Origin of the sequence: Bradyrhizobium sp. LA6.1 (assembly GCF_040547805.1) — a bacterium.
In the GTDB taxonomy this organism is placed as follows: Bacteria; Pseudomonadota; Alphaproteobacteria; order Rhizobiales; family Xanthobacteraceae; genus Bradyrhizobium; species Bradyrhizobium barranii.
Genome location: NZ_JBEPQK010000011.1, coordinates 223,389 through 269,887, shown reverse-complemented (window position 1 = coordinate 269,887; position 46,499 = coordinate 223,389). Strand labels below are relative to the sequence as shown.

The window sequence follows — 46,499 nt, the reverse complement described above, 5'->3', positions numbered from 1 at the left end:
CCTTCAAGGACCTCCAGCCGGCTCACCGGCCCTACCGACGAGCCGTCCAAATGGACGTCCTTTTTGCTGTCCAATCCCATCCCAAACCTCCGTCCTAGTCGGAGGCTTCTTCGCACGTTCATTCGAATTCTGAAGCAAGGGTATCGGCTTCGCGCTTACCGTTAATCTCGTAGTCACCTCGATTGGGATCGACTGCAGCACGATGCTCAATGGGATCTCGATAGTTGCAAGAACTGCGTCAGTCCCTGCGATACGATGCCCGAATCTGTGCATACGGCTTGTGGGGCCAAAGCCATTTTGAGCGGAAGCCTCGCCGAAAGGCTCAATTTCTAGCCATTCTCTGAAAGCCATAGCAAGGCTCCTTTTTGGGTAACCGGAGCGTTCAACAGCGTTGGTCCCGACGCGCCTGTAACGCCATACCCGATCTCGGGAGGAATGCCCCCTGTCGAATCGTACAGGTGCGTCCAAATCTGAGCTGACCTACCTCGGAGGTGCCGGCTTCATTATCGACAAGGGGGTCGTATTGGATGTGCAGCCTTTCGGCCAAGTCCGACCGCCACCTCTCGGGACAGGCGATCGAGCTCAAGCACCTTCGATTCGCGGCACTCGCATATGAATGCGGCAGCTTCCGGAAGGCCGCCGAGCTCCTTCCTGTTCAGCATTCTGCATTGAGCCGTGCGGTGGCTCAACTCGAGGCCCAGGTTGGAGCGGCTTTATTCGAACGTTCGACAACAGGCGTACGACCTACCCTCGCTGGCCTGCATTTCTTGAAACACGCAATCTCAATTTTGGAGCAACTTGACGCACTTCTCGAATCGACAAGCGGCTTGGCACGTGGCCAGTCTGATCAACTTCGGGTAGGCTTATGCGCGTCGGTCGCCCCTGGCCGCCTCGGAGAACTCCTTGCCGGCTTTCGGCAACGTTGCGCTCCTACTAACCTAGTCGCCACAGAGCGATCTACGACAGGGTTACGTAGATCTCTTCAGAGCAGCGATTCAGATATTATAATTGGATCAGGACTGCTCGACTCGTCAACCGTCCACGCGCACGCGCTGTGGCGCGAGCGGGTTTTCGTTTTGCTCCCGACAGATCACGCGCTTGCTTCCCACGAAGCTGTCTTCTGGACGGACCTTCGCGATCAAACCATTTTGCTCGTAACGCCCGATCGTGCCGGCAGCGTGGAGGAAATGTTAGAATCCAGAATCCAGATGCGTGGGATCATCCAAAACGTGCAACGGCATCACGTCAGTCGGCACCTCATTCACAAGTTCACAAGACTGGGATTCGGCGTGAGCTTTATCCTAGACTCCGACGTCGCCACTGTTGGAGACGACGTTGTTTATCGAGAATTGCACGACGAGCAGGGTCAAGTGGACGTCTGCTTTTATGCGCACTGGATGCCCAGCAATAGGAAATTCGCATTACGTCCATTTCTGACGTTTTTAGCCGAGCGCTACCCGTCGCCAACCGAGCGATAGACGCGCTTTGACTTCGCAAAGCCTCTGTCTGCGGCCATAAATCGCGCCAGCATTGGCGCGACCAGTTTGATTGGATCAATCGCCTGGCCTGTTTCGCGCGCCAAGGCTTCAGCGTACGCAACCAAATCCCGGTGCACCGAAGCAGGTAGTTCCGTCATGACTTTGACTGGCTTATCGTCCGACAACGCCGTGATCTTAAGCTTCGACACCAGACACCTACCCTCTATACAGCTCAAGAACGAGATCTCGATTGACGATGACACGCACCGGGAAACCGGACCGGATGGTCAACGTTGGTTGAATACCGAGGCTGCGACGGACGATCTGTTGGCCTGTTTGATTGAGGGAGTCGCCTGCACCGCGCCGCATCGCCTGGAGGATCGCGCTGTCATTGCTGTTCGTATTTGAGCCCGCGCCGGGCTCGGTGCCGACGGCTAGTAGGGTCGAAAGAGCCGCGGCTTTGAACAATTCGCCCCAGTGATTATTGACCTCGTCTTCAAGCCCCGAATAGCCCGCGGTATCAGCCCCCTGTTCACGCTCCAACACCATCGAACGGCCATTCGGCATGATCAGCCGGGTCCAGACCAGCAACACGCGCGACTGACCGAAGGCAACCTGGCTGTCATAAACGCCAATCAGGCGCGCTCCCTGCGGGATAAGCAGAAAGCGCCCGGTGGGCGAATCGAACACATTTTCGGTCACCTGTGCGGTGATCTGGCCCGGAAGGTCCGACCGTATCCCTGTGATCAAGGCACCTGGAATGACAGTTCCCGCCTGCACGACATAGGGTGATGCCGGCTTGGTGACGCGATCGGGGCTTACTGTACGGCGATCAACGAATGCATTGACGAATGCGAGCTTCCTGTCCTGACCACCCTGCGAAACTCCCTCGTCGCCATTGGTGGCCGAAATTGATGAAGCATTCCGGTCGCCACCCTGGGCCGCGGCAGCAGGCGGGCGCGCATCTCTTGCATTGGCCGAAGCGAACAAATGGCTTACGCGGGCCGCTTCGGTTTCTTGATCCCGGCGCTGCTGTTCCGCATCGAGAGCCGTAGCTCCAATCGTCGGCGACTGACCTTGGGCGGCCAGAATAGGACGCCCAAGGTCTCCAGGAAGAGGTGGACCAAGCTGGGGAATACCTCGACGCGTCAACCCCATGTAGTCCTTCGGCAGCGTCGCAATGCCATCGGCAATATCGTGATGCTCAGTGGCGTAGAGCTCATCCGCCGGCTGATTTCGGGAACGATTGTTTTGCAATGACCACAATACAGCGCCGCCAATGACTACCAGCGCGACCGCAATTCCTCCTGCGAGAACCTTGCGCGATAGCCGTGTTACGCGCGGATGCTCCGCTCTTAGGCGGAAGCTTCTCGACGGGTCGTCCTGTGTTTGCCTCGAAATCGATCGATCCTGATCGCCTTCAATCTTCGAATTCATGACGACGACCTCCCGTCAGTCCTGACAATTCGGACCTTCTGCTGGTGTTCGCCCCCGAGCCGCAGTTCTGCCGCTGCAAACAGCCGATCCACAATCAGTAAATTGCCGTATGCGCGGTAGTTGACCAGCTCGGTCTTTCCGTCAGGGCCAATGACGAACAGCGGCGGCATCTCGCCTTGGACAATCCCTTGCGGGAATTCGACATAGACCTTGCGGCCATCGTCATACGCACAGAGCGGCCGCCAGGGTGGACTGTCCCCCTCGATCGCGTAGCGAAGCACGCGCTGCGCTGGATCTGGAAGAACCGGTGTGAGGGAAGCCTCGCGCGATTTTTCGCGCGCTGTTTCTGGATAATACCAGGCGACGGAGGGCATGTAGGGCCGCTCGCGGGAGCGAAGCTCGATCAAATACGTGCGCCGGTCGGTATTAATGACAAGGTTGGTCTCGATTGCCGCCCGCGTCGGCTTCGCGAGGATGTGGACACGACGGGTGTCGCCGCTTCCACTTTCGGTATCGCCTACAACCCATCGCACCGTGTCTCCTGCCGCGATAGGCCCCGATCCTGTCAGTTGCTCCCCTTCTTCGAGCGCAATATCCGTGATTTGTCCGGGAGAGGCGTACACCTGATAAAGCGCTCCCGGGCTGTAAGCGTAGATCTGAGCCGCGTTGAAATATCCCCGCTTGCGCGGCTCGACTCGCGCCGCATTGTTTGCTGTTTCAACACGGCTCACCGGTTCAGCCTCCTCCTTCCCTCCTGACTTCCCGCCGAGAGCTGGCTTCCAGGCAGGCGGGACGTGAAGCGGGTGCGGTCTGTTGTCGACCGGTGCTGGAGGCGCAGGCAACGCCGGCAGCTCAGCGTCATAGTTGATTTTCGGCGGAATATAGGTCGCGCAACCTCCAAGGGCCGACGAGCAAACCAGCAGGGCCGACACGATCGCGCGCTTCGAGATCAAGGCGCTAGCGGTGGTTGGGTTGTTAGGCTTCGAGGAAATGTTTGACGTCGTCTTGGTCACTGACCCAGCTCCTTCGACCAATTGATGGCGCGTACATACACGCCGAGCGGATTCTTGCGCAGCCGTTCGGCGTTGCGCGGCGTCTCAATCACAACGGTGAGAATCGCGGTCCAGCGCTCGGTCGAACTCAACGAGCCGTAGTCGTAGGTGCGTTGGACCCAAGCGACTCGAAAGCTGTCCGGTGAGGCACGGATGACGCTGGAGACATCAACCGAGATTTGCGCCTTGCCCAACTTAACGAACGGATCGTTGTTGCGCGCGAAGTCATTGAGCGCGGCCGCGCCCCGATCGGTCGTAAAATCATAGGCGCGCAACCAATTCTGGCGGAGCACGATGCCGTCGGCGGGTAGGCCTCGGACATCTTCAACAAAACGCGCCAAATGGTAGGCGATCTGAGCGTCGGTGGGTTGATAGTCAATGTTGGCCGGGGCAACCCTTTGCGCCTGACCGAGCCGATCGACCTCGACCACCCAGGGCGTGATCGATCCTTGACTCGATTGCCAAACGAGACCACCCGCAAGACCACTTGCTAGCGTGAGGCAGCCAAAGGCCATCAACCGCCAGTTCTTGGCCTGGACGCGCGCAGATCCAATGCGCTGATCCCAGACCTGAGCAGCTTTTTGATAAGGCGTGACGGGTTCGGGCATGCGCCCGTAGTGAACGGACGGTCGTTTGAACATGAAATTTCCTCCTGAGATCAAGAGTTTCGTCTTAGCGTTGTAAGAAGTTGGCTGAGTTGTCAGTGCCAGTAGTTGGTGGATCGACGCCGCATCAGTGCTCTCCTTCGGAGAGATCGACTGAAGTGCCGGCTCCGCCGGGATCGCTGGAGCGAAGGGCATGCCCGGCCGCGGATGCGCCATGCCGAATTGTCTGGGCCTGCTTCGCGCGCCGTGCGAAATCTGGTTGCCGATCCGCTGAACTAGCTGCGGCCCGCTCGCCTGCTTGCCCATCGCTGGCGAATGTGCTCGCCATCCGGCGCAACGGATTTGTCACGGCTGACACACCGGTCTCGGCGGCGCCTGCAGCGTTGCCGCTTCGATAAGCAGCGGAGACCCCGCTTAGAGCGGCGCTTCCTCCGCGCGCAGCACCTGCGATCGCACCACCGGCGAGGCCTACACCGCCAGCGGCAAGGCCAGCGCCCGCGGCAACAGCACCGCCAACAGCAAGACCCGTCCCAATCGCCGCGCCGGCGCCAAGCTGCGGTCCGCCTGAGACCAAGCCGTTTGCGATTCCTGGCCCGAAGATACCAAGCCCCAACAAGGTGAGCGCCGCGAGAACAAGAGTCATCGCCTCTTCGATCGTCGGCTGCCCGCCACTGAATCCGGACGTGAACTGCGAGAACAAGGTCGAGCCGATACCGACGATGACGGCCAGGACTAGTACTTTGATTCCGGAAGACATCACGTTGCCCAGGACCCGCTCTGCTGCGAAGGCGGTTTTGCCGAAGAGGCCAAAAGGAATGAGCACGAAGCCGGCAAGTGTCGTCAGCTTGAACTCAATCAGAGTGACGAAAAGCTGGATCGCCAGAATGAAAAAGGCGAGGAGAACCACGGCCCATGCAAACAGCAGAACGACGATCTGGACGAAATTCTCGAAGAAGCTGATGTAGCCCATCAGGTTCGAGATCGAGTCGAGCAGCGGCCGGCCGGCGTCCAGGCCGACCTGAGCAATGCGACCCGGTCGTAGGAAATCTGATGCCAATAGGCCGGTCCCGGATGCTTTCAGTCCAAGCCCAGCAAAGCTTTCAAAAACAATGCGTGCGAGGTTGTTCCAATTGCCAATCAGGTAGGCGAAGACGCCGACGAATAGTGTCTTCTTCACCAGGCGGGCAATAATATCCTCGTCTGGCCCCCAGCTCCAGAACAGGGCAGCAAGAGTGACGTCAATCGCAGCAAGCGTTGTTGCGAGATATCCGACGTCGCCCCCCAATATGCCGAAGCCGCTATCGATATAGCGTGTGAACGTCTCCAGAAATTGATCGATAACACCAGTGCCAGTCATCGCCTGCTCGCGTCTGGAATTGTAACTGAGGGATAACCTTGGGATAGGCGGCTCTGGTCCTTTGGTGCGGCCCCTGAGCTGCCAGGGTCGAAATCTAAGGGACCATTTTTGTCACCGAAGAAGCGGCGCCGGTTCTCCGCCCAAATGCGCAGGCAATGTTGGTAACCCATCGTGTCGTTCGTCGTGACGCTGCGGCAGCTAGCAACGTCAGAACCATCCAAGCTGGTCGTCTCTTCAGCCGTTGCCGGCGAGGAAGGGCCTTCGCCACCACGAAGCTGGATCGCGCAGGCTGCGGCGAGCAACACTCCAACTGCTGCAACCAAGACGGCTCCAGAGGGTCTTGCGTCACTCATTGGTGGAACATCCGCACTTCCTGGGGTTGGTAGCCCTGACCCGGCGTCAGGAACCGTCGGAGTTGTTCACGTCCCTGGTCTTGAGCTGCGGCGCGCTGCGCCCCTTCGAGGCTCTGCGCCCTGCCCTGGGCTGCCACAGTGGCGGTGAGGTCAGCAAGTTGCTGTGCCTGGAGCGCGAGAATCTGATTGCCGGCCTGAGTTGCCTGCAGCGCGCCGCTGGCCCCCTGGCTTGACGTTACAAGCGCAGCGGTCTGGACGCGGTTGGTGTCGAGGTTGCCGACTACACCTGCCTGCACCCGGAGTGCGTCCTGCAGGCCAGCCACAGAATTTTGCCAGCGCGATTCAGCGTTGGTGAACAACGCCTGGCTGGACTGGTTGCTGGATGCCGGCCTATAGCTTGTCGAGAAGGCCTGATCAATCTGTTGTACGTCGTATGCAATGCGTTGGGCTTGGGCCAGCAGCTGCTGGGTCCGCTGGATCGATGACTGCAGCTGTTGCAACGACGAGTACGGTAGGTTGGCCAGATTCCTGGCCTGATTGGTCAGCATCTGCGCCTCGTTCTGCAACGAGGTGATCTGATTGTTGATCTGCTCGATCTCACGCGCCGCGGTTAGGACGTTCTGAAGGTAGTTGTCAGGATCGAAGACAATCCACTGCGCCCGCACCGGCGCCGTGATACCGAGCGTGAGGGTAATCATGCTGGCGGCGAGCAATGAGCTAAGTCTTCTCATAGCGGTCTCTCCAAATTGCCGAGTTCGGGGATCAGGTCGATGGCCCAGGCGAGACCACGGTGCTGGAGCCAGGCGGGCACGAAGCCATCCCGTCCATGTTCCGCGAGCACTCGCTCCATGGCGGCTTGGTCAGTCTTGGAAGAGGCCGCCGCGAAGGCGAGCGCCACTTCACCAAGGCCCAATTCGAACATCCGGTTGCCGCGGCGAGACTGGCAGTAATAGTCGCGCTTCGGCGTGGCCCGGCTTAAAAGTTCGATCTGCCGGTCATTGAGGCCGAAGCGCCGGTAGATTGCTGATATCTGCGGCTCGATTGCCCGTTCATTGGGGAGTAACAAGCGCGTTGGACAGCTTTCAATGATCGCCGGCGCGATTGCGGAGCCATCGATATCGGAAAGGGATTGGGTGGCGAAGATGACGGACGCATTCTTCTTTCGAAGCGTCTTCAGCCACTCGCGAAGCTTGCCGGCGAACCCCTCGTCGTCGAGGGCAAGCCAGCCTTCGTCGATAATGAGAAGGGTCGGCCGGCCGTCAAGACGGTCCCCGATGCGATGAAAAAGGTAAGACAGCACGGCCGGAGCCGCGCTCGTTCCGATCAACCCCTCGGTCTCAAACGCTTGGACCGAGGCCTCGCCAAGGCGCTCGAATTCGGCGTCGAGCAAGCGGCCGGACGGACCACCCAAGCAATAAGGTTGTAAAGCTCGTTTGAGGGGGGAAGATTGCAGAAGGACTGACAAGCCCGTCAGGGTGCGTTCTTGCGCCGGTGCTGACGCGAGGGAGCTCAGTGCCGACCACAGGTGATCCTTGACCTCCGGCGTGATCTCGATCTTTTCCCGGGCCAGGATCGCACTGATCCATTCGGTGGCCCATCCTCGCTCCGAACGATCATCGATCCAGGCGAGAGGTTGTAGGGCGACTGAGTTTTCGCTCTCGTTGGACAGCGCACCACCCAGATCATGCCAATCGCCACCTATCGCGAGCGCTGCCGCCCGGATTGAACCACCGAAATCGAACGCAAAGATCTGGGAGTTCGGATAGCGGCGGAACTGCAACGCCATCAGGGCCAGCAGCACCGACTTGCCCGCGCCTGTCGGTCCCACTACGAGAGTATGGCCGACATCGCCGACGTGGAGGGAAAATCGGAACGGAGTCGATCCTTCGGTCCGACCGTACAGCAACGGCGGACCCCTGAAATGCAGATCTCTCGCCTCGCCCGCCCATACCGCCGACATCGGAATCAAATGCGCAAGGTTGAGGGTCGAGACCGGCGGCCGCCTCACGTTGGCATAGGCATGTCCCGGTAGGCTGCCGAGCCAGGCCTCGACGGCATTCACCGTCTCGACCATGCAGGTGAAATCCCGCCCCTGGATGATTTTCTCGACCAGCCGCAACTTCTCGTCGGCTCTCTCAGGGGCACGATCCCAGACCGTGATAGTTGCCGTGACGAAAGCTTGTCCGATCTGATCTGACCCCAGTTCCTGCAGCGCGGCGTCGGCGTCCATCGCCTTGTTATGGGCATCGGTATCAAGCAGCGCCGACGCCTCGTTGGTCATCACCTCCTTGAGAATGGCGCCTATCGATTTTCTCTTGGCGAACCACTGGCGTCGAATTTTTGTCAGCAGCTTGGTGGCATCGGTCTTGTCGAGCATGATCGCCCGGGTCGACCACCGATACGAGAACGCCAGGCGATTGAGTTCGTCCAAAATTCCGGGCGTGGTTGCGCCAGGAAAGCCAACAATCGTGAGGATCCGGACGTTGGCTGATCCCAGCATCGGCCCCAGCCCGCAAGTCAGCGGCTGATCAGCCAACAGGGCGTCGATGTACATTGGAATTTCTGGCACGCGAACGCGATGACGCTTGGTCGAGACCGTCGAGTGCAGGAAAGTCAGCGTGTCCTGATCGTCGAGCCAGCCGCACTCGGGCATGAACCCTTCGACGAGCTGCAGCACGCGATTGGTTTGGTCAATGAATCCGTGTACGACCTCGCGCGCGTCAGTTCCAAGGGCACGATCGCGGCCCTCGTAGAGCAGACGTTCCGCCTTGGCGGCTCCCTCCTCCGGAGGCAGGTACAAAAACGTCAAGAAGTAGCTGGACTCGTAGTGCGCACCGGCTTCTTCGAACTGTGCTTTACGTTCGGCATCGACCAACGCCGATGCCACATCCGGAAACATGTCGTAGGGATAAGTGCCCGCAGAATGACGCTGCGCCTCAAAAAACACGGCCCAGCCTGAGCCGAGGCGCCGCAAAGCGTTGTTCACACGGCCGGCGATGGCAACAAGTTCGGACGGCACGGCGCTATCGAGGTCGGGTCCTCGAAATTTCGCCGTCCGTTGGAACGAACCGTCCTTGTTCAGGATGATTCCTTCGTCGACCAGAGCGGCCCACGGCAAGAAGTCGGCAAGCCGGACGTTGGAATGGCGGTATTCGGCGAGATGCATCATGACCGACGGCTCAGACGTTGAGATGACTGGGGATACGCAGATGGCGGCGCACGACATCAACAAAGGCAGGGTCGCGCTTGGCCGCCCAGACAGCGGCCATGTGACCGATGAACCAGAGGACGAGACCCGCGATCCAAAGCCGCAGTCCCAAGCCAAGGGCTGCGGCCAGCGTGCCGTTGATAATCGCGACCGACCGTGGCGCGCCGCCCATTAGGATCGGCTCAGTCAATGCACGGTGAAGGGGCGCGACAAAACCCACGACCGGTTCATCCATCAGATCACCACGCCGCCGCCGAAGGAGAAGAACGACAGGAAGAAGCTCGAGGCCGCGAAAGCGATCGACAGACCAAACACGATCTGGATTAGTCTACGGAACCCGCCGGAAGAATCGCCAAACGCAAGGGTCAATCCGGTTACGATGATAACGATCACCGCAATGATCTTGGCGACCGGTCCCTCCACCGATTGCAGGATCTGATTGAGCGGCTGCTCCCACGGCATATTCGAGCCGGCTGCCCATGCCGGTGCCGTTGTCATGAGAATCGCACTAGAGGCGGCAAAGGATACGACTTGAAGAGAACGAAGTGGTAGACGCATGTCAGTCTCCTGCTGATGAAACGCTGTAGTCGCCAGCGGCCCCAAGTCCCGTGACGAGGGCTAGCTCCACGAGGCGGCGATCAGCACCGCGTCCTGCGAGCACAGCGACCACATTGATTGTTTCGGCTATAAGAGCGCGCGGAACCGCGATGACGGCTTCCTGAATGAGTTGCTCGAGCCGCCGTAACGCTCCAATCGCGGTACCAGAATGGATCGTACCGATGCCGCCGGGATGACCAGTGCCCCAAGCCTTGAGCAGGTCGAGTGCTTCGGCACCGCGGACCTCGCCGATTGGGATGCGGTCAGGCCGCAGTCGGAGTGAGGAACGAACGAGATCAGAAAGCGTGGCTACGCCATCCTTGGTCCGAAGGGCTACGAGATTGGGAGCTCGACACTGAAGTTCTCGGGTGTCTTCGATCAGCACAACGCGATCGGAAGTCTTTGCCACTTCGGCCAAGAGCGCGTTCGTCAATGTTGTCTTTCCGGTCGACGTGCCACCGGCAACGAGTATGTTTTTCCGAGACGCGACTGCGATCCTGAGTGTCTTGGCTTGCGCGGAGGTCATGACGCCCGCGACGACGTAGTCGTCGAGCGTGAAGACCGCGACCGCCTTCTTGCGAATGGCGAACGCCGGAGCCGCAACGATCGGAGGCAAGAGACCTTCGAACCGCTCGCCCGTGCTCGGAAGTTCAGCCGAAACACGTGGCGATCCAGCGTGCACCTCTGAGCCAACATGGTGCGCTACCAAGCGAACAATACGTTCGCCGTCTGCCGCCGATAGTGTTTCCCCGGTATCAGCAAGCCCGCTCGACAGCCGGTCGACCCACAACCGCCCATCGGGATTGAGCATCACCTCGATGATCGCGTCATCTTCCAAGTAGCGAGCGACGGCGGCGCCCAGCGCGCTACGAAGCATTCGCGCACCCCGCGAAGTCGCTTCCGAATGATAAGAATGGACTCCCACCGCCGCCCCCACCGAGCGAGGACCTCTAAAGAGCGCCCTCAGATGGGGTGATTAAAAGAGCCACCAATCGAATTAGCGCAACAAGCGCTCCTTGGTCGTCGTAGGTTGGCGTAGGAAAAGAAAGACCCGCGGGAGAACTGGACGTCTGTTCGCGTGAGCAAGGCGGACGCGCCTACCCTAGACGTTCAGGTCCGAATCTGACCCTTAGCAAACCTTGAGACCGGCCACGACAATCGCTTAGCGTACTCGCTGGGCCGAGCCATCGCAGCTTTATATCGCATAGTCGCCAGAAGCTACGGTTCGATGCCATCATGACGAAGGCAGAGAACCGAGCGGCCGCCGGGCCTGGCACCAAGAGCGCATGCGTCAGCGCGCGGAAGAAGCGTGGGCCGAGGCGACCTAGCCGAGCTTGGCCGGCTTCGCCACTACCTCATCTTCGGTAGAAAGGACAACCGCGCGCATCGCGAGAAGCTGATGAAGGCCATCGACGACTACGTCGAAGAGATGACCGGCGATTGGACCTGGCTGCACGCCCAGAACCACAAGTGTGGTTGAAGAATCGCTGGCAAATCGGCCCCCCGTGCCTTGGGGGCCGCACCCAAATCAATTAGCTAGGGACGCTTTAAGGCGCTCTGCTTGGCGATGGCTGCTTCACCCATCTTGTCTATCGTGTCGGCTATGTTGACCCTACGTTGCGCCTCAAGCTTTTGCGCACATTCTTCATCGCCGTGGCACTCCTGCCTGAACAGTTCAAGCATTGTCGTAAACTGAAATCCCGGCCGCGTCGCAATGTAGGCGATACAACCCAGACTGATCGCGAAGCCAATGCAAATGAACAGCCGTGACGGAATTTGTTCCCGCGCTCGTTTGATGGCACTGACGCGCGTCGGTCGTTGTCGGTCGCGGGGACGCTACGAAATGTAAAATCCGAGCCGCAATGCACGTTTTTCAGTTAGGCCGATTGGCGAGTCCTGATAAGCCCTGACGAAACTCCTGTACAATCTCTTTTCTATCACATCGTCGAACAGGCCGAAAACGACGAGTAGCGTGAGCGCCACTACGCCCGCCATCCCGACCGAATAGATTGCTGCGTGCCGCATGCACGGTGTTCCACTGTCGCGAAGAATGCATAGAACTTAAAACACTACTCGTGCCCCAAGTAATACAGCGCTTTATAGCGCCATTCTTCCCAGAATTCCGCAATGGGAAGGAGATGGGAAGCGGCTTTGAAGGCAACTGACCTCGGCTCGGTAGCGGTTGGCCATGAACTCCAGCCCTGCCCGCTCCTCAAGGATCCGGCTGGTCCGGCGCAGCTCCAGGCAGATGCGCTCCAAGCGCGAGCTCGTCAACGTCGTGCTGATGCCACCCCATGGAGCAGATCAGACTCCGGCGCGCTTTAACGCTGGGCGAAATATCGGCCATACTCGCGCTATGGCTGCTCTCGATGAGATCGAACGAAACGCGGCACAGGCGCACTTGAAGCGCCTGGAAGGGCTCGTTGAGGATGTACGGAAGGCGCTAGCTGGCTCGAGGAATGCCAGCGAGAAGGTGGCGTGGCTCAAGGAAATGCTCGCCGCTCAAGGCTATCGCGTCGATGGCCATTAGGCCCGCCGGCGTGAACATCGGCCCCTCCATCATTCTGATTTCCTCTTTTCCACACCCACGACACCAGTAGTGGATCTGGTGCGCGCATCGTCCGATCATCGTCTTACCCAACTCACGCTCGTGCTGCATTGCTATCGCAATCGGCGATGTTATGTTCGGCGCAGAACCGGGCTTTTTCGATGCGCAAAATCGCCGTCGCCGTCTTGCTTGCCCTGATCGCCGCCCCCGCGCTGGCGCAGGACCATGTTCAACAGTATGGCGAACAGCCCAAGGAGAAGACGGCGTCGGAGAAGGCGGACGACGATCGGGCTGAGGGCACCTATTAACTCTCTCTCAACAATGTTCCGGACCAGAAGTCGGTCGATCCGTGGGGAACTGCCCGCGGCGATGATGCGTCGAAGAAGTCGGCCGCGCCGGCCAGGCCGGCTGTGAGCGGTCGTCCAAGGCCAAGAGCCGCAGCACCGCCAATTAGCAAAGATGTGTGAAACGGCGGGCTCGCTTCGTCCGCACCACGACGCGCAGTAACTCGAGCGTGCTCCAGGGGCCCAAGGAATTGATAGCCTGCGAAGCGCTTCCGGCGCCGCTTGTCAGGTCGAGGTCAGAGGTTCAATCCGATGATAAACCGGATGGCAAAGAAGGAGCCGGCGGCGACAATAGCCGTCGCGCTAAGCGCGAACACAACTCTCCAAGTCTCATCCATTCGGCGCCTCGTATAAGACGACCCCGTGGCGGCCCCATCGGGCCGGGGGGCGTGATGATGCTGAGGCCTCCGGACAGGCTCTTGCCTCGTGGGACCGAGACCGTCGCCGCAGAACGAAAGTCGGCCGCAGCCGGTATGTTCCCAGCCAAATTCTCATTTCTGCTGCTTGTGGCCCAATCCCCACAGTGCTTCAACTAAGGGCCGCAGGCTCCGTCTGGTCCGGCTCCTGCGACCCTTGCCGCGGCGTTCCGACGATCGACGCAGCGAATTGCGACGAATCATGTTGCTTGCCATCCGGACACCTCTGTCAGAGTGCGCCCCGGTGGCTCGGCCATCTGAGGCGGCTTAGAAAGCGAGTATGAGCATCGCCACCAGCACGACGTTAAATGCTCCCAGCGCAATCATGGCGGCATCAAAGACGCGGGTTAAGTCGATCATGGTGCCCCTCCATCCACGCTTGCTCGGTAGAAGATGCTCCTGTTCGCAACCGGGGTCACTTGGAGGGCAGACATGCACGGCAGGTCATTTCCAGCCTCGATGCTCCCGGCTGCCGATCCAATTGCGGATTAGAGCGCCGGGAGTGCTAGGCCCGCCAGCTATGGCCGAGGAAGAACAAACAGGCCAGCACGCCAATAGCGCCCGGTATTACCAGGTTAAGTCCATAAAGCACCGCCTGTCAGCAAAGGAATCGCCTGTCCGATAAACTGACGGGCCTTCGGCTGCGTTAAGCGTCAGCGACAAAAACCCGCCAGCGTGAACCGGCGGGCCTTTGTGATGGACTCGCGATCGGCTTACCAAGGAAGATAGAGCGCGACGAACAGCGCCAAGCCGATCAGACCGCACGCCCACGTGACCGGGCCAATTGGTGTCTGCGTATCCAGGATACCCCCAAGATACCCCCAAAAAACTGCGAGCTCGACTCTGAAGGGCGGCCCGTGCCTCGATCTCGTCCGCCGAGCGCCTACAATCCTCGGCGACCTTCAGTAGTCCGATCCGCTCGATATGCATCGTGGCAGGCGCAGCCTCAGCTAGGCAGATCTGCTCTAGCCGCCAGAGCTCTTCCAGGTCTCGCTTCATTCGACCACGCACGCCCATTGGTACATGCTGATCCTTCTGTAGTGCAAAACCGTGGCAATAACACTTGTGCGAGTAGCGTGCATATAGTTCCAAGATTTGCCGCAAGGTCCCGATCTCGGTCGTGGGGGCGCTCCTTGTCACAGCCGGGTCGGCAGCCCGGACGACCTTTTCCCACACCCACGACGCACAGCAGATCGCGCAGGTTTCGAGCCACTATAAACGACAATTTGACTCTCACTGGCGCCGCGTTTCGATGGCGTCATGACCAAGGCAGAGAACCGCGCGGCCGCGAAGGCCCACCACAAAGGACGGATGCGCAAGATCGATGAGGAAGCAGAAGTCGAACGCGTGAAGGCAGACCTCGCTGAGCTCGATCGGCTTCGCCGCTACCTCATCTTCGGCACGCAAGCCCGCCGCTTCGGCAACCGCGAGAAGCATTTAGCCACCATTGACGACTACGTGGAGGAAATGACTGGAGAGCGGACCGCGCCGCACGTCAAGAACCACCAGCGCGGATGACGAATAGAGGATACCGCCAACAGTGCTGCAGCCCCGTAGCTCCCCGTAGATTTCCCCAAGGGTTGCCGCTTCGCCTTTCGAAGGCCTTCTTTACCCTCAAGGGTCGCGATACCGTTTCAGAACAACCGGGCCAAATTCGAGGAATAAGCGCGGCGTTTAGCGCGCGCCCACAGACTATGCGGGAAGAGCTGTGAAGCGCACTTACCTAGCAATCTCTATTGCAGTGGGCGCCTATATCCTTACGACGGGAGTCGGCGCGGCGATATTCCCTTTCTCATTCGGCCGCGACCAGCTCATGGCGTACGTGGGCCATGAACCCAATATCATTTCGGGGCCCACCCTCGGCTCTCTGACGTATTGGATGCTGCTGCTAGTCTTTGTGATCGCGCTACCGACAGCCGCGTTGCTGGCAGGAGGCTTGATCGATCGCCCCATCTTCTCTGAAGAATCAAAGGTACCCATTTGGCTTCCAATCGCCACCGCGTTGGCGATGACTGCCTACTGCCTCTATCGGCTTTCGCTGTCTGGCGGCCTCAACCTTCTGACAGCTCCCTGGGACCTGACCTCGTGTTACGAAGCCAAGATCCTGCGTCGGGCCGAATTGCAGAGCGCGCTTGGAAACTTCTACTTTGCCTTCGCCTTTGCGAGCCTCCCGATGCTCAGTTGCTATCTGCTTGCACGCGGCGTGATAGGTAAAAACAAACCGGCGTTGCTGTCCTTCGCCGTTCTAAGCGTCGTCATCCTTAGTCTTGACCTTGCGACAATGCAGAAGGCGCCAGCATTCATCTACCTCTTGATGGTGGGGCTGACGCTCGCACTCTCAGAATTCGGAATTTTACGCAGCGGCATTCTCGTGCTGCCGATTGCTGCCGCTCTCTTCCTCGTGCTTAGCATCACTCAGTTTTGCGCTGCTGAACACGTTGTATCGCCCGCGCCCTTTGCGGAGGGATCGCGACCAGAGGGATCGCGACCAGATCGCCTGTCAACGTTTCGGATCATCGCGATCCGGATGGTTCGCTCCAACTTATTGAGGATGGCCGTCGGCTTTCCCTTCTATGTAGAAACCTTCTCAGACCCAGAACGCCGATGTGGCATCGATCCATCGTGGCTACGTCGGGTCTTTGGCGAGCAACGATGCTTCCCGCCAACACTAATATTTCCTAAGGTATTTCCAAATGTCACGTCCACGACAGGCTATCAGCCTGCACCTGTGAACGTCTCCGGCTATGCAGAGGCAGGTCCCTGGTACGCATTGTTCGCGACCTTTGTTGCCGGATCACTGCTTGGCCTCATTTCCAGTCTGGGACGCGGCAGAGACCCTGCGGCGATCGCGACCACAGTCGCAGCATGCGTCTTCGCCTACTATATTGCGCAATCGTCTCTAACCGGAGCTCTGTTTGACGCATACGGACTGCTATGGCTAACGCTGCCCCTTTTCATTTTAAAGCTGTCAAATATTTCGCGTGGCACGTGACCGCCTGCGCTCGAAAGAAGATAAACGGTGAAAGAATTTTTATCTGTCGCCGCGAAGGTGATCGCGTTGATGATGCTGGGAATGGCCGCTGCGCTTTCCACGATGATGTGGCCATTTGGTCACAGGGCCTCGCGCGCAGCCCTGCTATTTTGGCGGTTCACTGGAGATCGGACCATGTCAATCGATCGGACACGGACTATCGAGTGGGACGGCAAGGTCTTGAGCGGCTCGGTTGCCGCAAATGGAACACCAACGAAGGTTACTTTTGCGGCCGTACAAACGGGCGGGACTGAGTCCGCAGATGTTCCTACCAATCGTTACTTGCCTGGTAGATGGAACTGGGGCCCGGCGAAATCCTCGATCGATTGGTATTGATACAACTGGCGTTCGTCGTGAACCGACGGGCGGCAAAAGAAAACCCGCCGACCTCGTGAGCCGGCGGGAGTTTGGACTTTAGATTACGCCCGGGGTCTCCCGGTCGTGGACGGGTTATAGCACGAACGCCTGCGCTAAGTGTCGGCGCGCATCATCTCGGAATGCTCTACCGCAAGCGCACGATAGTGCGCGGCCATCTCTCGATAGTGCGCCCGGGAAATTGCATCCTTTGCCTCGTCCGCACGCTTTTCAAACATGGCCGCGCGGTCTCGAAGGTCTACGGGTTTGGCCATCAGCTATCTCCACAGGTCCAACTGCCCACCCAGCCACTGCTATATGGATGCTAGCGGCGTTGGAGCCAGTCGAAATTCCGTGAAATCACGGGAATGGGTTTGCTCGAACCGTGAATGAAAGAGGCCGCCTAAGTCAGCGGCGAGCCCGACTGGATGAGCTGACCCCGCCTTTGGTCTCATATAGTTTGGTGCGTTACGGCTTGTATTCGCGCTCCAGTTGCGGCTCAATAACGCTTTCGGTCTTGGGAGACCAACATGCATTTTTGATCGGCTGCATGACCTCCGAACCATCAGATTGAAGTGAGGCGCATACTATGCGTGCACTCATGCTAGCCTGCCTGTTGGCGTTCTCACTCGTCTCCCACGCAAAAGCCAATGAACCCCCACCGGACTGGCTTGCGGCTCGCCTCTGGCTGGACAGTGCAGATTGCGCACTCAAGACCGGCAAGTTCCTCGTTCTGTGTCGCGACAGCAGAGTGATTCCTATCGGCGATGACAGCCTCGGCGACGACCCCGGGCACGCGCTCGCGCTGGGACTCTACTCCGCGCTGACAGGACGGGCGGCAAAGCCGTCCGATATTGCCCGGATCAACCTTGGCATCAACGTTATCGGCCTGATCCTGCTCGCCCTCCTGCTGTTCACGCTGCAGCTGCGGATCAGCGCAGCGCTCGTGCTGCTGTCGATCGCCCTCGCTCGGCAATACCCCATCCTCACTCCCCACCCGGCAGGACTTGGCGATGCCTGCCTTTCCGCCATCCTGCCGCTGGCCCTGCTGGGCCTACCGCTGATCAAGGCATCGCAAGGAACGTTCATCGGCTGGCTGGTGGCGGGTATTCTGAGTCTTGCGACAGCAAGTCTGTTTCGCCAGTCAACGGCCATGATGGGAGTTGCCGCCTCCGCGGCAGCGATCGCCGTCAGCGTGGCCGTGTCAGGCCGCCGCACCATTCTGCCGCACATCGCGCTGCTTCTCGCCGTCTTCGTTGCCTACAAGGCCCCCCACCTGGTGCACCGCGCCCGCGACATTGCATACAACCTGCAGCCCGCGAGATTTACCGAGGAGCACGGCCCGTGGCACAGCCTCTACATCGGGCTCGGGGTGAACAAGAACCCGTTCGGCATTCGCTGGGATGACGCCAGCGGCATCGAAGCCGTCGAACGCTTAGACTCTCGCATCCTGTTCGGCACTCCCGCCTATTTCGATGCGCTCAAGCACGAATATTTCCGGATCGTCACGACGTCGCCAAGACAGGTTCTCCAAGTCTACGCGACCAAGCTCGCTAGCACCCTTCACCAATCATTGCCCGCACCGCTCCACGTCCCCATCATGTGGCCGCTCCTGCTCGTTGGGCTGGCTGCCATGGTCGTCCGCTTCTGGATCGCACGTCACCTTCCACCTAATGCCGCGGACGCAGCACTGTTCGTCGCGTCGCTCTACACCTGCTTTTTCATCGGGCAGGCCGTCCTAATCAACTATGCGATGATCTACATGTTTCCGATCGGGATGTTCCTGCTGCTTGCCATCGGGGCGTGCCTCGATCTCACCCGCCGGACCATCTCAACTTGACGTCAGGAACCGTGCCGGCCCATCGGCAAAAACCGAGGTGGAACACTCACCTCACAGCTTGTCGTGCCAGCCACACCCAAGTAGGGGCTTGCTTCGACTAGAGCGCGTACTCATAAGTCCACGATGTCCGCATATTCGCCAACAGCGGCGCAGAAGCCGACATTTCACGAAGGCCCGCTAGGGCCAGAAGCGGAAGTCATTCGATCCTCGTTGCCACGGGCGAAATCCCTGGCTGCAATCGTCATTCCGGCAGCCCGGCTTGCCGCAATCCTTCTTGCCATCGCATTGCTTGGAGCGGCGATCCGTAATCCAGGTTGATAGTCCGGATTGTCCTGCAATGCCATTGACACCCACGATGCCGCTTCGGCATAGCGGCCCGGCATGAACCGGAAAAGTGTGCCGCGGATCGTCGGAAAGATCACGGTCAAATCAATCACCGAAGGCGCGATGTGGAGCGGCGGGCGAACAGTCAACCACGCGGCAACGGGCGGTCCGCTGGCAACTGACCGCGTCCCAAAACGCCGCCATCTTAAATGGTGGTGGGCTCAAAATGCCCTGTGCACGTTAACAGGCACTAAGTTCCAACTATCTAACAAATATTAGGAATCCACCGTCCACCTTTGGCAACAAGTGTTGTAGGGCGGTTACAGCAATCCCCAGCGAGCCGCATACACTTGGCCAAGTCAGGTGGCGAAGCGCACCGAATTCATTGAACTTGTAATTCATTCTGGGGAGACACGCGCATGAAAGTGCTTTTTGTGGCTGCGGCCGGAACGTTGGCTCTAGCTCTGGCGGCACCAGCCAGTGCGGCGGACTTGGCCGCCCGGCCGTACACCAAGGCTCCGCCGCCGATGGTCGCCACCATCTACGACTGGAGCGGCTTTTACATTGGCGTCAACGGTGGTTACGGCTCGGCGCACACTTGCGCGGATATCGTCGCGATCGGCGCGTTCCCGATTGTTCCGGCTGCTGCCGACGGGTGCCACAACGCAACTGGAGGCACGGTTGGTGGTCAGATCGGGTACCGGTGGCAGTCGGCTAACTGGGTCTTCGGCGTCGAGGGCCAGGGCAACTGGGCCGATTTCACCGGCAGCAACATCGGTCTCTTCTCAGGTACCGATAATCGCAGCCGCATCGACGCCTTTGGATTGATCACGGGCCAAGTGGGCTATGCCTGGAATAATGTTCTCCTCTACGTAAAGGGCGGTGCAGCGGTAGTTGGAGATCGCTTCGACGCCTACGTTCCGCCTGGATTCGTCGGCGCCGGTACGCTCCTGGCTACCACACGCGACACCGCTCGTTGGGGCGGTACGGTCGGCGCCGGGGTAGAGTTCGGCTTCGCGCCGAATTGGTCGGTGGGCTTCGAATACGACCATATCTTCCTGGGCCATCACGACACCGTTTTCACCGATCCGGCGGGAGTTTCTTTCGCCACGGCTCGCATCGGTCAGGATGTCGACATGGGTCTGGTTCGCGTGAACTACCGTTTTGGTGGTCCGCTCATCCCAAGGTATTGAGTAGCTTCATTCAAACAACAAAGGCCGGCTCAAAGAGCCGGCCTTCTGCTTTGGGAGGCTCAAGTGACGAAGACTTACCGGCCAGTCATCCCCTCGAAACTCGCCGATGAGCTGAACCAAGCATTCGCATCAGCTGAACCTCACAGAATCTGCGGGGCGATCGGAGAGGCGCTCAAAGATTTCAACATTTCGGAGATCTCAAGGGAGGCCGGGCTGCAGCGTACCAGCATTTATCGTGCTTTCGGCAATGAACAGCTTCCGAATTTTTCAACCGTTTTGGCGGTGCTCACCGCAATGGGCTTGCAGCTCAAAGTAACGCCGAAGCGGGGCGCCCATAAGCGAGCTCTCATCCAGCCGGACCCCCTTGGATAGATCAACAGTACTGCAAATCGAGCGCCACCGCGCCAAGCGCACAAAAATTCATAACGTTACAAGGCGCCTTACGCCGCGCGCCACCTGCAGAATGAAGGAGGCCGCCAACTGAGGCGGCCTTACTGTCGGTGCCTGCGCTCGGCCCGAGCATCGATATAGATGATCACCGCGAATGTGGCACTCACAGCCAAGACGCCGACCGAGGCAGTAATGAACAGCACCGTCATCATCGCCGGGTCAGTATCCCTGCGTGGGCAGTGTGCCGGCAATTCACGATTGATTAGCGTCTGGTACAAACTAGGACACGGGCTAAATCAACTCAGGACCAGTGCCCGCCAACGGAGGCGGCGTCAAATCGTCAGGATCAGCCAATAGTGGCGGGTATGACAAGGCTGAGACAGTCCATGACGCACCGCCTCTCAGCAGAGGAATCGCTCGCGTCAGTGATAAAAACCGGCCAGCGCGGGAACCGGTGGGTCAGCGCTTCGCTGCGTTGCCAGCTAATTCCATCGCGAGATCTAGGGCTGCGATTCCAATTTGGTCGGTCGGACGAGATCTACAGCGCTGGTCCATCCAAGCAATTATCGCTGTAAAGTCACCGCCTCCGACAATTTCTCTATCGCCGCTAACATTCAGACCACTGATGAAGCCTACAGCCCAGGATTCGAAGGCGCCCTTTACTACCGCATTCTTGGTTCTGTTCGTCCACGTCGAGCACGACTGCGAACCTGCGCCGACGATGGTCGCCCCGGCGCGGAGGGGATTGGTTGGCAGTAGTAGCAAGGCGACGACCGCCAATACCCTCATCATCAGAACCGGTAAGCTGGATGTAGAAGACCAGCCTACCGATCTAGGTCGCTCTTGTCAGCCGCAGTAAGACCGTGACAGCGTGCAGTGGGTCAACCACCGAGAGCAAGCAAAACCGGCTAGAGGCTTGCAAGGAGCCAGAGTATTCCTAGCGAGGATTTGCGTCCTTCGCGGCCGGCCGACTTGGTGGGGGCTCATTAAGATCACGAGCCCAAGGGGCAGCCGAGTGGGCCGCCGGCTTAGACGTGGCCTGACCAGTGCTCAGACAACCCGAGGTAAGCGATCCGAGAACGACCACACACGCCGCTGATATCATCGCCTGAAAACTCACGCTCGACGCCCAATCAAAAATCGCGCCGACCTTGTGAGCCGGCTGGAATTTGGACTGCAGATTGCGCCGGGTGACCGGCCGCCGACCGTTATAGCATGAAGATCCACCAGCGGGAACCCGAGCTGCGAAAGCACCACGGAGCGACCCGCCACACCTCCTCAACCCCTGTCCCGACAAAAACGATGCGCGAGCGCGATCGATAGTCGGCCGTGGCCGCGGCTTCGCGCAAGCTTCTCAGCCGCAGCCTCGTTGCCGCCGACCTCGGCCAGCAGGGCACGTGCGGCGGCACAGAACATCGGCAGATCCGCGCGCCGGAAGCCCGCGCCCATGGCGACGTAACGCGCGCCACCGAAACCGGCGTAGGGATCGGGATCGGCGGCATGCGCCGGCGCGGCCGACAAAGCGACCCCGGCGGCGGCCACCAGCGCGATCCGCCCGCGCGAAATGCTCTGGAACCTGCGAATAGCCCGCGGCACGTAGCTTGGCCTCAATCTCCCCCTGCGTCAGAGCGAACGCGGGAGAAAAAGCGCATATCGTTACAACAATGGCAATGATTGATCGCATCGTTCGCCTCCTTGCTCCGCCGAGGATGCGATGCCTCCTATGTGCGACGCCAATCGTTGTGCCTGAAGCAGATGAATATGAGTCAGAAATTCTTGGAGGCCGCATCGTCTTCGCACGCCTCGGCGCGCCTAGCGTTCAGGACAAACGAAAAAGCCCCGGACGATGCCGGGGCTTTGACGTTTGGCCGTGAGACCAGATCAGTACTTCGCGACGACCGGACCGGTCCAGTTGAAGCGGTAGACCAGCGAGGTCGAGATCGTCTGGTTCCAGCTGTTGGCGCGGATGCTGTTGCCGACCGGAACGTTGCCGGCGTCGAACAGCTCGTCCTGGGTCTTGGCGTTGTAGAAGGCCGAACGATATTCGGTCTTCATGAACCAGCCGGGCGAGCTGATGCCGAAGAAGTTCAGGCTATTCTCGACGCCGCCACCGATGAACCAACCGTTGCGGTTGTAGCTGTTGAGGTGGGCACCGACGGGAACGCCGGCGAGGTCCGTGAAGTTGGTCTGGCCGAAGTGGGCGCCCGAGTAACCGCCGTTGACGTAGGTGAGAACGTTCGGGGCGGCCAGCCAGCCGAGGCGCACACCAGCGGCCCACGACGTCTCGAGCTTCTGGGAGCCCGTGATCTGATTGAGCGGATCCTGGATGGTGGCGCGGATGCTGCCGAACTGACCGTCAGCGAACACGCCAGCGACCCAGGTGCCGCTGAACTGCCAGTCGTAACCGGCGCCCACGGTGCCGAACCAGCCCGAGCCGCCCTGGCGCTGGGTGATCGTCAGCGGCGTACCGGAAACCGTATCCACAACGCTCTGGTCAGCATTAGAGAGGCCGCCACCGCCACCGCCGAAAATGTAGAAGCCGGTCCAGTTGGCGACCGGCGCCGGCATCGGAGCCTTCACGTAGGGACGGGCAGCCAGGTCAGCGGCCGAGGCCGAACCGGTCATCGCCACAACCGCGGCGAGAGCGAGCAAAGTCTTTTTCATTGTCGAAAATTCCCCAAGTGGAAGCGTCGTCGATGTCTGCGAGGTAATCTAGACGTATCGGCCGATAATGCTGTAGCTGGAAGGCCACAGTGACGGACAAACGCTCTGGAAATGCTGGCTGGCAACGAAGAAAACTTAGCCGATTTATTCCGCGACAATCCAGCGGCTATCGCCACTTATCTATCTGATAACTTTGAAGAAAATGATATACTAAAGGCTAAGACGGCGCTCAGCCTCGTCACGCGAGCTCATAACGTACAGCTCCTGGCACGGGACGCGGGCCTGCGACGCGACACCCTCTACAGGACGTTTGGCGGTCGAATCGACCCGAAGCTCGGCCGGGTTCTTAGGCTGCTCGAAGCGCTGAACGTAAAGGCCCGAATTACGCCTGCGTCCGGGATCGCCAGCCCGAGCGCGATCGCTACACGAATCAGTCAAGCCTTCGCTTTCGACGATCCGACTGACACCATCCGGGAGCTGAGCACCGTCGTCAAATCGCAGAACGTCACCTCGCTCGCGCGCGAACTCGGCATTATGCGGACGACGGTCTACAAGACGTTCGGAGGAACCGTGGATCCGCAGCTAAGCCGGGTCCTAAGTCTCTTTGAGACTTTCCGGGTCAGGCTGGAGGTCGTGCCGTCGACTGAGTCCAAGGTCAGACCACCCCGTCCGAAGCTTGGTCGACCGCGAAAGACCCTGGTCGAGCGGCCTTAGCATTTCTCAAGTTGGGCCCGTTCCCAGCACCTATCTGCGACCGGGCTGGTGGACTCGTAGGGGAAATTATTTCAAGCCAGAAAACGGCAAAGAAAACCCCCGGACCTCGCATGATGTGCAGGACCGCGTACCACGTCCCGCGACCAGGCGGCGGCGGCGAGTACCTCACGGTAGTGATCCGCGAGCTTAGCAATGCCGAGCCAGTCTGGGCGGCACCCTTCGACACCTCGCCAGCCTCGAAAGCGAAGCCCCTGAGATCGACTTCGCTCAGCCACCTCAGCTTATTGTCAATGCTCGTGACCGGGCCCTAAATTTCCCGCACCGCTTCCTTCGCCTCGTAGGTCACCCTTGGGGGTTTAGGCGCAGCCCCTTTCGCCCGCTCGACGCGAGGCTCATCAGCACGCTTGCGCCAGAGATCGTCCGCAATAGCGTCCAGATCTTCTTTAGTCGGAGTCCACCGGTTCTCACGTTCTCACTTATCTCGGTTACGGCTCGCCGCACGCCCTCGTACCAAGGCGCGTGCGTTGCTGTTCGGCGCCGCTTGTCGCATGGGTCTGGAAGGCTTGGTGTCGAAACGGCGCGACTGGCGCTATGGCTCCGGCCGGTCGAAAGACTGGATCAAGGTGAAGAACCGTGCACACCAGCGATGTCTCGAGAGTTTCGATGACTGATAGCGAGTTCGTCCGCATTATCCGCACTCGATCGTCGCCGACTGCGACACTTCGAGGCGCGATTCAGCGACGGCACCGAAGCAGGTTCAGGATCTAACTCGAGCTGAGCGCGACAAGATCTGATGTCCTGGTTCCGCGCATTCGACGGCCCTATCCCGGCATGAAGAACACCTTCCAGCTATTCACGAATTTACGCGGATAAGGCGGCTGTGCTATTCAACTTTCATGAATAAAGTTCCCGAAGCGCTCGCTCCAGACGGCGAGCCGTTCGTCGTTGAGGGCTACTATGACGGCGTGCCCTACAGGTTCGTTGACGGTACGGCGATCGACGCGGTCGTGCGCGGAGAGGTCGTTAGGTTCGAGTCCTTTGAAGAGTTCGTGCAGCCCTCGGCTAAACCGGGCGCCAGATATCGGGGCAGCCTCGTCTTTGCAGCTCAAATATGTGTCTGTTGGGTCTCGGCTTTCTTCGTTCGAATCTATTATTCCTACATCCTCGATGTGCACCCCCCGGCGTTCGGTCAGGCCGCTAACCTGATCCAGATCTTGCCCTTTGTTTGTCTGGGCTTCGTGTTCCTGTTCGCCCGAATCAGTTTCGGGTATTTCGCTTGCTATTATTTTTTCAGTGTTCTTTTGACCTATGTGACGCTCACGGAGGCAACTTCAAGCTGGGAGATGCTGGCCGCTGCCGCAGCGTTATTTCTGCCGGCGATGTTCCTGCCGCTACGCCGGCCTCCGGTCCCTGAGCTTTCAGTTGGTTTGCTGCGAAAGCTGTTGATTGGCGCTCTCGCGCTTAGCGCAGTGGTTCTTATCGCGGCAGCGCAATATCATTTCAAATTCGTCAGTTATGAGAACATCTACTTGCACCGGTCGGGGATCGTGCTGCCGACGCCACTCGCGTATCTCATGGGCATCGTGACTGGCGCTCTGCTCCCGTTTACCTTCGCGTGCTTCGCGTTCTCAAGGCGGTGGTTAGGAGCCGGCGCCGCTCTTGCGCTCCTTTTCCTAGGCTATCCAATAATGCTCACAAAGATGAATCTTCTCGCCCCGGCCTGGATGTTGTTCCTGTTGCTGCTGTCTATGTGGAACGGGCCGCGCGCAACCGTGATGCTCTCGCTGCTCATCCCAATGGTGGTTGGGCTGCTGTCGATTTCCCTAGTCCTGGTCCCCGGGCTACCCGATGACTATCTCCCTATCTTTGGGCTCTTCAATTTCAGGCTGATCGCGGTTCCGGCTATTTCCATAGACCTCTACGACCGCTTCTTTGCTACCCATCCTCTTACGTATTTTTGCCAGATATCATTTTTGAAGCCCCTCCTTCATTGCCCCTACAGCGAGCAACTGGGCGTCGTGTTGGAGCGCGAATATCGGTTTGGTACACTAAACGCCTCTCTGTTTGCCACGGAGGGGATCGCGTCGGTGGGGCCGCGGTTAGCGCCGCTCAGCGTCTTCGGTTGTGGCTTGGTACTCGCCTTCGGCAATGCCTGCTCATCTCGACTCCCCGCTCGCTTCGTAATCGTCTCTGGTGGGATGGCTGTGTTAGCGCTGCTCAACGTTCCCCTGTCTACCGCACTACTGACGAGCGGACTTGGAACTCTCTTCTTGCTCTGGCTGGTGATGCCGCGAGCCTATTTCGATCGGCCTGCCTCGGGGCCATGTTGATAAGCTAGCGCCCTACCCATCCGGCATAACGCGCGTGTGGAAGCGCCCAAATGGTTCACACACGCCACGCGAAGCCGCCATGCAGGTGCTGATCCTGGTGGCGGAAGGTGGTGGCCCGACGATGTTTGCCCGCATCGGAGTCATGCGAGCGTTGAACCGCCACTATGTCCCGGAGCTCAACCCGAAGGGCAAAGAGCCCCATTGGGGCCGTCGCAAGCTGAAGAGGGATCAATGATTGTGAGGTCTGCCGGTATATGAGCCGGCAGACCTAATAGTTCGCTTCGAATCATTGGCAGCTGCAACTGCCACTCATCTGTAAGCTGCTTGATTTACAGCTTTTCCCAGCATCGTTTCCAACGCAGGTTCCGGAGCACGCATTGTTGCGTTTGGCACAAGTCGAACTCCGCTTTAGGGCGTCCTGCTTGGCGATGGCTGCTTCGCCCATTTTGTCTATCGTGTCAGCTATGTTGATTCTACGTTGCGCCTCGAGCTTTTGCGCACATTCTTCATCGCCGTGGCACTCTTGCCTGAACAGTTCAAGCGTCGTCGTGAACTGAAATCCCGGCCGCGTCGCAATGTAGGCGACACAACCCAGACTGATCGCGAGGCAGATGCAAATGAACAGCCGCGACGGCATTTGTTCCCGCGCTCCTTTGATGGCAGGGACGCGTGTCGGTCGTTGTTGGTCGCCGAAACACTACGGCGTGTAAAATCCCAGCCGTAAGGCCCGCTCCTCAGTTAGGCAGGCCATTGGCAGGTCCCGGTGAGCCCTTAGGCAATTTTTGTACAATCGCATCTCGATCGCATCGTCGAGCAGGCCGAACATAACGAGCAGCGCGAGCGCCACTCCGCCCGCCATCCCAACCGAATAAATTGCCGCGCGCCGCACCTGCGACGCACGGGAAAATTCTTTGCCCACGGAAATTGACTGCTACCAACGACTGCACGAGCGTAAAATACTACTTCTGCCCAACGTCACGGTTCGGGTCAATCGCCGATCTGGAGGAGCGGGCATAAAAAACCCGCCGACCGCGTGAGCCGGCGGGAGTTTGGACTGTAGATTACGCCCGGGTGTCCCGGTCGTGGACGGGTTATATCACGAACGCCTTTGCGCTAAGCGTCAGCGCGCATGATTTCGGAATGCTCTACCGCAAGCGTACGATAGTGCGCGGCCATCTCCCGATAGTGCGCTCGGGAAATTGCATCCTTTGCCTCGTCCGCACGCTTTTCAAACATGGCCGCGCGGTCTCGAAGGTCTACGGGGTTGGCCATCAACGATCTCCTGAGGTCCAACTGCCCACCCAACCATAACTATATGGACGCTAGCGGCGTTGGAGCCAGTCGAAATCTCGTGACATCACGGGAATGGGTTTGGTCGAACCGCGGATGAAGCAGACCGCCGGCGGGTCAGCGCTTCGCTGCGTTGCCAGCCAATTCCATCGCGAGATCTAGAGCTGCGACTCCAATTTGGTCGGTCGGACGCGATCGACAGCGCTGGTCCATCCACGCAACTATCGCTGTAAAGTCACCGCCTCCGACAATTTCTCTATCGCCGCTAACATTCAGACCACTGATGAAGCCAACAACCCAGGATTCGAAAGCGCCTTTTACTACCGCGTTCTTGGTTCTGTTCGTCCAAGCCGAGCACGACTGCGAGCCGGCACCCACGATCGTGGCGCCGGCGCGGAGCGGATTGGTTGGCAGTAGTAGCAAGGCGACGACCGCCAAAACCCTCATCATCAGAACCGGTAAGCTGGGTGTAGAAGACCAGCCTACCGATCTAGGTCGCTCTTGTCAGCCGCAGTAAGACAACCCGAATGCTGGCCACTGCCGGGCACGCTTCCGGTGCAGTCGACCGCGGCGCTTCATTGGTCCCGCTCCGCCAGGATGCGGCGGATCTCGGCCTTCCTGACCAAGGAATGCGGCTCAGCTCTGGTCCGGGTTGCTAAACTAACGGACAGTCCACCGCTGATTTGGTAAAAATCCCATCCCCTTCCGGGCGAAGCTTGCGCCCGGTTCATGTCGTGGGGGTGCTTCCGGAGACCTGAGCGGCTTTTGCTGCTTCTGCGCTTAGGATCGCGTCAATCGTACTTCTTGCCACGACGCTGGACACATGGACTGACGGGTTGCTGTGTAGATCGCCTGGAGGCACATCTTGCCGATGTTATTCCGAAATCCTCCCTGATGTCACCGATGGTAGCGGTCACCCGTTCTTCGAACGACCCATAATCCGAGTTGGCCGGTAGAATAATGAAAGTGGATAGAGACTTCATGCGAAGCGTCGACACGATCGTTTGTCGATGTGCGAAATCGACGCTCCTGTAATTAAAGTATCCGATGCCCTCCTTACGACTGCCATCGCAGTAGCTCTCATCAGTATCGAAGCCCTCCAAGCAGAGTGCGTACAATTCGGTTGAAACTGGCTTCAGTTTGATCAAACTATCGAAGATGCCAATATAGTTGTCGTATTCGTCCTTGGTCCGCGGCCGAATGGCAACTAGGTGATTGGACCCAGTTCGGCCGCGGATAAGGACGAAGGCGTTGGTCAATAGACGTGATCGCCCCGTCCGCACAAAAATACTAGGCTGCGCCTCGCCACGGAGTTGGACAGGTTGGCTGAGGAAGCCATAAAACGAAGCGGTAGCTTCGCTCGATACGAGTGATGCTATTTTCTCAGGGCTTCCCCACTACAGAGGGTCCTGATGAACGATGTCTTCCGGAATCTCACGCAGAAAGCTCTGCCCTTTTTGTAGACGGCGTCCGAGTGTCTCGACAAAACCTTCAAAGCGTTCCCGGCCTTTCAATTGCGCGGTTGCCTGCGCGTCGTTGGGCAATGGCGGCGTGATCGTCAACCAAAAGCGAATGAATAAAGCTAGTGTCTCGGCGGTCAAACCGACGTCGCGCTCGAGCCTCTGCATCTGGCGTGAAAGATGATCAAGGCGGCGTGTAAATGCTGCCTCCCTCCTGTCGGCGCCGTCTGGCGACAGAAACGAGGCCACTGCGGCTTCCACGATCGCCGACCTAGAGAGTTTCTTGCGATCGGCAAGATCCGAGATCTGCTTGAGCAGCTCAGGAGGGAAATAGACGTTCATACGGTTGCGCATTGAACCTCACAGCTCCATACCGTCATTTGGGTCCATGGTCACCTGGCGGGCTAGGCCGCGCATTTGCTGGCGTAGTAGACGAGACTGGCGGATCGCATCATCGTCATCGTCAAGAACTGCCGCAAATTCCTCCGCCGGGGTCGGTTCAGTCACCTCCTTGGCGATTGCAACGTGATCGGGAAGTTCTGGTTCAAGACGGAGCCCGCTGTTGGCCGTGTCCTCCGTGGCACCGCCGGCAAGGGTGGCCGACCCCGCCGCTGTCGTAGGAAGCTGACTCGTGGACCATCCGTCTATTCGCAATGACCGGCCGGCGGTGCTTGGGTCGGGCGGTGGCATTACCCGCTCGGTGAACCGCCGATCTTCGTAGTAGCGCACCTTCTTCGCCCGGATTGGCGCTATGCCTGCGACCATGACGATCTCATCTCCTGGCGGAAGCTGCATCACCTCGCCAGGTGTCAGTAGCGGCCTCGCGGACTCCTGCCGTGAGACCATGAGGTGCCCAAGCCAGGGGTTCAGCCTATGCCCGGCGTAGTTCTTCGTCGCCCGCATTTCGGTCGCGGTACCCAACGCATCGGACACACGTTTGGCGGTGCGCTCGTCATTCGTGGCAAAGCTGACGCGGACGTGGCAGTTGTCGAGAATGGCATTGTTGGGTCCATAGGCCTTCTCGATCTGATTGAGCGATTGCGCGATCAGGAAGCCCTTGATGCCGTAGCCCGCCATAAAGGCGAGAGCGGACTCGAAGAAATCGAGACGCCCAAGCGCCGGGAACTCGTCAAGCATCATCAGGACTCGATGCCGCCGATCACTGACGTGCAAATCCTCGGTCAGGCGGCGGCCGATCTGGTTCAGAACCAAACGGATCAATGGCTTGGTTCGCGAGATATCGGAGGGCGGCACCACGAGGTAGAGCGAGGCGGGACGGGCATCGGCAGTCAGATCAGCGATGCGCCAGTCGCATCGGCGCGTCACCTCGGCCACCACGGGATCGCGATAGAGACCCAGGAAGGACATCGCGGTGGACAGGACGCCCGAGCGTTCGTTCTCCGATTTGTTTAAGAGCTCACGCGCGGTCGAGGCGACTACGGGATGAACGCCCTGGTCGCCGAGGTGCGGCGTCGTCATCATCGCCTTCAAGGTCGCCTCGATCGGCCGCTTCGGGTCGGACAGGAAGCCAACCACGCCGGCTAACGTCTTATCCGCCTCGGCATAGAGGACATGAAGGATGGCGCCAACCAGAAGCGAGTGACTGGTCTTCTCCCAGTGGTTCCGCTTATCGAGCGAGCCTTCGGGGTCGACCAGTACGTCCGCGACGTTCTGGACATCGCGAACCTCCCATGCCCCGCGTCGAACCTCCAGGAGCGGATTGTAGGCTGCAGATTTTGGGTTGGTTGGGTCAAACAGAAGGACCCGGCCCTGCCGCGCGCGGAAGCCGGCGGTCAGCTGCCAGTTCTCACCCTTGATGTCGTGCACGATGGCCGAGCCGGGCCATGCAAGCAGCGAGGGGACGACCAGGCCAACACCTTTGCCAGACCGCGTAGGCGCGAAGCACAGCACGTGCTCTGGACCGTCATGGCGGAGGTAGTCACGGTCAAGTTTGCCAAGCACCACACCGTCCGCCCCGAGCAGGCCAGCCGCCCTCACCTCCTGCGCCTCCGCCCAGCGAGCCGAGCCATAGGTCTCGACAATCTTGGCTTCACGTGCCCGCCGGACCGACATAAAGATCGCCACTGCAATCGAAGCCAAACTCCCCGAGGCCGCGACAAAGGCTCCCTCAACAAACACCCCGGGCGCATAGGCGTCATAGACAAACCACCACCAGAAGAAGACCGGGGGGTAATAGACTTTGAAGCCCGAAAGCTCGAGCCAGGGCCGACCAAGCTCTGGCTGATAGCCCAACCGCCAAGCGGTCCACTCGGTCGCGCCCCAGATGGCCAGCAGAACGATCGAGCCGACCACGAAAATCTGCCCCCAGAGGATTTTGGTCCCGGACATTTTGCGCAACCTTCACAAGTCAATTTGAGAGTTAGCTAGAGGCCCAAGCCGCGTTTGCGGCCAAAACCCCATTCGATGCCGCCGCTGTCCTTCACGACCCCGGAGACATGCTGGCCGAGCCGGCTTTCGAGTTCGCGGGACCAGGGCACCAGTTGAAACCCGAGCCCATTGTCGATCATGGCGAACCGTCCCGAGGTCAGCGTCAGCCGCTGGCGATACGTGCCGGCCACATGCTCACCGGAAGCGGCCTTCACCTGAGGCAGGCCAGTGTCGGCCGAAACCCTTGCGCCCACTCCGTCCAGTTCGCGCCTGCGCAGCGTGTCCAGGAGGTCGCGCTGCAGGATGACGCGCCGGCCCTGCCGCCGCGCCAGACCTTCCTGAACCAGATGCTCAATCCGAGCCTCCATGGCATCGCGGGTCTCGCGGCCAAAGCCGCCCATGGCTAGCGGCAAATGCTCGCGCTCGACCAATCGGTGATCCAGCCATGTCGCGCCTTTCGCGTCGACCTGCGCGCCGAGATCGAAATCGGAACGGGTCGCGAGCACCAAAGTGGGACTGGGATCGTCGGCTTGACCGAAGCGCCGTACCTCGACAATTCCGCCGATTGGCGGAGCATTTTCGAAGGCTTCGATCCCGCGAAGGCGGAAGTGGTGCGCGCGACCGTCTGTTCCGTCGATCACGGCGTAAGCCTCGCCGGTGAACTCGTCATGCAATCCCCGATCGACCAGCCGCCCGATGATCGGGTTCGCTGGCCGTCCGCCTTCGATGACGAAGTCCGAAACACCTCGTGCTTCCCGACGCTCTGTGAAGGCACGGTGCATGGTCTTGATGATGTCGCCGCGCATGCCGAGGTCGCGCAGGCTGCGCTCGGCCTCGAGCCCCACCATCCATTCTCCGGGCGCAGCTGGCGCGGCAAGGCCCATCTTCTTCAGATGCTGTAGGCGGCCCACCATCAGGCGCCGGATTTCGGGATCCGAGCTGCCAGGGGGGTCAGGGCGAAGATCGACATAGCCGGCTTCGTCGGCGGCCAGCCAGATCTCCTGATCGAGCCGGGTCCATCGCTCTGCAATCACTTCCCTCTCCAGTGAATCGCGGATTTCGTGCTCGGGCTTCGGACCTAGTTCGATCGCAACCAGTTCCTCGGCCTGCGAACGAAGGCCACGGCTGATGTAGTCGCGGGAGATCACGAGGTCGGCCCCCTCCTCATCGACTCCCCGAACGAGAAGATGGATGTGAGGGTTGTCTGTGTTCCAATGATCGAGGGCCGCCCAATCGAGCCGCGTACCGAGATCAATCTCCATCTGCTTGGCCAGGTCGCGGGTGAACGCTCTGAGGTCGGTCATACCGCCGGCATCTTCGGGCGAGATGATGAACCGGAAATGGTGGCGGTCGTCCTGACACCGCTCGGCAAAGGCCGCGCCATCCGCACGGTCGCCGGAAGCATCGAACATACTGGCGGGCTCACCACTTCGGGTGACGCCGTCGCGCTTCAGGTACGAAAGATGGGCCGTCAATGGCGCTGAGCGGAAGGATCGCCCCTTGTGACGAACAACACGCGCCTTCACGACAACACGTCGGGTCGGGCTGGACAACCGGCTTCGGCTGAAGGCTAGCCTGCCGCGGCCAAAGGTCGAGCGCCCATAGGCTGCTGACCGTCTGCCGGAGGCAGCCTGACCCGAGATGTGTCCAGCCTTCTTGGCGGCACGTAACACCTGGCTGATGAATGTTTTGAGCTTGGGCGCGCGCGTGCTGCGGATACGCCCAGGCCGGACACGCAAGTCGCTATCGCGAACGGTCATATCCGGCCCTCAAATGGCGCAAAAGCACCCACAGTGCCGAAGATGTCTTTGATTGCATTGCCCAAAACGCAGAGCGCGGCACGCGTACCGACCGACCGGCACGCCAGAACCCAAGCCATGCCAATGGCTTGCGGTTCGACCGGTGAGCCCCTTTTATCTCGCCATCGCCCGTCGTATCTCCTACCGATCTCCAAGTCTCCGCAGACTTCTTCGAGCAGCACATGACTATTCGCAAGATTGCGTAACGGGTCATCGCCCCTCTCCCGCATCAAGCCTTGCGACAAACATTCCGGTTGGCTTCGGAACGATCACCGACGGCGTGTGCAGTCTTGACGCGGTCGGTTGCTGCCGGCCGGCGGCGCCCATTCCGTCAGATTGTGCAGGAAAGATCGGCGAAGCCAACCATAGACGTGCATCGGCAGGCGACGTCGAAGCGGATGCGGCGTCCAACTCAGCAACAATCCTGCTCACATAGCCTCGCGTCTCAACCGGCAAAGTGTCGCCCGCAAGATGCTGTTCGTAACGCACCGGCCCGGCGTCGTAGGCTGCGAACGCACCCGGAAAGCCGTAGTGGTCAAAGAGCTCTCTTAGATATGCCGAACCAGCCAGTATGTTGTCGTGCGGGTCGTACGGATCATTTCCCAGAGCATAGCGCAGGCGAAGTCCGGTCCACGTCGCTGGCATGATCTGCATCAGCCCTATTGCGCCCTTGTCCGATTTGGCGCGCGCATCTCCAGCGCTCTCGATCCGCAGGATTAATTGAATCCACTGCACGGGAATGGCGAACCGCTGCGCGGCTTCGCCGACGAAATGCTCGAACCGGCCGGTGGTCTGGCCCCTCGTCGGATGCGCGACCTCTTGTTCGTCGGCGCGTGCAAAACGACAGTCTATCGACAGTGCGAACAGCAGTGGCACGACGGCCCAAGTGCTCACCCACCATAACCCCAAGCATGCCACCGTGCTCGCGACCGCCCAGGGTAAAGCTGCTTCGCACCGGCCGTTCGGCCGCCCTGGACTGCCGCTGCGCGCGACGGCATTACAATTTTCGGTCGGGACGGAGGAATGGTGCCGCAACTGATCGAACAGACGAATGACAGATCGAAAGTATGGAAGGACCAAGATCATTCCTCCCAGGTCCACACGGGGCGCGCACGGCCGATCACAGCCGATGCGGGTAGAACGCCGAAGTAGCGGCCATCCAGCGAGTCGTCAGACTGCCAATTCATGAGGAAGAGTTCGCCCTCGCCGACGGCTCGACAACCCTGCCAGTTCGGCAGAGGTCGGCCTCGCCCGTCGCGTTCTCGTGCCTCACCCATGACGATGGCGTCGACCGAGATTGAGACACCGTGCCTGCAAACCGTTTGTCCGGGCAGCGCCAGTACCCGCTTGAGCATGGGGACGCCGATTGGCAGATAGCCGTTCAGATCAAGAATGGTCGCAAGCGGCTCGGGTGGCCGAACCGCCACCAACTCTGTGACGTAAAACTCTTCGACGGATCGCAAGCGGTAGAGCCCAATCGCGACACTCGGCGATGCGTTCCAGATGTAGAGCGGGCTTATGTCTGCGATCACCGTTATGGCAAGCGCAGCCACTCCCGCAGATGTCATGGTCAGTGTCTTCAGGCCCCCCATCATCGCATGATCCTCTGCCGATGGAGCCAAGCCTGATGACGAGCCTTCGTATACGCGCGCGGGTTTTCGTTGACCGAGAGCCGGTTGTGAACGTGCTGCCAATGATCAGGGGCGACATCCGCCGGATTGATGCTAAGAGCCTCAATGGCGTCGATCGCCTGCAGCACCCGTTCGACTTTTTGCCAGCCGACCAGCCGCAGCAAACTCTCCGCCCCGGGCTTCACATAGGGCACGGTCGAGCAGCGCTGTCCCGGCGCGACCGCTCGCAAGACATCGACGCGCGAAATGAGTGTTCCAAAGTCGTTGGACGTCCAGCGGACGAAGGCAAAGATGCTGCCCGGCGCGAAAGACAGGATGCGCCGCGATTGATCGATCCTCTGCTCCTCAGCGATGCGACCGAAGCGAACACGATTCTCGATACGCTTCTCGAGCCACAGCACCTCTACTTGCGTGAGATCGCTCATGCAGCGGCTCCCTCGGTTTGGAGGCCACACTGTCGTTGACGAACGAGCCCATCACGGGCTTTGGAGCGGTCCGTTAGAAGAAATCCGAAGTATTTCCAGTTAGTAGAGTTAGAGCGCCAGGAAAGCGCGGAGAAACAAGCCCCTGGGCCCGATTCCGGTCCCTGATAGCACGAGGATCCGGTCCCCGATGGCACGAGGGTCGTGGTCCCCGATGGCACGAGCTGATTCACAGATTGTCCTCCGAGTTTGGAATGAGACCGCGCTTGCGAAGTCTCGCAAATAGCGCCGCCACGGCGATGGGCTTGAAGTTCGACAGTTCAGCCCCGTTCTGATCGCGCGTGGGGACTAGCTCGTAGCCGGGCATCTGCTGGCTGACCACTTCGCGCACATCGTATGCAAAGTGCTTGAGCGGAGAGAGGCCGCCGGACCTGGCATGGAGATGCACAAGGTCAAAGCTCCAGCCACTGCCTGATGACCGCCGTGCTGGCGGACGAGACGATAGAGCCATCGGTCAACTCCGCCCGTCAGATCGAAATAAGCGCGATCAACCGCCAGCACGAACGCATCATCGATGACGCCGGCATAGAACCAATCCGGCAGGATCAGTTCGAGCCCGAGTGGACGGCCGTTTGCATCGGCTGTCCCCCGCCACTCGTTGATCCACGAGAAACGATGACGCCGCCGCTCAGTCGGCTGACGGATCGACGTCATCACCGTCGTCGACTGCAGCCTGTCGAGACCGGCCTTCAGCCAGGCATAATCTCGCGCACTCGTCCCACGGCCCACAAACGTCAGAATCTCGTAAGGCGTTGCAGCCATCAACCGAGAGGTCCTTAAGCCGGCATCACGAGCTTCGACAATCTGGGACGCGGCCCAGATCAGTGCGTCAGCATCCCAAATAGTGGCCATGCCGTGCTCGGGCACGGTTTCGACGCGAATGGAGATTGACCCGGCACGAAAATCGATCGGCACAATCCGCTGCGTCTTTGCGAGCGAGAAGAACGGATATGCCTTCAGATCCTGCGCATCGCGGCGCGCCAGATCGCCGGGCAATGCCCGAAAGAGTTCGAGCTGATCGCGCTCGGAACGGTGTTTGTGCCGCATGATCTTTGCTTCCGACGTGAATCAGCGGCGTTCCTGGCCCGCATACGGGCGTAAGCCTGACTGCTTCTTGGCGGGCAACACCGTCCCCTTGCCGGGATCGGACGTCGACGTCTTGGCGCCGCGATCGGCCCAGGCTTTCAGATCGTCCAAAGCGTAGACGACACGTCCACCGATCTTCCGATAAGTCGGCCCAGTCCCGTACGTCCGATGCTTCTCTAGCGTGCGACCGGAGAGCCCGAGATAGCGCGCGGCCTCCGGGGTTCGCAGGAAGCGCGGTGGTAGACCAGCCATCAGATCGGGCATTTGAGAACTCCAGGGTGACACTCGCAGCGCGCGGCGGTGCCGGCTTGTGTGCGGTCATCATGGAGAAGGGCGATGTCGGAGGGGGATGCCGGAGATTGATCGGGCCGTTTTCGATCCCCCTAGAGAGAGGCGCTAGAAGTCTTTGCGCACCGGTCGCAATAGTTTGCGATAGCCGCCGCGCATTAACGCGGCGCCGCTCTGCACCAGACGGATAGTTCGATTGCGAAGATCGTGCGTTTTCCACGCACGATCGGGGACCCGCTTTTGGCCAAAGAGTGTTGCTGCGACGACGCGATAGGTGCCGCCGGCACCATGAACGTCGAGCGCACGCAGGGCGGCGCTCAAGCGCTCGCGCTTCTGCTGGGATAGCTCATGAAAGGCCTGGCCGGCCGGCCGTCCATTCATGGCGCGCCACAACCGTCGCGCTGCGTAGGCCCGCGCCTCGAAGTCGCGATCGAACGGCAACTCGGTCACGTAGTGGGCGCCGATACTCGGCGGTTCCCTCGACCAGACGCGATGGTCGACCGCGCCAATGCGCAGCACCGCGTGCCAACCATCATTCTCGCGGCGCAGCTGCCCGGCCGCAAGTTCAAGGGGTCGCGGAGATACGGCCATTTGATCGAGAGATGGCGGCGCTACTGCGATTGGAACGACTGTCGGAAGAACCTCGGGCGCCCAATAGATGGTCTCTTCCCCGAATGACCGCCGAGGGTCATGGGCGAAAGCAGATACCCCACTTCCTCCTGAATTCGGGCGTCACTTGACCGTCCTGGCTCCTCGCAATCATCGCGTCGTAATCGCGTTGATAATCCGTATTGCGACGCAGGCATTCCCAGGCGATGTCGGTAATTTCTGCATCTTGAAGGCTTCGGTAGGACTCCGGCGAGCGCCAGTCAAACTCAGGCATGACTTCATTCCATTGCACGCAACCAACAGAGATTGCGGCGCAATAATTGTGATCGATTCGGTTGTGGGAAGTCCCTATTTGAGCACCATGTGGTGCTCCAGGTGCACCACGGCTCAACGGGAGAAAGGGATTTTTAGCCAAGTCTTCGCGGGGATGGATTTCTTCTAATTTGTGCCCTTGCCACGAAATAGACGCCCCTGTTCGGACATCCACTTAGCGCGAGAAAGATGACTTCGGTAAGCGTTGAGGGCGCGGTCCGGCTCACTGTCTGGATCAATATGTAAGACTATTCGGGCTACTTCCCGCCAGTCAGCCCCCTCACCTTCCGCCTGCAGAAGCCGAACGTAAGTTATTGCGTGCTGCTCATCGTACGATGTCAGCGCGGGTTCGGTGGGAGCCAAGTCAGCCACGTTGGGATCGAGCGGCGGAGTCTGCATGATCTCACGGTTAGAAGACTAAGCCGAGTTTACTGGTGTAACGGCTCATGAAAACGCGCTTTGTTAAGTATATCGAGGTGCAATATACTGAGCAAGCGGCATCCTTTCTCGCATGGATCTGCGGGAGACATTCGCCACAAACTTGCGTCGTCTACGCAATGGCAAGGGATGGTCTCAAGACGAACTTGCGTTGGAAGCCAAGATAAGCCGGAGTTATTTGAGTCAGCTTGAAAAGGGCGTGTACCACGTCAGCATCAAGGTCATTGGTCGTCTCGCCGATAAGCTGGATGTCGAACCTGATGAGTTTTTAAAGCGAACCACTAAAAGAGCTCGCGCCAAATAGGCGCCGCTTGATTCGCGAGCCGGGCCGGAGGCCCGGCGGGCCCCCGGACGCAAGTATGCGTCCGCGCCGCCGATCTGGCTTGCCGGTCGGCGGCGACGCACCCCCTTAGGAGGAAAGCCGCGCAGCCCTACCGACTGCGCGACTTATCCCATTAGATGGCACGCTCCATCAAACGCTTTGCCTTGCCTTCGAGTTCAAGACGCGCGTCCTGATGAACCTTGCCGCGCGCGAACGCAGTAATCCCCTGCACGAAGTCGAAGATGCTTTCGGGCTTGCGGCGTTCCTCGCACAAGACTGTCTCGATGATCTTCGTGGCGTCGGACTTAGAGAACCCACCCTTACGCAGGAAAGTCTCGCGATCCTCGTCGGTCCGGGCAATGATCCGCTCCCGTGCGGCCTTGATTCCCGCCACGAACGGCCCTGGCGAGGAATTGGCAAAGCGGGTCAGTGCTGGCGCAGCTTCATGGGCAAACCGCTGCGCCGCGAATTTCGAATGCCGGATCGTGATTTCCTCGAAATTCTCCACGCCCCACAGGTTACGGTTCATGCAAACCGCTCGGAGATAGAAGCTCGCGATTCCCAGTGTTTTGCTGCCGACCTCGCTATTCCAGCAGTAAAATCCCCGGAAATACAAATCCGGTGACCCATCCGCCAAACGTCCTGCTTCGATTGGATTCATATCGTCGACCAGAAACAGAAAGACGTCCCGATCGCTGGCGTAAAGCGTCGTCGTCTCCTCGGTGATGTCGATCAGGGGATTGTAGGTCATGCTTGACCAATCTAGCACACCCGGGACCTTCCAGCGCGTATCACCCGTGCCAACGCCCGCGATCTTCATGACGGCAGCCACAAGCTCATGGTCCCAGATGCGGCCGTAGTCAGGTCCGGTGACTGCGCGAAGCTCGATCCATCCGTTTTCGGCCTCCAAGGTTTTCACGAGCTCGGCGCGATGGGACAGCAGGCCGTGTTGCAGGTTGATGGCCGATAGCGCGGCATGAAGTTGCCGCATGTAAGAGGTCGGTGCACCGACGAGCGTGCACAATTGACCAAAGCTCCAATGTGTCGGCGCCACGGTCTCGTCACGTCCCGGCACAACCAGAGCCAACCGCTCGGGATTGTCCCGACTCGCTTCCACCTTGATGGCCCGGCTTTCCACGGTTCGCGCTTGCGCACGCTCTGCGCGACCGCGTACCACGTCATAGAGGTCCGGGAGGTTCAGATAGCGTTCGTCATCTGGCCGAGCAAACCACTCGGACGATACGCGGCCGATCCGCTGGCCACGCGATACATCCACCCGGAAGCCCGCGGTGGCAGGCGGCTCGTTCTGAGACACAGACATCATGTTCACGGTCTTATTCCTTTGGGCCGAGGTTGAAGCGCAGCGCTGCGCTGCAACCCTGCCCGTCGGCGAGACCTGGGGTAGCAAGGGCCAGGGCGGCAGGACCGGAGGGGGATCACCCGCCCAAAAGGGGCGCGCTAATCGAGCGCGCGTCTGCACGCGCCCTGACGACCTTGGTCGTCAAGAGATCATGGCGCGGAAGTCCGGGGATACCGGTCCTGTCGGCACGCGTCAGCGTGCTTCACCCTTGCCCGCGCGAGGGCCGAGCCCTTAGCAATTCTCTTGAAGAGAAATGCTCTCCCCTGCTTCCCTGCATAGCGGCAAAAGAAACGCAAAAAAAGCCCCGCCTCCGGAGGAGGCGGGGCCGAGGATCTCCGGGGGGATCAGTCGCCGTTGTGGCGAGACCAGATCAGGATGAAGCCCTCCCCGCCTTCGACTTTCACCAGCGAGGCGTAGATCGGCGCCGGAAAGCTCGGATCGTCCAGCTTGACCGAGAGGTATTCGCGATCGCTGTCGCGGGCGGTCTTCTTCCAGGCCGCGCCGAACTCGGTCACGCCGGCAAAGATGCGGTAGTCGGGCGCCTTGTCGTTGTCCTTCTCGAAGGCGGCGAACCTGGCCTTGATGTTCAGTGTCAGCGTCTTGATCGAGCCGATGTAGCCGTTGTCCGCAGCGGTGAAGGTGCCGATGATAGCCATGGTAGTCTCCGTTGGTTGTTCGGGCCGCGTCCATCGCGGCCTCGATGGCGATCTTTGGCCCGGGGAGCGATCGGCCCGCAGCCGTCAGGCCCGCAGCACAGCGGAGGACGGCGATAAGCCTGCTTTTTTGTCTTCCGCGAGGAATGCCGCCTCTTCGCGGCAGGGAAAAAAGCAGGCGCAGCCGTTGCGGGAAGGCGATCGAGGCTCTTGCCGGTCCTCGGGCCTGATCAGCCCATTCGAGGTTGCGTTGGCCGCGCCCTTGAACGATCTGTCGGAAACAACATGACGGCCGGTGCTGGTGCTGCACAAGGACACCGCGGGATCAGTCGAACACTTGCTGACGATTGCGTATCAACGGCGGGAAAGACGTACCCGGCGCGAACATTGGCGCTCCCAAAAACATTCACTGCTGCTGGATCAAAGACACGTCGGGGGTCACGGCTCGATAGCAATCTCGACACCGTCGTCACTCCATAATTAAGTCGTCCGACCTCATCCACATCATCGCGGAAAAAGGTCGAGCGACACTGCACAGTTCTGGATGACGCAAGGCGACGGATACCAGGATCATACCCCCTCATCCAAGTCGGAGGCTCTCCGAGCAGCCGCCGCTTTACATCTATCGAAAATGGCCGCGCGCCGATCAGGCGCGCCGCCGAAATTTTGGAATGAGCCGGGCGGCACTCGCGGTCCCAATCCAAAATGTTACTCGGCTGCTTGCGAGAAGCCGTCACTCACGCTGGTTGATGTGTCTGTCCGCTCTTGCGGCTTCGCTGCCCTCAAGAACGTAGGCAGCCAATCGGTCGCCGCCAGCAGCTGCTCAGCAGCTTCGCCATATCAACTTTCTTCATATCAGGTACCCATGTGTTGACGTGGCATCAGGTTGTCCGCGCCACCACGGATCCTCATAACTGCCGCACTTTCCGCAGGCCCGCGGTCGAACCGAGGTCGGCCGAGCACGCGGTAAGTCCTGTATCAATCAAAGCCGGTCCGTCGCAGTGCGCATTCCCAATTCCAACACTCGAAATCGATCCGATACCTCAATGCACGGCCGCCAGCGAATCTGTCGGATGGGCCATTGATGATGCATCCAAAGCAGTTGACTGCCTGCTAGCGGGCCCAACCGACAACCGTGCGCCGAGACTTTTAACTATTTCCACCTTTTGGATTTCATCGATCAAAATTGCCTTTCCTCGAGCCTGCGCTCCAAGCCCTCCTTTTCGCGCGCTAATCTGGCCTATCACCGCTAGGCCGCGCCGCGCACTAGAGAGACAACATCTCCCACTGTAGAAGTCCCTGTGTGATCGGCGTCCACTCTCACTCCACGGACGAAATCTAGATCTTCCAAATCGGACGTAGTTCTTCTGAGATCGGCTCTTATTGCACCAAGCGGCACCCAGCAGTGAGATCAGACCTCCCACTTTCACCCCGCTCTCCGCTGCCTGCCCGCTATCCACCCGCTGGAACCTGGCCCGCGATGATGAGAGCAGACATGGCCGCAGCCTATCTGGACTTTGGAAACACAGGCGAGCTCGCGCGCGCAATCGGTCGAGGGCATGCACCGCCACCCGTCAGCTGGCGCGGAACAGGACGGCTGCGGCAGCCAGTTTGGTCGAAGGCGATCATGGACCAGTTTGCAGCGCCGATCGGGACAAGACATCTTCGAGAAGCGGAGGACCTATTATGCCTCGTATGATGTCATTTGATACAGCACCAACACTTCCTCGATATTGTCGACGAAAAATACTAGCGAACAATAGGATAGCCTATTATTTCGAGCCGCCAACCTGGGCTCGTCGACAGGGCTGCGGTTTAGGCCCTGAAGCGTTAGGAAGCGATTACGCCAGTGCCGTCGAGCGGGTGGATAAAGTTCTCTTGCCCGCGTTCGAAAGTTGGCGCTCGCGGGGCTTAAGTGACATGATCGCCGCCTCTCCCGAACCGGGCACGTTCGATTGGCTAGTCAGCATCTTCCAGGCTCACCAGAAGTGGGACGAAATCGACAGCAACACTCAGCGTCAGTACAGGAAAAGCCTCGCACTCTTCGCCAATCACGAGTTGAAAGATGGAAGTCGTGTTGGGTCGAAGCAATTGTCCGATTTCACAAAGGCCTTCGTCGACGCAGTCTATGGAAAGCTGCTAGTAGTAACAAAAGTAGGTAGCAATGGAGAGGTAATCGTCCGCGAACGTCGACGTTATGCAAATGTGGCCATGGCGAGCTGCCGGCGCGCCTGGTTCGTTGGCCAGCGCGCCCAGGAAAAGATGGTACCGGCGAGCAATCCATTTTCACGGATGGGACTAAAATCAAGTGCACCCGGACGGCCAATACGGCCCACGCCGACCGCAACGTGGGATGAACTTGTCGCTTTCAGAGCCGCCGCGACAAAGCTTGACTACCGCTCGATCGGAACTGCTGCTTTGTTGGCATGGGAGTGGTTACAGCGGGAGCAGCACGTCTTCGGCGCCTTCGACATTTCGCACTATCGCCCAAGCGAGCGACCAAATAGCGTCAGGATCGTGCATCCAAAGAATGGAGAGGAAGCCTGGTGGCCGCTGCTAGACGAAACGGACGCCCCTCTCTTTCCCGAACTTATGGAAGAGCTCGACGAGATTAAAAAGACCTCGCTCTCGGGCCTGGTATTCCGACGCGACCATGCCCATCGCCGGTCAGAAACCCCGCTTCCATGGATTACCCCACGCAAAGACCTGCGCTATCTGCGCAGCGTGGTAAAGAAGATAATCGCGGAGGCTGGCCTTCGTCAGGAACTTTCCTTTACTTCCTTCCGGCACGGAGGATTCACCGAAGGCGCCGACAGCGATCTCACGGATGCAGAGTTGCGCGCCGCTGGCCGTCATAGATCGAGCCGCCAACTGCCAACCTACGCCAAGCGCACCGGAAAGCAATTGATCAGAGCCACCAAGAAACGTCGCGAGGAGCGGGCAAGATCGCTCTTTGTTCGACTAAATGCCAATCATCCCTTGGAATGAAGGTGTATCGGGCGACCGCGGCATCTAACGAATGTAAATGAAATGATCGCCTATTTTCCCGTCCAGACCGGCTTCCTCTTCTCGCCGAACGCCTTCAGGCCTTCCTTCGCGTCCTCGGTCATTGCGAGCAGCGCGATCTGGCTTTCGGTGTAGGCGATGCTCTCGTCGAACGACATCGAGGCGATGGCGCGCATGGCATACTTGCCGCGACGGATCGCGGTCGGAGATTTGTCAACGATGCGGCCGATCAGCCAGTCGACCTTGGCATCCAACTCAGCTGTGGGCACCACGTAGTTGAGCAGGCCCGCAGCTTGCGCCGCTCTCGCGTCGAACGGCTCGCCGGTGAGAGCCCATTCGTTGACGAGTCGCGGCGGCGCGATGCTCTGCAACAGGCTCAGCACCTGCATCGGGAATACGCCGACCTTCACCTCCGGCAGGCCGAAGATGACGTGATCGGCCGCAATCGCCATGTCGGTCATGCACAACAGGCCCATGCCGCCGGCCATGCAGACGCCACCGACCCGCGCAATCGCCGGCTTCGTCGCGTTCTGCGACAACCGCAGCAGATCGGCATAGTCGACATTCGGCTTGGAATGATCCATCGCGAACGCCGCGCCGGAATTCTGCAAGTCGGCGCCGGCGCAGAACGCCTTGTCGCCTGCCCCCGTCAGCACGATGACGCGGACGTCCTTGTCGTCATGCGCGTCGCGATAGCCTTTGGTGATGCCGGCGATGACCTCGCCGTTCAGCGCGTTGCGCTTCTCCGGCCGGTTGATGGTGATCCAGAACGCCTGCCCACGCTTTTCGGTGATGATTGCTGTGGTGTCGGTCATGGTACGCTCGCTTCCTTGCTCCCGTTTGCAGCCATTTGCGGCAGCTCGGGCGGCAGGCGCAAGGGCAATCTGTAGCGAGGCCTTGCTTTAGCGCCTCGACACAAATTGGCGGGCGAGCGAAGCGTGCGCTCAGGCCGAGACCGTTTTCCTGATCCAGACCTTGTTGTCGTGGAATGCAGCTCCCCCGATCGGCGCGATCGTATCGGCTCCAGTCAGCACGTTGATGCCGCGGCCGCCGATATGATTCTTGTTCGGGTGAACGGATTCCGCGATCAGCACGCCGCGCCGCACGCCGTCGAACAGCGTTGCGAGCAGCGTGGTTTCGCCGCGGGTGTTGCCGAGCGTCACGGCGTCGCCGTCGGCGATGTCGAGCGCGGCCGCATCCAGCGGATGGATCATCACGCTCGCTCTGCCTTCGCGCGCCTGCGAGGACGGCGTCTCGTTGAAGGTGGTGTTGAGGAAGCTGCGCGATGGACTGGTCGCGAGCCGGAACGGGTGGGCTTGATCGGTATGCTCGATCACCGCCCAATGGTCCGGCAGCGACGGCATCTTGTCGAAATCGCCCATCGTCTGGCCGAACGGCGGATGCGCCCAATCGGCCTTGAAATGGAATTTCTTGTCGGCATGGGCAAAGCCGTCGAGATAATGCGAGGTCCTGAAGTCCGGTTGCAGGTCGCGCCAGATGTCGGCTTCGAGACCAGCGATATCGCCGTGGTTGCTGAGCTTCAGCGTCGCGTCGATCAATTCGCGCGGCGTCATCTCGAAGCCCGGATGCTTCGCGCCAAGCCGCGGCGCCAGCGCCTGCATGACCTGATGGTTGGAGCGGCATTCGCCGCGCGGGTCGATCAGCTTCGGCCCGACCGAGATGTGCTGGTGGCCGCCGCCGTAATAGAGATCGTCATGCTCCATGAACATGGTCGCCGGCAGCACGATGTCGGCCATCTCGGCCGTCTCGGTCATAAACTGCTCGTGCACCGCCACGAACAGATCCTCGCGCGCAAACCCCTGACGCACCAGCGCCTGCTCCGGTGCCACCGTCATCGGATTGGTGTTCTGGATCAGCATCGCCTTGATCGGCCCCTTGCCGAGCAAGGCTTCGGCGTCGCCGGTAAGAATGCGACCGACCTGCGACTGGTCGAGCGCCCGCGTGGTCTTATCGATCGCGTCGTGGCCCTCGATGAGGGATTCATTGAAATGCCACAGCGCGTAATTGTTGAAGAAGGCGCCACCGCCTTCATACTGCCAGGCGCCGGTCACCGCGGGAACGCAGAGCGCCGCATGCATTTGCGTGGCGCCGTTGCGCGAGCGGGTGAAGCCGTAGCCGAGCCGGAAGAAGGTCCGCTTGGTCTCGCCGACCAGTTTCGCGAAGGCCTCGATCTCGGACACCGGCACGCCGCAGATCGCGGACGCCCACTCCGGCGTGCGCGTCTTCAGATGCGCCTCGAGCTCATCGGGGCAGTCCGTGTACTTGTCCATATAGGCGCGGTCGGCGTAGCCATCGCGGAACAGGACATGCATCACGCCGCACGCGAAGGCGCCATCGGTGCCGGGCCGCAGGATGATCTTGATGTCAGCCTGCTTCATGGTCTCGTTGTCGTAGATGTCGACAGCGGCAATCTTGGCGCCGCGCTCCTTGCGAGCACGGGCAGCATGCGTCATCACGTTGACCTGCGTGTTGACCGGGTTGGTGCCCCAGATCACGACGAGATCGGAGAGCGCCATCTCGCGCGGATCCACGCCGGCAATCTTGCCGGTGCCGATCGCGAACCCGATGCGCCCGACATTGGCGCAGATGGTCTGATAGAAGCGCGAGTATTTCTTCACATGCGTGAGGCGATTGAGGCCGTCGCGCATCACCAGCCCCATCGTGCCGGCGTAGTAATAAGGCCAGATCGATTCCGCGCCGTACTCGCGCTCGGCCTGGTTGAAGCGATCCGCGATCTCGTCCAGCGCCTCGTCCCAGGAGATCCGTGCGAACTGCCCGGAGCCCTTCGGCCCGGTGCGGCGCATCGGATACATCAGCCGCTCGGGGTGATGGATGCGCTCGGCGTAACGGGCGACCTTGGCGCAGACGACGCCAGCCGTGTAGGTCTGCTTTTTCGAACCTCGGACGCGGCCAATGCTGCGGCCTTCGATCACCTCGATATCGAGCGCGCAGGCCGAGGGGCAGTCATGCGGACAGGTCGAATGGCGGATTTCGATCTTGGCGTGCTGGTTCATGTCCAAATTCGTAACACCAAAATAACGGGCAGCCGAGGGCATTTATCCGGCAATGCCCATGCGATTTGCTCAAATCGCGCGCGCCCGCGGTTCCTGCCGCGCCTG

45 protein-coding genes and 1 pseudogene are annotated in these 46,499 nt (G+C 59.8%); 15 read left to right on the top strand and 31 right to left on the bottom strand.

The features are described 5' to 3' along the window. The first annotated feature begins 527 nt into the window (after window positions 1-527). Window positions 528-1,478 carry a LysR family transcriptional regulator gene (locus tag ABIB99_RS26455; RefSeq protein WP_354178118.1) on the top strand — a complete coding sequence of 317 codons (951 nt, stop codon included), beginning with the start codon at window positions 528-530 and terminating at the stop codon, window positions 1,476-1,478. Here the strand turns inward: ABIB99_RS26455 and ABIB99_RS26450 are convergent. From ABIB99_RS26450 to trbB, 11 genes are all read right to left on the bottom strand, one after another. Continuing rightward, window positions 1,454-1,687, bottom strand: a complete 234-nt coding sequence (locus tag ABIB99_RS26450) for a DUF2274 domain-containing protein (RefSeq protein ID WP_084795049.1) — start codon at window positions 1,685-1,687, stop codon at window positions 1,454-1,456. The genes ABIB99_RS26455 and ABIB99_RS26450 overlap by 25 nt on opposite strands. A gap of 7 nt (window positions 1,688-1,694) precedes the next feature. Beyond that, on the bottom strand, window positions 1,695-2,915 hold the full coding sequence (locus tag ABIB99_RS26445) for a TraB/TrbI/VirB10 family type IV secretion system protein (RefSeq protein ID WP_247309707.1): 1,221 nt from the start codon (window positions 2,913-2,915) through the stop codon (window positions 1,695-1,697). Beyond that, window positions 2,912-3,928, bottom strand: coding sequence for a P-type conjugative transfer protein TrbG (trbG, locus tag ABIB99_RS26440; protein WP_063982126.1), 1,017 nt, complete (start codon window positions 3,926-3,928; stop codon window positions 2,912-2,914). The genes ABIB99_RS26445 and trbG overlap by 4 nt, the downstream gene beginning before the upstream one ends. Further along, window positions 3,925-4,608: a conjugal transfer protein TrbF gene (trbF, locus tag ABIB99_RS26435; protein ID WP_063982125.1), complete on the bottom strand. Its 684-nt coding sequence runs from the start codon at window positions 4,606-4,608 to the stop codon at window positions 3,925-3,927. The genes trbG and trbF overlap by 4 nt, the downstream gene beginning before the upstream one ends. Before the next feature lie 91 nt (window positions 4,609-4,699). Further along, complete coding sequence (gene trbL, locus ABIB99_RS26430) at window positions 4,700-5,929, bottom strand: P-type conjugative transfer protein TrbL (RefSeq protein WP_247302167.1); 1,230 nt, start codon at window positions 5,927-5,929, stop codon at window positions 4,700-4,702. Continuing rightward, window positions 5,926-6,282, bottom strand: coding sequence for a putative entry exclusion protein TrbK-alt (trbK-alt, locus tag ABIB99_RS26425; protein WP_208087815.1), 357 nt, complete (start codon window positions 6,280-6,282; stop codon window positions 5,926-5,928). The genes trbL and trbK-alt overlap by 4 nt, the downstream gene beginning before the upstream one ends. Next, window positions 6,279-7,013 carry a P-type conjugative transfer protein TrbJ gene (gene trbJ, locus ABIB99_RS26420; protein WP_063982123.1) on the bottom strand — a complete coding sequence of 245 codons (735 nt, stop codon included), beginning with the start codon at window positions 7,011-7,013 and terminating at the stop codon, window positions 6,279-6,281. The genes trbK-alt and trbJ overlap by 4 nt, the downstream gene beginning before the upstream one ends. Continuing rightward, on the bottom strand, window positions 7,010-9,451 hold the full coding sequence (trbE, locus tag ABIB99_RS26415) for a conjugal transfer protein TrbE (RefSeq protein WP_247302166.1): 2,442 nt from the start codon (window positions 9,449-9,451) through the stop codon (window positions 7,010-7,012). Before trbE ends, trbJ begins: the two co-directional genes overlap by 4 nt. Window positions 9,452-9,461: 10 nt before the next feature. Continuing rightward, a complete protein-coding gene (locus ABIB99_RS26410; protein WP_038957466.1) occupies window positions 9,462-9,725 on the bottom strand; it encodes a VirB3 family type IV secretion system protein in 264 nt (87 codons plus the stop codon). Next, window positions 9,725-9,988 carry a TrbC/VirB2 family type IV secretion system protein gene (locus ABIB99_RS26405; protein WP_232674470.1) on the bottom strand — a complete coding sequence of 88 codons (264 nt, stop codon included), beginning with the start codon at window positions 9,986-9,988 and terminating at the stop codon, window positions 9,725-9,727. The genes ABIB99_RS26410 and ABIB99_RS26405 overlap by 1 nt, the downstream gene beginning before the upstream one ends. A 61-nt stretch (window positions 9,989-10,049) precedes the next feature. Next, on the bottom strand, window positions 10,050-10,964 hold the full coding sequence (trbB, locus tag ABIB99_RS26400; RefSeq protein WP_038957464.1) for a P-type conjugative transfer ATPase TrbB: 915 nt from the start codon (window positions 10,962-10,964) through the stop codon (window positions 10,050-10,052). Window positions 10,965-11,396: 432 nt separating this feature from the next. On the opposite strand from trbB, the gene ABIB99_RS26395 reads away from it, so the two are divergent. From ABIB99_RS26395 to ABIB99_RS26370, 6 genes are all read left to right on the top strand, one after another. Next, window positions 11,397-11,567 (top strand): hypothetical protein, encoded by a 171-nt coding sequence (locus ABIB99_RS26395; RefSeq protein WP_157789197.1) that lies wholly within the window; start codon window positions 11,397-11,399, stop codon window positions 11,565-11,567. Window positions 11,568-12,335: 768 nt separating this feature from the next. Further along, window positions 12,336-12,617, top strand: coding sequence for a hypothetical protein (locus ABIB99_RS26390; RefSeq protein ID WP_166099917.1), 282 nt, complete (start codon window positions 12,336-12,338; stop codon window positions 12,615-12,617). A 179-nt stretch (window positions 12,618-12,796) separates the two neighbouring features. Continuing rightward, window positions 12,797-12,943, top strand: a complete 147-nt coding sequence (locus ABIB99_RS26385) for a hypothetical protein (protein ID WP_224580826.1) — start codon at window positions 12,797-12,799, stop codon at window positions 12,941-12,943. A gap of 1,712 nt (window positions 12,944-14,655) precedes the next feature. Beyond that, on the top strand, window positions 14,656-14,913 hold the full coding sequence (locus tag ABIB99_RS26380) for a hypothetical protein (RefSeq protein ID WP_038958625.1): 258 nt from the start codon (window positions 14,656-14,658) through the stop codon (window positions 14,911-14,913). A 190-nt stretch (window positions 14,914-15,103) separates the two neighbouring features. Continuing rightward, window positions 15,104-16,387 (top strand): hypothetical protein, encoded by a 1,284-nt coding sequence (locus ABIB99_RS26375; protein ID WP_166099920.1) that lies wholly within the window; start codon window positions 15,104-15,106, stop codon window positions 16,385-16,387. Between the two features lie 27 nt (window positions 16,388-16,414). After that, on the top strand, window positions 16,415-16,762 hold the full coding sequence (locus ABIB99_RS26370) for a hypothetical protein (RefSeq protein WP_157789195.1): 348 nt from the start codon (window positions 16,415-16,417) through the stop codon (window positions 16,760-16,762). 134 nt (window positions 16,763-16,896) lie between these two features. On the opposite strand, the gene ABIB99_RS26365 is transcribed toward ABIB99_RS26370, so the two are convergent. Further along, window positions 16,897-17,055 (bottom strand): hypothetical protein, encoded by a 159-nt coding sequence (locus ABIB99_RS26365; RefSeq protein ID WP_157789194.1) that lies wholly within the window; start codon window positions 17,053-17,055, stop codon window positions 16,897-16,899. Between the two features lie 314 nt (window positions 17,056-17,369). On the opposite strand from ABIB99_RS26365, the gene ABIB99_RS26360 reads away from it, so the two are divergent. Next, window positions 17,370-18,620 (top strand): hypothetical protein, encoded by a 1,251-nt coding sequence (locus ABIB99_RS26360; RefSeq protein WP_247302165.1) that lies wholly within the window; start codon window positions 17,370-17,372, stop codon window positions 18,618-18,620. A 164-nt stretch (window positions 18,621-18,784) separates the two neighbouring features. Here ABIB99_RS26360 and ABIB99_RS26355 read toward each other — a convergent pair whose 3' ends face one another. Next, the gene (locus tag ABIB99_RS26355; RefSeq protein ID WP_166099933.1) at window positions 18,785-19,057 is read right to left on the bottom strand and encodes a hypothetical protein; all 273 of its coding nucleotides are present in this window, start codon (window positions 19,055-19,057) and stop codon (window positions 18,785-18,787) included. A gap of 306 nt (window positions 19,058-19,363) precedes the next feature. On the opposite strand from ABIB99_RS26355, the gene ABIB99_RS26350 reads away from it, so the two are divergent. Both ABIB99_RS26350 and ABIB99_RS26345 read left to right on the top strand, forming a co-directional pair. Beyond that, a complete protein-coding gene (locus ABIB99_RS26350; RefSeq protein WP_038958620.1) occupies window positions 19,364-20,137 on the top strand; it encodes an outer membrane protein in 774 nt (257 codons plus the stop codon). 63 nt (window positions 20,138-20,200) lie between these two features. Next, entirely contained in the window at window positions 20,201-20,509 is a 309-nt protein-coding gene (locus tag ABIB99_RS26345) for an addiction module antidote protein (protein WP_166099937.1), read from the top strand. Window positions 20,510-21,805: 1,296 nt separating this feature from the next. Here the strand turns inward: ABIB99_RS26345 and ABIB99_RS26340 are convergent. Both ABIB99_RS26340 and ABIB99_RS26335 read right to left on the bottom strand, forming a co-directional pair. Next, a complete protein-coding gene (locus ABIB99_RS26340; RefSeq protein WP_208087817.1) occupies window positions 21,806-22,123 on the bottom strand; it encodes a hypothetical protein in 318 nt (105 codons plus the stop codon). Between the two features lie 285 nt (window positions 22,124-22,408). Continuing rightward, entirely contained in the window at window positions 22,409-23,191 is a 783-nt protein-coding gene (locus ABIB99_RS26335) for an outer membrane protein (protein ID WP_038958616.1), read from the bottom strand. Between the two features lie 111 nt (window positions 23,192-23,302). Here ABIB99_RS26335 and ABIB99_RS26330 point away from each other — a divergent pair, with 111 nt between their 5' ends. The 3 genes from ABIB99_RS26330 to ABIB99_RS26320 all read left to right on the top strand — a co-directional run bounded on the left by ABIB99_RS26330 (window position 23,303) and on the right by ABIB99_RS26320 (window position 26,470). Continuing rightward, window positions 23,303-23,905: a helix-turn-helix domain-containing transcriptional regulator gene (locus ABIB99_RS26330; protein WP_166099952.1), complete on the top strand. Its 603-nt coding sequence runs from the start codon at window positions 23,303-23,305 to the stop codon at window positions 23,903-23,905. An 896-nt stretch (window positions 23,906-24,801) separates the two neighbouring features. Then, complete coding sequence (locus ABIB99_RS26325) at window positions 24,802-26,235, top strand: hypothetical protein (RefSeq protein ID WP_166099955.1); 1,434 nt, start codon at window positions 24,802-24,804, stop codon at window positions 26,233-26,235. A 79-nt stretch (window positions 26,236-26,314) separates the two neighbouring features. Further along, window positions 26,315-26,470, top strand: a complete 156-nt coding sequence (locus tag ABIB99_RS26320) for a hypothetical protein (RefSeq protein WP_166099961.1) — start codon at window positions 26,315-26,317, stop codon at window positions 26,468-26,470. Window positions 26,471-27,348: 878 nt separating this feature from the next. On the opposite strand, the gene ABIB99_RS26315 is transcribed toward ABIB99_RS26320, so the two are convergent. The 12 genes and pseudogenes from ABIB99_RS26315 to ABIB99_RS26260 all read right to left on the bottom strand — a co-directional run bounded on the left by ABIB99_RS26315 (window position 27,349) and on the right by ABIB99_RS26260 (window position 37,979). Then, the gene (locus ABIB99_RS26315; protein WP_157789193.1) at window positions 27,349-27,507 is read right to left on the bottom strand and encodes a hypothetical protein; all 159 of its coding nucleotides are present in this window, start codon (window positions 27,505-27,507) and stop codon (window positions 27,349-27,351) included. A gap of 1,415 nt (window positions 27,508-28,922) precedes the next feature. Further along, on the bottom strand, window positions 28,923-29,339 hold the full coding sequence (locus ABIB99_RS26310) for a ribbon-helix-helix domain-containing protein (RefSeq protein WP_038958611.1): 417 nt from the start codon (window positions 29,337-29,339) through the stop codon (window positions 28,923-28,925). A 6-nt stretch (window positions 29,340-29,345) separates the two neighbouring features. Beyond that, window positions 29,346-31,334, bottom strand: coding sequence for a conjugal transfer protein TraG (locus ABIB99_RS26305; RefSeq protein ID WP_208069699.1), 1,989 nt, complete (start codon window positions 31,332-31,334; stop codon window positions 29,346-29,348). A 35-nt stretch (window positions 31,335-31,369) separates the two neighbouring features. Further along, the gene (locus tag ABIB99_RS26300) at window positions 31,370-33,133 is read right to left on the bottom strand and encodes a relaxase/mobilization nuclease domain-containing protein (protein WP_208069697.1); all 1,764 of its coding nucleotides are present in this window, start codon (window positions 33,131-33,133) and stop codon (window positions 31,370-31,372) included. A 249-nt stretch (window positions 33,134-33,382) separates the two neighbouring features. Next, entirely contained in the window at window positions 33,383-34,048 is a 666-nt protein-coding gene (locus ABIB99_RS26295) for a lytic transglycosylase domain-containing protein (protein ID WP_354178105.1), read from the bottom strand. Between the two features lie 206 nt (window positions 34,049-34,254). Continuing rightward, window positions 34,255-34,767, bottom strand: coding sequence for a S26 family signal peptidase (locus ABIB99_RS26290; protein ID WP_038958605.1), 513 nt, complete (start codon window positions 34,765-34,767; stop codon window positions 34,255-34,257). Further along, window positions 34,764-35,228 (bottom strand): DUF2840 domain-containing protein, encoded by a 465-nt coding sequence (locus ABIB99_RS26285; RefSeq protein WP_038958604.1) that lies wholly within the window; start codon window positions 35,226-35,228, stop codon window positions 34,764-34,766. The genes ABIB99_RS26290 and ABIB99_RS26285 overlap by 4 nt, the downstream gene beginning before the upstream one ends. A gap of 226 nt (window positions 35,229-35,454) precedes the next feature. Further along, window positions 35,455-36,332: pseudogene (locus ABIB99_RS26280) on the bottom strand (replication initiator protein A). Between the two features lie 21 nt (window positions 36,333-36,353). Continuing rightward, complete coding sequence (locus tag ABIB99_RS26275) at window positions 36,354-36,635, bottom strand: helix-turn-helix transcriptional regulator (protein ID WP_038958603.1); 282 nt, start codon at window positions 36,633-36,635, stop codon at window positions 36,354-36,356. A gap of 132 nt (window positions 36,636-36,767) precedes the next feature. Beyond that, complete coding sequence (locus ABIB99_RS26270) at window positions 36,768-37,250, bottom strand: DUF2285 domain-containing protein (RefSeq protein ID WP_080584124.1); 483 nt, start codon at window positions 37,248-37,250, stop codon at window positions 36,768-36,770. Window positions 37,251-37,347: 97 nt separating this feature from the next. Next, window positions 37,348-37,542, bottom strand: a complete 195-nt coding sequence (locus ABIB99_RS26265; protein WP_038958601.1) for a transcriptional regulator domain-containing protein — start codon at window positions 37,540-37,542, stop codon at window positions 37,348-37,350. 164 nt (window positions 37,543-37,706) lie between these two features. Further along, window positions 37,707-37,979 carry a DUF2285 domain-containing protein gene (locus tag ABIB99_RS26260; protein ID WP_080584123.1) on the bottom strand — a complete coding sequence of 91 codons (273 nt, stop codon included), beginning with the start codon at window positions 37,977-37,979 and terminating at the stop codon, window positions 37,707-37,709. A gap of 112 nt (window positions 37,980-38,091) precedes the next feature. On the opposite strand from ABIB99_RS26260, the gene ABIB99_RS26255 reads away from it, so the two are divergent. Then, on the top strand, window positions 38,092-38,322 hold the full coding sequence (locus ABIB99_RS26255) for a helix-turn-helix domain-containing protein (protein WP_038958600.1): 231 nt from the start codon (window positions 38,092-38,094) through the stop codon (window positions 38,320-38,322). Between the two features lie 151 nt (window positions 38,323-38,473). Here ABIB99_RS26255 and ABIB99_RS26250 read toward each other — a convergent pair whose 3' ends face one another. Next, window positions 38,474-39,664 (bottom strand): DUF932 domain-containing protein, encoded by a 1,191-nt coding sequence (locus ABIB99_RS26250; protein ID WP_247303291.1) that lies wholly within the window; start codon window positions 39,662-39,664, stop codon window positions 38,474-38,476. A 380-nt stretch (window positions 39,665-40,044) separates the two neighbouring features. Further along, the gene (locus tag ABIB99_RS26245) at window positions 40,045-40,356 is read right to left on the bottom strand and encodes a DUF736 domain-containing protein (RefSeq protein WP_038958597.1); all 312 of its coding nucleotides are present in this window, start codon (window positions 40,354-40,356) and stop codon (window positions 40,045-40,047) included. Between the two features lie 1,917 nt (window positions 40,357-42,273). Between ABIB99_RS26245 and ABIB99_RS26240 the strand changes: the two genes are divergently transcribed. After that, complete coding sequence (locus tag ABIB99_RS26240) at window positions 42,274-43,341, top strand: site-specific integrase (RefSeq protein WP_247303224.1); 1,068 nt, start codon at window positions 42,274-42,276, stop codon at window positions 43,339-43,341. 50 nt (window positions 43,342-43,391) lie between these two features. Here ABIB99_RS26240 and ABIB99_RS26235 read toward each other — a convergent pair whose 3' ends face one another. Continuing rightward, window positions 43,392-44,174: an enoyl-CoA hydratase/isomerase family protein gene (locus ABIB99_RS26235; protein WP_208087826.1), complete on the bottom strand. Its 783-nt coding sequence runs from the start codon at window positions 44,172-44,174 to the stop codon at window positions 43,392-43,394. 129 nt (window positions 44,175-44,303) lie between these two features. Further along, on the bottom strand, window positions 44,304-46,394 hold the full coding sequence (locus ABIB99_RS26230; RefSeq protein ID WP_247303226.1) for a molybdopterin oxidoreductase family protein: 2,091 nt from the start codon (window positions 46,392-46,394) through the stop codon (window positions 44,304-44,306). Window positions 46,395-46,499 lie beyond the last annotated feature (105 nt).

Bases quoted from the DNA above. Each gene is read 5' to 3' on its own strand.
- ABIB99_RS26285 (WP_038958604.1), bottom strand. From the start codon at position 35,228: ATGAGCGATCTCACGCAAGTAGAGGTGCTGTGGCTCGAGAAGCGTATC.
- ABIB99_RS26230 (WP_247303226.1), bottom strand. From the start codon at position 46,394: ATGAACCAGCACGCCAAGATCGAAATCCGCCATTCGACCTGTCCGCAT.
- trbJ (WP_063982123.1), bottom strand. From the start codon at position 7,013: ATGAGAAGACTTAGCTCATTGCTCGCCGCCAGCATGATTACCCTCACG.
- ABIB99_RS26455 (WP_354178118.1), top strand. From the start codon at position 528: ATGTGCAGCCTTTCGGCCAAGTCCGACCGCCACCTCTCGGGACAGGCG.
- ABIB99_RS26335 (WP_038958616.1), bottom strand. From the start codon at position 23,191: ATGAAAAAGACTTTGCTCGCTCTCGCCGCGGTTGTGGCGATGACCGGT.
- trbL (WP_247302167.1), bottom strand. From the start codon at position 5,929: ATGACTGGCACTGGTGTTATCGATCAATTTCTGGAGACGTTCACACGC.
- ABIB99_RS26410 (WP_038957466.1), bottom strand. From the start codon at position 9,725: ATGGATGAACCGGTCGTGGGTTTTGTCGCGCCCCTTCACCGTGCATTG.
- ABIB99_RS26405 (WP_232674470.1), bottom strand. From the start codon at position 9,988: ATGACAACGGCACCGGCATGGGCAGCCGGCTCGAATATGCCGTGGGAG.
- ABIB99_RS26365 (WP_157789194.1), bottom strand. From the start codon at position 17,055: ATGGCCAAACCCGTAGACCTTCGAGACCGCGCGGCCATGTTTGAAAAG.
- ABIB99_RS26380 (WP_038958625.1), top strand. From the start codon at position 14,656: ATGACCAAGGCAGAGAACCGCGCGGCCGCGAAGGCCCACCACAAAGGA.
- ABIB99_RS26325 (WP_166099955.1), top strand. From the start codon at position 24,802: ATGAATAAAGTTCCCGAAGCGCTCGCTCCAGACGGCGAGCCGTTCGTC.
- ABIB99_RS26270 (WP_080584124.1), bottom strand. From the start codon at position 37,250: ATGGCCGTATCTCCGCGACCCCTTGAACTTGCGGCCGGGCAGCTGCGC.
- ABIB99_RS26260 (WP_080584123.1), bottom strand. From the start codon at position 37,979: ATGCAGACTCCGCCGCTCGATCCCAACGTGGCTGACTTGGCTCCCACC.
- ABIB99_RS26320 (WP_166099961.1), top strand. From the start codon at position 26,315: ATGCAGGTGCTGATCCTGGTGGCGGAAGGTGGTGGCCCGACGATGTTT.
- ABIB99_RS26275 (WP_038958603.1), bottom strand. From the start codon at position 36,635: ATGCCCGATCTGATGGCTGGTCTACCACCGCGCTTCCTGCGAACCCCG.
- ABIB99_RS26360 (WP_247302165.1), top strand. From the start codon at position 17,370: ATGCGTGCACTCATGCTAGCCTGCCTGTTGGCGTTCTCACTCGTCTCC.
- trbB (WP_038957464.1), bottom strand. From the start codon at position 10,964: ATGCTTCGTAGCGCGCTGGGCGCCGCCGTCGCTCGCTACTTGGAAGAT.
- ABIB99_RS26330 (WP_166099952.1), top strand. From the start codon at position 23,303: ATGCTGGCTGGCAACGAAGAAAACTTAGCCGATTTATTCCGCGACAAT.
- ABIB99_RS26250 (WP_247303291.1), bottom strand. From the start codon at position 39,664: ATGATGTCTGTGTCTCAGAACGAGCCGCCTGCCACCGCGGGCTTCCGG.
- ABIB99_RS26290 (WP_038958605.1), bottom strand. From the start codon at position 34,767: ATGATGGGGGGCCTGAAGACACTGACCATGACATCTGCGGGAGTGGCT.
- ABIB99_RS26315 (WP_157789193.1), bottom strand. From the start codon at position 27,507: ATGGCCAACCCCGTAGACCTTCGAGACCGCGCGGCCATGTTTGAAAAG.
- ABIB99_RS26300 (WP_208069697.1), bottom strand. From the start codon at position 33,133: ATGACCGTTCGCGATAGCGACTTGCGTGTCCGGCCTGGGCGTATCCGC.
- ABIB99_RS26385 (WP_224580826.1), top strand. From the start codon at position 12,797: ATGCGCAAAATCGCCGTCGCCGTCTTGCTTGCCCTGATCGCCGCCCCC.
- ABIB99_RS26390 (WP_166099917.1), top strand. From the start codon at position 12,336: ATGCGCTCCAAGCGCGAGCTCGTCAACGTCGTGCTGATGCCACCCCAT.
- ABIB99_RS26350 (WP_038958620.1), top strand. From the start codon at position 19,364: ATGAAAGTGCTTTTTGTGGCTGCGGCCGGAACGTTGGCTCTAGCTCTG.
- ABIB99_RS26310 (WP_038958611.1), bottom strand. From the start codon at position 29,339: ATGCGCAACCGTATGAACGTCTATTTCCCTCCTGAGCTGCTCAAGCAG.
- ABIB99_RS26255 (WP_038958600.1), top strand. From the start codon at position 38,092: ATGGATCTGCGGGAGACATTCGCCACAAACTTGCGTCGTCTACGCAAT.
- ABIB99_RS26245 (WP_038958597.1), bottom strand. From the start codon at position 40,356: ATGGCTATCATCGGCACCTTCACCGCTGCGGACAACGGCTACATCGGC.
- ABIB99_RS26235 (WP_208087826.1), bottom strand. From the start codon at position 44,174: ATGACCGACACCACAGCAATCATCACCGAAAAGCGTGGGCAGGCGTTC.
- trbK-alt (WP_208087815.1), bottom strand. From the start codon at position 6,282: ATGAGTGACGCAAGACCCTCTGGAGCCGTCTTGGTTGCAGCAGTTGGA.
- ABIB99_RS26240 (WP_247303224.1), top strand. From the start codon at position 42,274: ATGATCGCCGCCTCTCCCGAACCGGGCACGTTCGATTGGCTAGTCAGC.
- ABIB99_RS26445 (WP_247309707.1), bottom strand. From the start codon at position 2,915: ATGAATTCGAAGATTGAAGGCGATCAGGATCGATCGATTTCGAGGCAA.
- trbE (WP_247302166.1), bottom strand. From the start codon at position 9,451: ATGATGCATCTCGCCGAATACCGCCATTCCAACGTCCGGCTTGCCGAC.
- ABIB99_RS26265 (WP_038958601.1), bottom strand. From the start codon at position 37,542: ATGCCTGAGTTTGACTGGCGCTCGCCGGAGTCCTACCGAAGCCTTCAA.
- trbF (WP_063982125.1), bottom strand. From the start codon at position 4,608: ATGTTCAAACGACCGTCCGTTCACTACGGGCGCATGCCCGAACCCGTC.
- ABIB99_RS26305 (WP_208069699.1), bottom strand. From the start codon at position 31,334: ATGTCCGGGACCAAAATCCTCTGGGGGCAGATTTTCGTGGTCGGCTCG.